39 protein-coding genes (1 of these 39 cut by a window edge) are annotated in these 50,986 nt (G+C 42.0%); 24 read left to right on the top strand and 15 right to left on the bottom strand.

The window, feature by feature from the left end:
- Window positions 1-319: 319 nt before the first annotated feature.
- Window positions 320-1,939: a CHASE domain-containing protein gene (locus tag L4D12_RS05140; RefSeq protein ID WP_428446747.1), complete on the top strand. Its 1,620-nt coding sequence runs from the start codon at window positions 320-322 to the stop codon at window positions 1,937-1,939.
- A 74-nt stretch (window positions 1,940-2,013) separates the two neighbouring features.
- Here the strand turns inward: L4D12_RS05140 and L4D12_RS05135 are convergent, their stop codons facing one another.
- The 6 genes from L4D12_RS05135 to L4D12_RS05110 all read right to left on the bottom strand — a co-directional run bounded on the left by L4D12_RS05135 (window position 2,014) and on the right by L4D12_RS05110 (window position 7,938).
- Window positions 2,014-2,451, bottom strand: coding sequence for an META domain-containing protein (locus tag L4D12_RS05135; RefSeq protein WP_428446746.1), 438 nt, complete (start codon window positions 2,449-2,451; stop codon window positions 2,014-2,016).
- A gap of 196 nt (window positions 2,452-2,647) precedes the next feature.
- The gene (locus tag L4D12_RS05130; protein WP_428446745.1) at window positions 2,648-4,291 is read right to left on the bottom strand and encodes a mechanosensitive ion channel family protein; all 1,644 of its coding nucleotides are present in this window, start codon (window positions 4,289-4,291) and stop codon (window positions 2,648-2,650) included.
- A 175-nt stretch (window positions 4,292-4,466) separates the two neighbouring features.
- Window positions 4,467-5,216, bottom strand: coding sequence for a phosphate ABC transporter ATP-binding protein PstB (pstB, locus tag L4D12_RS05125; RefSeq protein ID WP_428446744.1), 750 nt, complete (start codon window positions 5,214-5,216; stop codon window positions 4,467-4,469).
- Between the two features lie 17 nt (window positions 5,217-5,233).
- Window positions 5,234-6,100: a phosphate ABC transporter permease PstA gene (pstA, locus tag L4D12_RS05120; protein WP_428446743.1), complete on the bottom strand. Its 867-nt coding sequence runs from the start codon at window positions 6,098-6,100 to the stop codon at window positions 5,234-5,236.
- 5 nt (window positions 6,101-6,105) lie between these two features.
- Window positions 6,106-7,017, bottom strand: coding sequence for a phosphate ABC transporter permease subunit PstC (pstC, locus tag L4D12_RS05115; RefSeq protein ID WP_428446742.1), 912 nt, complete (start codon window positions 7,015-7,017; stop codon window positions 6,106-6,108).
- A gap of 102 nt (window positions 7,018-7,119) precedes the next feature.
- Window positions 7,120-7,938, bottom strand: coding sequence for a phosphate ABC transporter substrate-binding protein (locus tag L4D12_RS05110; protein ID WP_428446741.1), 819 nt, complete (start codon window positions 7,936-7,938; stop codon window positions 7,120-7,122).
- A 370-nt stretch (window positions 7,939-8,308) separates the two neighbouring features.
- Between L4D12_RS05110 and L4D12_RS05105 the strand changes: the two genes are divergently transcribed.
- The 4 genes from L4D12_RS05105 to L4D12_RS05090 all read left to right on the top strand — a co-directional run bounded on the left by L4D12_RS05105 (window position 8,309) and on the right by L4D12_RS05090 (window position 12,964).
- On the top strand, window positions 8,309-9,937 hold the full coding sequence (locus L4D12_RS05105; RefSeq protein WP_428446740.1) for a methyl-accepting chemotaxis protein: 1,629 nt from the start codon (window positions 8,309-8,311) through the stop codon (window positions 9,935-9,937).
- A 224-nt stretch (window positions 9,938-10,161) separates the two neighbouring features.
- Window positions 10,162-11,082, top strand: a complete 921-nt coding sequence (locus L4D12_RS05100) for a LysR family transcriptional regulator (RefSeq protein WP_428446739.1) — start codon at window positions 10,162-10,164, stop codon at window positions 11,080-11,082.
- Between the two features lie 201 nt (window positions 11,083-11,283).
- Window positions 11,284-12,501 carry a NupC/NupG family nucleoside CNT transporter gene (locus tag L4D12_RS05095; RefSeq protein ID WP_428446738.1) on the top strand — a complete coding sequence of 406 codons (1,218 nt, stop codon included), beginning with the start codon at window positions 11,284-11,286 and terminating at the stop codon, window positions 12,499-12,501.
- A gap of 187 nt (window positions 12,502-12,688) precedes the next feature.
- Entirely contained in the window at window positions 12,689-12,964 is a 276-nt protein-coding gene (locus tag L4D12_RS05090) for a hypothetical protein (RefSeq protein ID WP_428446737.1), read from the top strand.
- 5 nt (window positions 12,965-12,969) lie between these two features.
- Here L4D12_RS05090 and L4D12_RS05085 read toward each other — a convergent pair whose 3' ends face one another.
- Window positions 12,970-13,701, bottom strand: coding sequence for a family 16 glycosylhydrolase (locus tag L4D12_RS05085; protein ID WP_428446736.1), 732 nt, complete (start codon window positions 13,699-13,701; stop codon window positions 12,970-12,972).
- Window positions 13,702-13,924: 223 nt separating this feature from the next.
- Complete coding sequence (locus L4D12_RS05080; RefSeq protein WP_428446735.1) at window positions 13,925-15,337, bottom strand: DUF3131 domain-containing protein; 1,413 nt, start codon at window positions 15,335-15,337, stop codon at window positions 13,925-13,927.
- A gap of 238 nt (window positions 15,338-15,575) precedes the next feature.
- Here L4D12_RS05080 and L4D12_RS05075 point away from each other — a divergent pair, with 238 nt between their 5' ends.
- From L4D12_RS05075 to L4D12_RS05065, 3 genes are all read left to right on the top strand, one after another.
- Complete coding sequence (locus L4D12_RS05075; RefSeq protein ID WP_428446734.1) at window positions 15,576-17,312, top strand: type I secretion system permease/ATPase; 1,737 nt, start codon at window positions 15,576-15,578, stop codon at window positions 17,310-17,312.
- The gene (locus L4D12_RS05070) at window positions 17,305-18,612 is read left to right on the top strand and encodes an HlyD family type I secretion periplasmic adaptor subunit (protein WP_428446733.1); all 1,308 of its coding nucleotides are present in this window, start codon (window positions 17,305-17,307) and stop codon (window positions 18,610-18,612) included. Before L4D12_RS05075 ends, L4D12_RS05070 begins: the two co-directional genes overlap by 8 nt.
- Window positions 18,613-18,964: 352 nt before the next feature.
- Complete coding sequence (locus L4D12_RS05065) at window positions 18,965-19,726, top strand: hypothetical protein (protein ID WP_428446732.1); 762 nt, start codon at window positions 18,965-18,967, stop codon at window positions 19,724-19,726.
- Window positions 19,727-19,815: 89 nt separating this feature from the next.
- On the opposite strand, the gene L4D12_RS05060 is transcribed toward L4D12_RS05065, so the two are convergent.
- Window positions 19,816-24,453: a beta strand repeat-containing protein gene (locus L4D12_RS05060; protein ID WP_428446731.1), complete on the bottom strand. Its 4,638-nt coding sequence runs from the start codon at window positions 24,451-24,453 to the stop codon at window positions 19,816-19,818.
- 246 nt (window positions 24,454-24,699) lie between these two features.
- Entirely contained in the window at window positions 24,700-25,614 is a 915-nt protein-coding gene (locus L4D12_RS05055) for a hypothetical protein (protein WP_428446730.1), read from the bottom strand.
- Between the two features lie 313 nt (window positions 25,615-25,927).
- Here L4D12_RS05055 and L4D12_RS05050 point away from each other — a divergent pair, with 313 nt between their 5' ends.
- The 11 genes from L4D12_RS05050 to L4D12_RS05000 all read left to right on the top strand — a co-directional run bounded on the left by L4D12_RS05050 (window position 25,928) and on the right by L4D12_RS05000 (window position 39,446).
- Entirely contained in the window at window positions 25,928-27,187 is a 1,260-nt protein-coding gene (locus L4D12_RS05050) for a SpoIIE family protein phosphatase (RefSeq protein ID WP_428446729.1), read from the top strand.
- The gene (locus L4D12_RS05045) at window positions 27,139-27,471 is read left to right on the top strand and encodes an STAS domain-containing protein (protein ID WP_428446728.1); all 333 of its coding nucleotides are present in this window, start codon (window positions 27,139-27,141) and stop codon (window positions 27,469-27,471) included. The genes L4D12_RS05050 and L4D12_RS05045 overlap by 49 nt, the downstream gene beginning before the upstream one ends.
- Before the next feature lie 13 nt (window positions 27,472-27,484).
- Window positions 27,485-28,672: a nucleotidyltransferase family protein gene (locus tag L4D12_RS05040; RefSeq protein ID WP_428446727.1), complete on the top strand. Its 1,188-nt coding sequence runs from the start codon at window positions 27,485-27,487 to the stop codon at window positions 28,670-28,672.
- 11 nt (window positions 28,673-28,683) lie between these two features.
- Complete coding sequence (locus tag L4D12_RS05035; RefSeq protein WP_428446726.1) at window positions 28,684-29,136, top strand: ATP-binding protein; 453 nt, start codon at window positions 28,684-28,686, stop codon at window positions 29,134-29,136.
- A gap of 23 nt (window positions 29,137-29,159) precedes the next feature.
- Window positions 29,160-31,316, top strand: coding sequence for a glycoside hydrolase family 2 protein (locus tag L4D12_RS05030; protein ID WP_428446725.1), 2,157 nt, complete (start codon window positions 29,160-29,162; stop codon window positions 31,314-31,316).
- 305 nt (window positions 31,317-31,621) lie between these two features.
- On the top strand, window positions 31,622-33,253 hold the full coding sequence (locus tag L4D12_RS05025; RefSeq protein ID WP_428446724.1) for a glycosyltransferase family 2 protein: 1,632 nt from the start codon (window positions 31,622-31,624) through the stop codon (window positions 33,251-33,253).
- Window positions 33,243-34,562, top strand: a complete 1,320-nt coding sequence (locus L4D12_RS05020; protein WP_428446723.1) for a DUF3131 domain-containing protein — start codon at window positions 33,243-33,245, stop codon at window positions 34,560-34,562. Before L4D12_RS05025 ends, L4D12_RS05020 begins: the two co-directional genes overlap by 11 nt.
- A 26-nt stretch (window positions 34,563-34,588) precedes the next feature.
- Window positions 34,589-35,983 carry a DUF3131 domain-containing protein gene (locus tag L4D12_RS05015; RefSeq protein ID WP_428446722.1) on the top strand — a complete coding sequence of 465 codons (1,395 nt, stop codon included), beginning with the start codon at window positions 34,589-34,591 and terminating at the stop codon, window positions 35,981-35,983.
- Window positions 35,984-36,012: 29 nt separating this feature from the next.
- Window positions 36,013-37,395, top strand: a complete 1,383-nt coding sequence (locus L4D12_RS05010; RefSeq protein ID WP_428446721.1) for a DUF3131 domain-containing protein — start codon at window positions 36,013-36,015, stop codon at window positions 37,393-37,395.
- Window positions 37,392-38,387: a hypothetical protein gene (locus L4D12_RS05005; protein ID WP_428446720.1), complete on the top strand. Its 996-nt coding sequence runs from the start codon at window positions 37,392-37,394 to the stop codon at window positions 38,385-38,387. Before L4D12_RS05010 ends, L4D12_RS05005 begins: the two co-directional genes overlap by 4 nt.
- Window positions 38,388-38,585: 198 nt before the next feature.
- The gene (locus tag L4D12_RS05000) at window positions 38,586-39,446 is read left to right on the top strand and encodes a hypothetical protein (RefSeq protein ID WP_428446719.1); all 861 of its coding nucleotides are present in this window, start codon (window positions 38,586-38,588) and stop codon (window positions 39,444-39,446) included.
- Window positions 39,447-39,529: 83 nt separating this feature from the next.
- On the opposite strand, the gene L4D12_RS04995 is transcribed toward L4D12_RS05000, so the two are convergent.
- Entirely contained in the window at window positions 39,530-41,236 is a 1,707-nt protein-coding gene (locus L4D12_RS04995) for an FAD-dependent oxidoreductase (RefSeq protein WP_428446718.1), read from the bottom strand.
- 177 nt (window positions 41,237-41,413) lie between these two features.
- Here L4D12_RS04995 and L4D12_RS04990 point away from each other — a divergent pair, with 177 nt between their 5' ends.
- From L4D12_RS04990 to L4D12_RS04975, 4 genes are all read left to right on the top strand, one after another.
- Complete coding sequence (locus L4D12_RS04990) at window positions 41,414-41,833, top strand: YeeE/YedE family protein (protein ID WP_428446717.1); 420 nt, start codon at window positions 41,414-41,416, stop codon at window positions 41,831-41,833.
- 13 nt (window positions 41,834-41,846) lie between these two features.
- Window positions 41,847-42,302, top strand: a complete 456-nt coding sequence (locus L4D12_RS04985) for a DUF6691 family protein (RefSeq protein WP_428446716.1) — start codon at window positions 41,847-41,849, stop codon at window positions 42,300-42,302.
- A 474-nt stretch (window positions 42,303-42,776) separates the two neighbouring features.
- Entirely contained in the window at window positions 42,777-43,952 is a 1,176-nt protein-coding gene (locus L4D12_RS04980; protein ID WP_428446715.1) for an amino acid permease, read from the top strand.
- Window positions 43,953-44,391: 439 nt separating this feature from the next.
- Window positions 44,392-45,180 carry an ATP adenylyltransferase family protein gene (locus L4D12_RS04975; RefSeq protein WP_428446714.1) on the top strand — a complete coding sequence of 263 codons (789 nt, stop codon included), beginning with the start codon at window positions 44,392-44,394 and terminating at the stop codon, window positions 45,178-45,180.
- Between the two features lie 57 nt (window positions 45,181-45,237).
- Here the strand turns inward: L4D12_RS04975 and fusA are convergent, their stop codons facing one another.
- From fusA to L4D12_RS04955, 4 genes are all read right to left on the bottom strand, one after another.
- Window positions 45,238-47,325, bottom strand: a complete 2,088-nt coding sequence (gene fusA, locus L4D12_RS04970) for an elongation factor G (protein ID WP_428446713.1) — start codon at window positions 47,323-47,325, stop codon at window positions 45,238-45,240.
- A gap of 443 nt (window positions 47,326-47,768) precedes the next feature.
- A complete protein-coding gene (locus tag L4D12_RS04965) occupies window positions 47,769-48,086 on the bottom strand; it encodes a c-type cytochrome (RefSeq protein ID WP_428446712.1) in 318 nt (105 codons plus the stop codon).
- Between the two features lie 136 nt (window positions 48,087-48,222).
- Window positions 48,223-48,678 carry an RNA methyltransferase gene (locus L4D12_RS04960; protein WP_428446711.1) on the bottom strand — a complete coding sequence of 152 codons (456 nt, stop codon included), beginning with the start codon at window positions 48,676-48,678 and terminating at the stop codon, window positions 48,223-48,225.
- Window positions 48,679-48,829: 151 nt separating this feature from the next.
- A complete protein-coding gene (locus L4D12_RS04955; RefSeq protein ID WP_428446710.1) occupies window positions 48,830-49,162 on the bottom strand; it encodes a PBPRA1643 family SWIM/SEC-C metal-binding motif protein in 333 nt (110 codons plus the stop codon).
- Between the two features lie 277 nt (window positions 49,163-49,439).
- Here L4D12_RS04955 and L4D12_RS04950 point away from each other — a divergent pair, with 277 nt between their 5' ends.
- A protein-coding gene (locus L4D12_RS04950; RefSeq protein WP_428446754.1) for an extracellular solute-binding protein crosses the window boundary here: on the top strand, window positions 49,440-50,986 show its 5' portion. It continues 238 nt past the right edge of the window; only the first 1,547 of its 1,785 coding nucleotides appear in the window; the start codon lies at window positions 49,440-49,442; the stop codon falls past the right edge of the window.

Raw genomic sequence — 50,986 nt, 5'->3', positions numbered from 1 at the left:
CCGTTATCGAGCTACGCTATGACAAATCAATGGTTCAATGAACTTGGTTTAGTCAATATTGAACATGTTGTGACAGGGCATGTGTTCAGCACTTACGCTGAATGGAAATGTACATGAGCCGTATACGAGGTCCGTACGTACGGTTCTGTGAGAGGGATGAGGCGGCGACGCCTCACCCTACTCGATGAAGATATGTCAATACGTCAATATTTTGTTGTGAGCTAGAGCTTACTTATGGGCTAAAAGAATACATCGATTTGAAAAATACTAAATAGTGACTTTAATTAAATATTTATGACTAATGGAATACTAGATCATCATGGAGCGTCGACTGTCTTTAGTCACAATTTTGGCGGTATTAATCAGCATTATACTTTCTTGCCTAATATATCGATTATTTTATCAACTAGAGACAGCCAATATACAGCGTGAGTTTGAGCTGCAGGTTGAAATCAAAGCGGGCTTCTTATCTCAAGCGATTGATGTCAATTTGGAGGCACTCCATAGCCTTAAACTTGCGTTTGATAATCAAGGTCAATTGGATCGCATACATTTTTCAGCATTGGCAAGTCAAATTCTTAATCGGCATCATAATATTCAGGCGTTGGAATGGATTCCCCGCGTGGATGGACAGTTACGACAGCAATATGAAATACAGGCAGGCATTGATATCCCAGGGTTTCGTATCACTGAGCGAAATACTCGTGGTGAAATGGTAAGTGCTTCACTGCGTAATGAATACTATCCGGTCTATTACATCGAACCGTTAGCTGGAAATGAAGCGGTAGTGGGTTATGATTTAGGTTCAAATATTCGTCGGCTTGAGGCGATTCATCGTGCACGTGATAGTGGGATGCTACAAATTTCAGAACGGTTGGATCTTGTGCAGACATCATCGTCAACTGCGGGATTATTTATTATGTTTCCTGTCTATACGACAGTTGCCCCTCCTACCATCATGACCCGACGGAAATCCCTGCAAGGCTTTGTGCTTGGTGTGTATCGTTTGAATGATATTTTTAACTCAACGAATCGAACCATAGACGGTAAAAATATGGTTTATCGACTGATTGATACCCATGCCAGTAGTAATAATCGGGTATTGTATATTCAAAATGCGGCTGGCTTAGAAAATGATAGGTGGCAAGTTGGTTACAAGGTGACGCGGACGGTGTTAGATCAAGGTGGAAGAGAGTGGATTATTGAAGCGGTTCCATCAGAGCATTATTTTGCGAGTCGACGTACTCTGTTACCACTGCAAATGTTCATTGTTGGCGTAATTTTGCTTGGGCATGTGCTTTATTATGGCTGTGTTGTTATGCGCCGCAATAGGTTGATGTTAAAAAAGCTGGATGAAAAAAATAAAGCGCTCGATGAGGCGAATAAAAAACTGGAGCGGTTGACGCGTATGGATGCGGTACTTGGTATTGCTAATCGCCGATGTTTTGATGAAACCTTGAAGAAGGAATTCTCTCGTGCCTGTCGAGAGGAAAAACCGCTAGCATTATTGCTTATTGATATCGACAATTTTAAAGCGTTCAATGATACATATGGTCATCAGGCTGGTGATCGTTGCTTAAAACTGGTAGCCAGTGAACTTGCTCGCGTTTTACGGCGCCCGGCAGACATGTTAGCGCGTGTTGGTGGGGAAGAATTTGGCATCATCCTACCCAATACCAAAAATGGTGAAGTCGTTGCGAAACAATGTCGTTTGGCGGTAGAGCGGTTAGGAATTGAGCATGCAGGAGCGGCAGCATCTGCGTTTGTTACGGTATCGATAGGTGTTGCATCGTTAGAATCGGTTGAAGGCCATAGCGTTGAGACGTTGTTTAATTTTGCCGATTCAGTGTTATATCAAGCAAAAAGCGCCGGGAGAAATTCAGTGCGAGTAATTAATGTGCAGCGGCTGAAAACCGCTAGTGTTTGTAATATATGCTGATCTTGGCGAGAGGTGGAGTAAAAAAACGCCTGCAGAAGCAGACGTTTTGTATATAGTGCTTTGTTTAATCGATATTATTTTGCATCAGCGCGAGTGAAAGTCAGGCTATGCTCCGTACCCGTTAGCGTTAGTTGATTACCTGAAACGTTTGCAGCGCTCCAGTTCATGAGTGTTTTGCTCATTACTTGCTCAACCTTCATTTCAGGGCCCTGACATGCCATCATTGTCATGCCCATTTTTTCGATGCGCAATTTGCCTTCGTTAAGCTCCGCTTTGCCAAAGAAGCGGTTACAGCCTGCATTGCCATTGGCGTCAAGATCAGCAGATAGCTGTAGGTTTGGAGCACTTAGCGCATCTTGTGTATCGATAGCTTTGTTATCAATTTTAGTTAGTACCCAATTTTGGCTTACTAGTTCTGATTTATTTACCATGGCGTTTGATCCGCTATCGTTAGATGCACAAGCTGCAAGAAAGGCTGGTAATACTAAAGCTGCAAGATAACGTTTCTTCATTATAATTGATTCCCAAAAATAGAGGTGTCATGTCGTTGCTGAGATCATCACCCTTAGTGAGTTACCAGCAATGTATGACATAATTGTACACTGTTTTTATTGCCACTAGCAATCTACTCAGAACGATAAACTAATGGCAAATTGGCTATAAGATAATACCTTACTGAAAACTAGCCAAGTAATTGTTAACCCTACGTCATTTTTCATTATTAACCGTATGAATATGGACGTCTTGTTGCGGGAATGGGATTGAAATCCCTTCTCGGTCAAATCGCATTTTGACTTCGCGGGTGATATCCCAGTAAACATCCCAATAGTCTTCGGTTTTGACCCAGGGACGAACGATGAAATCGACAGAAGAGGTGTTCAGGGTATGGAGCTTAATTGTGGCTTCCGGTGAGCGAAGCACCATAGGGTGCTCTGTAATAATATCGTGTAATACGCGCTCGGTTTTTTCCACATCATCACTGTAGCCAATACCAAACACCATATCGACGCGGCGCACGCGTTCGTGAGTGATATTCTTGATCGTATCTCCCCAAATTTTGCTGTTTGGTACAATCAATATTTGGTTATCAAAGGTTTTTATGGTGGTACTGACTAAGCTCATGTGACTCACTTTGCCAGATGTGCCTCCTGCTTCAACAAAATCATCGACATCAAAAGGGCGATAGATCAGAAGCATCATCCCAGAGGCAAAGTTAGATAATGTATCTTGAAGTGCAAAACCGATGATCACACCAGCCACACCAAAACCAGTGAGAATAGGGGTGAGATCAAGCCCTATCTGCGAGAGTGCAATAAGCAGTCCGACAGCAAAGACGGCATTCCCCGAGATGGAAATAAAGAAGTCTTTCATTAGCTGCGACATACGCAGAGTCGGGGAGCTGACTGCTTTTGATATCACTCGGCGGGTGATGTTCTTTAGTAATTTAAATATAAAGACAATCAGTAGGAAAATGAAAATTTTAAACAGTGCTTGAGGCGTATTGTCTAACAGCCAATCGCGAACCTCGGTCATCCACGTTGAAAGTATTGATACGATAACCTTAAAGTTAAGCAACTCATTAGTGAGGTTGCCTGTCGATTCGAACAATTGCCGAGTGTAATCAGTTGTATCGATATTCATTTTGTTAGCTAAGTCGACCAAACTTTGTAGTCCATCGATATCGCTACTGACTTGGCGTTGCAGTAAAATAAGTTGCAGTTGTAAGCTTGATTTTTCGCCTTCTGCTGCTGATTTGCTCTGTTTAGCGAGCATGGATTCTTGTTGGCTATTAAAGCTGAGTGTCGCAGATACGAAATCTAATCGATGTTTAATGGTATTGACCAGCTCAGCTTCTTGTTTCTTGTCTGGTACTCCGAGCTGATTAAGCCATTGATAATTAGTCCATTGTTCATTGAGGATACGGTGATAAAACCGAGTTGTTTCATGCATGCTTTTCTGCAGAATGAGTTTTTGTTCTTGGTTTGATTGGTCAAATTTTTGCTGCTGTTTTGTGATGCTATTTGATAGGAAATCATCAGCTTGATTTAAGTATTTTACCTGACCTTTGACAAATTTAATGATGGTTGGGGTGGTGTCGGCGGTACGGTCGCTAATGAGTTTGGCTAATTCATCACGGATGGATTCATTTTTTTTTAACATCTGCATATCGAGGATATTTTTGGCTGTCCCAGTTTGCTCTAGGGACTCTCGATATAACTCACCAAGTTCTTGTTCATATTGTTCTATTTTGTCAAAGTTATTGGGTGTATTTACCGTTTCTTGTTCGGCGAACGTCATTGTTGACCCAAGTAACTCAATGAACAGTAACCCAATGAATAATAACCAACGCATGCAATCGATCTCCTCATCGCGCGATAACTAATACAGTATAGCCAGATGATTTCGGTTTGAATTGGGAAAGGATTTTACCCGGAAAGATCGATATTGGATGTGACGTATATAAAAAAAGGCCCCCTCAAAAGAGGGGGCAATAGTTTCCATCGCTATTATAATTTATGCAAAGAAATCAACCGAAATCACCATTAACATAGCCACGGGTGCGATCGTCGCGTGGGTTGGTAAATAGGGCATGAGTATCATCGTGCTCAACCAATTCGCCCATCAAGAAGAAGGCGGTACGATCTGAGATGCGTCGCGCCTGCTGCATGGAGTGGGTAACGATAACAATGGTGAAGTCTTTCTTTAATGACTCCATGAGGTCTTCAATTTTTTTTGTCGCAATAGGATCAAGTGCCGAGGTTGGTTCATCCATCAGGATCACTTCTGGCTCCATTGCAATGGTACGGGCGATACACAGTCGCTGCTGCTGACCACCGGATAACCCGAAAGCGTGAGATTTCAGGCGATCTTTTACTTCATCCCACAATGCCGCGCCACGAAGGGAGCGCTCTACGACATCATCTAAGATTTTCTTGTCTTTAACCCCTTGAGCGCGAAGGCCATAAGCGATGTTCTCATAGATGCTCATTGGGAATGGGTTCGGCTTTTGGAATACCATGCCTACCTTGATGCGTAGTTGAGCAACATCAATGTTGCCATAGACATTTTCACCATCCATCGACAAGTCGCCATCAATTTTTACGCCTTCAATCAGATCGTTCATACGATTCAGGCAACGAAGCAGGGTTGACTTACCACAGCCTGACGGACCGATAAGCGCAGTAACCTGACGGTTAGGAATGGGTAGGCAAATCTGTTTTAGTGCTTGATTGCTGCCGTAATACAGGTTTAGGTTTTCAATGTTAAATTTATTCATAATTCTCTTTCTCGAAATTAGTAAGTCGCAGTATTGAAGCGGCTAGCAAGCAGTTTGGTTAGTAAGTTAATGCAAAGAACAATCACAATCAGAATGGTGGCGGTTGCATACGCCTGATTCCACTCGTGAATGGTGTAAAGTTCTTGCGTTAGCTTGTACAGGTGAACGGTTAACGTACGGCCAGAGTCAAGCATGCTCTCTGGAATACGGGCAACCATCCCTGCTGTCATGAAAACAGGTGCAGATTCACCAATTACACGACCTACGCTGAGGATTATGGAAGTAACAATACCTGGCATTGCACTGGGTAAAATCAGTCTCCAGATGGTATAGATTTTGGATGCACCTAACCCGTATGAACCTTCACGGTAGGTTTGAGGAACAGCCATTAGCGCTTCTTCCGTGGTACGGATAATAACCGGAAGAATAAGGATACTCAGTGTCAGAGCCCCTGATAAAATAGAGTAGCCAAGGCCAAGAATGACAACGAAAAACGTCATACCGAACAGGCCGTAGATAATCGAAGGAATACCTGCGAGTGATTCAGTACAGAACCGGATCACTTTGACCATTCGGCTGCCTACTTTTGCATATTCCGTGAGATAAATGGCAGTCATGATACCCAACGGAGCAGCAACGGCAATCGAGGCTGCAACCATATACAGGGTGGAGACAATCATTGGCCAGACACCAGACTCTTGTCCGATAGTGGTGTAATTACTGGTAATGTAGTCCCAGTTCACATGAGCCAGACCGTTGCTCAGAATATACCACACGACCCAGAGCAGGAAGCCGACGGTCACTGACGCCGCCGTCCAGATAAAAGTTAGAGCGATTGTATCTTTCAGTTGCTGCTTTTGTGGATTTGTACCTTGTAAAGCCATAGTAATTACCTCGCACGCTCACGGTTTAAGTAAAGAAGTGCGGCATTTAGCATCATAATGAAGACAAGAAGAACGATGCCTGTTGCGTACAGAGCACTGGCGTGGATCCCTGTTGCGTAGGACATCTCAATAGCGATATTTGCGGTTAAAGTTCGAGCTGAATCAAGGATACCTTCTGGCATCGCAGGTGAATTACCCATTACCATAATGATGGCCATTGTTTCACCCAGCGCGCGGGCAACACCCAAAATGACCCCTGTCATGATGCCCGAGCGGGCAGCAGGGACAAGCAGTTTAAAAATAGTGAACATCTGGGAGGCGCCAAGTGCGAAAGATGCTTCCTTATAACTGCGAGGTACTGCACGGATTGACGTTTCCGAAACCGTGATCACGGTAGGCAGAATCATCACGGCTAGCACGATAATGCCTGCTAAAATCGTGTTACCTGCAGGGACTGAGAATACATCCTGAATTAACGGTACGATGATGACGAGGCCAAAGAAACCGTAAACAACCGATGGGATACCCGCGAGTAGTTCAATCATGGGACGAATAATGTTGGCTAAGCGTTTAGGGGCGACTTCGGCGATGAAAATCGCGGTAAGTACACCGACAGGTACACCGATAGTAACGGCACCTGCTGTTGAGACCATTGAGGCCACAATCATCGGCGCAATACCGTAAAGGGCAGGTGGTAACCAGTCAGAGCCAAAAACAATTCCCGTGACACCTGAATGAGCAAAAGCAGCATAGCCTTCACGGAAAATAAAGTAGCCAATAGTGATCAGCGAAAGAATACCAAGTGCTGCACTTGATAAAAATAGATATTTGAAGAACAACTCGCGCCAGTCAATTTTATCTTTGGCTTTTAATGACGCTTTTTTCGTTGGGTTTTGTATATTATTTGCGATGGTCATAGTACTTACTCCAGATATTGGCTAAAAACGTTTTAGCCAAATACCGAGGAATCAATAAACCCGGTCACTACCGCTTGGTAATGACCGGTAAAGAAACAAAAATTACTTAACAGAGATAAAACCTTTATCTGCAACAATTTTTTGACCTTCAGGGCCTTTTACCCATGTCAAGAATTCAAGGGCTGCTTGTGATGGGCGTCCATCTTTGTAGACAACTAAGAATGGGCGTTGTACGCCATAGTCACCTGCTTTAATTGCCTCGACTGAAGGTGTGTGGCTATCGATGGCTAGGGCTTTGACCGAGTTATCTACTGAGCCTAGAGAGATATAGCCAATCGCAAATGGATTGTTAGCAACAATGGTTTTGAGCTGGCCATTACCGCTTGCAACCTGTGCTCGCTGGGAGATAGCCGATACTTTTATACCGTTAATTTTCTTCTTTAGTGACATGATGTCTTCGAACGCACCACGAGTGCCTGATGCAGTATCACGTGTTGCCACAACAATGGGTTTATCGTCACCACCCACTTGTTTCCAGTTAGTTATTTCGCCTTTATAGATCTTAGCGACGTCTTCTTGAGTGAGATCCTGTACGGGGTTGCTGTTGTGCACAACGACAGCAATACCATCACGAGCAATAACAACCTCTTTGATGTTGTCTGCTTTTTCTGATGTTTTCAGATCGCGAGAGCTCATACCTAGATCGCTTGACCCATCATGGGCTGCACGTACACCTGCCGATGATCCTGGTCCTTGCACTTCAATGACAACATTATGCGTTTTACCATAGGTCTCCCCAAGTACTTCCATGATGGGTGATACGGAGCTCGAACCAACAACAGAGATAGTTTCATTAGCCGCGGCGGTATTGAATACCATTGAACCTGCTAGAGCGAGTGCACCAATAACCTGTGTTTTCATTTTCCTAATCCTTCATCAGTGGCTAAATTGCCATTCGGTCTTATCTGTACGAAACAAAGAGTAGGGAAAAAATATGACAGTTATGTTTCAAAAGTTTGAACACTCTATGACGGTTAACATTTATTAACAGGTTGAAGAATTTTTCATCATGACAAGAAATTCATATCATATTGATTAATAGGTTTAATTTTAGACGGGGGTCATGAATCAGCATGATTTGTGGTTAAAACACGGTCAAAATCATCTATCTCCTTAAAAAAGTGACTGTTCAATAGGTGGACTTTTTTGTGATCAAGATCTATATTTGCGCGTTTTATAGATAAAGTAATGTCATGCAAGGATGCAAAAAATTTAAATTCGGGGTCTCACCATGCACTTCTCACTGAAAAACTTATCCATTCGATATCAGGTATTGTTACCTGTGATGTTGATGGTTGTTGTGCTGTTTATTTCGTTACTGACAACGAAGACAGAGCTGGAAACAGAACAAGACATCATTTCAGACAACACAGCGAATCTCGTCACTTATAAAGACACACTGGCGAAGATAGATGATCGTATCTACCCATTACGTATTAGTGCTGTTTACGCGATTTACGATCCAAGTCGGCGTGACGACTTTCTTGCTAATTTAGAGCAGACACAAAAAGATGTGGCGAGTGAAATGCAGTTATTGGAAAAAGAGTCCATTTTCCGTTCACAGGCACAAACAGTGAGTTCGGCGATTAATGCTTATGTTGATTTTTCTAAGCGTGCAACAGAGCAGTTTTATCGTCATGAAAGTGGTGAACTCTCTGATGCTAAATTTAAAGATATCATCGCTCAATACCATAGTGTCGGCATTAAGATGGTCAGTTCAATTAATCAGCTATCACTAGATGTGAATGAATACTCATCAAAGAGTATGGCTGAAAGCCGGATGATGAACGACAAGTTAATGTCGACGGCTACTATTGCGATTATATCAATCTTTGCAGTCGTCATTTTTGTTGCATGGTGGCTTTCTGGTTTGATTGTGAACCCAATAATTAAGCTGCAGAGTGTGATGCGTGAAATTGCGTCTGGTAATCTGACCGTACGAGCAGAACAAGACGGTACTAATGAGTTGGCGCAGTTAAGCGGTAATGTGAACGTCACCGTAGAACAACTCAATCAGACGGTTGACTCATTAATCCGCATCAGTGAAGACGTTGCTGCGGCGGCGACAGAGTTAGCGGCAGTCATGTCTCAGTCAGAAGCTAACGCGCAGACCGAACAAAATGAGATTGATCAGGTTGCCTCTGCGGTTAATGAGCTGTCGAGTACGGCTGATAATGTGAGCGATAATGCAATGGCCGCTGATGAAACGGCAAAGCAGACAGACACGCTTGCACGTCAGGGACTAAGTATTTTTGAAGAGAGCAATGAAGCTAGCCAGCAAATGTCCCGGACATTAACAGATGCGGCAGATGTTGTTACGCGTCTTAAAGATCAGTCAGAGCAAATTAGCAAAGTTATCGAAGTCATCCGAGCTATTTCTGAGCAGACTAACTTATTGGCATTGAATGCGGCCATTGAAGCAGCTCGTGCTGGTGAATCGGGTCGTGGTTTTGCCGTTGTTGCTGATGAAGTACGTATGCTAGCAGCCCGTACTCAATCATCGACTCAGGAAATTCAGGCGATTATTGAAGAGCTTCAGTCACAATCAAATAATGCTAACGACTGTATGCAGGCGAGTTTGGAAATGCTTGACCGTAACCAGTTACTTGCAAGTCAGACTAATGATGCACTTGTCGGGATCACTGAATCTGTACTGCAAATCAGTGATATGAACACACTGGTTGCGACAGCAGCGGAACAACAATCTCAAGTGACCCAAGATATAAACCGAAATGTCACGAATATGTCTGATATTGTCAATCATACTGTTAGCGCAATTACTCAGAGTGCAATGGCAAGTAATGAGCTATCACAATTAGCTGAGCAGCAAAAACAACAGCTGTCTTTCTTTAAGATTTAAGTTAAATCGCAGAGGTTGGCGTTGAAGCTGTAGAGCGACAATAAAAAAACGTTATTCGAAGGGCCTTTGATAAGGCCCTTTTTCATTATCTGAACAAAGAGCAGTATACCTAAGCGCCTCACGATACGGCTTGCTCATCAGTCAATATATTCTCCTTGAAAGGAGTATGTTGATATCGCTTGGGTATATAGTGTTAGTTAATAAAAGAAAGAAGAATAAAAACAATGATGAAAAAAGCCCAGCAGATGGTTGTGTTTAATGCACTGACCAATCAGCAGAGTTTTACGAAAGCGGCTCAGCTACTCGATATTTCGCGTACACAAGTGAGTAAGCAAATTCAGCTACTTGAAGAAAGGCTGGGCGTGCAGCTTGTACAACGTACTACGCGCTCATTCTCGCTTACCGAAGCGGGTGAGCGGTTTGCGGTTCATTGTGCCAATATTGTGTCTGAAATCAACGAGGCAGAGAGTGAGTTGCTGCAAAGTGCCGATAGTATGCAGGGGATCCTGCGCATTGGTAGTGCTCAATCATTTGCCCGTCATCATATCTCACCTTATATTGCTGATTTTCACCAACAGTACCCACAATTAGACGTTGAGATGAGCCTGTTTGATCATCGGGTTGACCTGATAGCAGAGCAGTTGGATTTGTGGATAGGGATGACAGATACCCCGCCGGAAGGTTTTGTCGCGCGACATCTTGCAGATTGCCACTTCGTGCTGGCGGCGAGTCCAGGCTATTTAGCGAAATATGGCATACCTTATCAGCCGGATGAGTTAGCATCACATAACTGCATTATTTATTACAGCCGCGAGCGTAAAGATAACATTTGGAGTTTTCGCAAAGGCGAGAGTAGTGAAGATATCAAAGTGACGGGTAACTATCGGGTCGATTCAGCCGATGCAATCCTTGATGCGACATTAGCAGGTCATGGGGTTGGTTATTTGGCGACGTATTTATTGGACAAAGAGTTTCAGGAAGGGCGGTTAGTACGCTTAATGCCTGACTGGCAATTGTCGCAGTATATGCCGCTATATGCCATTTATCCGCGTTATAAATTTCTCCCACAAAAGGTGCAAGCCTTTATCGATTTCACTTGTGAGCATATTGGCGATCCCGTTTATTGGGACAAGGTATTGCGTTAGACATTGTCACCTATAGTAACAATAGTATCCCGCACTGGAACCAATAAGGGTATTTTGCGTAAATCAGCGGGAAAAGTACGCACAAGCCGCTCGGATGTATGTAAAGTGTAAAAGTGTGTAACAACTTGATCCTTGTCACAGTTTTAAATATGAATAGAATGCCTCCGCAATCGTTTACTAACAACTTTGTGGAGTTTGGCCGTGAATTATCTGGTCAGTGCACTAGGCATTATTACGCTTTTTGCGGTTGCAGTTCTATTCTCAGAAAATCGTCGTGAAATCAATTGGCGAACCGTTGGTGGTGCATTTGCCATTCAGGTTACTTTTGCTGGTTTCATCTTGTATGTTCCGGTAGGACGTGAGCTTCTAAATGGCGTATCAGCAGGTGTTTCAGGCATCATTGATTATGGCCGTATCGGAACCGAATTTTTGTTCGGCAATCTGGCGCAATTCAAGCTGGGCTTCATTTTTGCAGTGAATGTACTGCCAACTATCGTTTTCTTCTCAGCGTTGATCTCTGTGCTTTATTACCTAGGCGTAATGGGCTTCATTGTTAAAAACATTGGTGGCATGCTGCAACGTCTATTAGGTACCACTCGTACTGAGTCAATGTCAGCAACAGCAAATATTTTTGTTGGCTCTGTTGAAGCCCCTCTCGTTGTTCGTCCTTATCTGGCTAAAATGAGCCGTTCTGAGTTATTTGCAGTGATGGTAGGTGGTTTAGCATCTGTTGCTGGTGGTACGCTTGTTGGCTATGCAGGGCTAGGGGTTGATATTAGCTATTTGATCGCTGCTAGTTTTATGTCTGCACCGGCTGGTTTGATGATGGCAAAATTGCTTGTTCCTCAAACAGAGCAGATTGATGAGTCAGATGAACTTGAAGATGATGCCGACGACAAACCAGTAAATATCATTGATGCGGCGACACAAGGCGCACTGAGCGGGTTACAGATTGTTATGGCGGTTGGCGCAAGTTTGCTGGCTATCATCAGCCTCATTGCGATGATCAATGGCGGTCTGGGTCATGTGGGTGATTGGATCGGTATCAAAGACTTTAGTCTGGAAATGATTTTTGGCTATTTGTTTGCGCCTGTCGCTTGGTTAATTGGTGTGCCATGGTCTGAAGCGACAGTTGCTGCAAGCCTGATCGGTAAAAAGATTGCCGTGAACGAGTTTGTTGCTTTTGCAGACCTGATGGCGGTTAAGGATCAGCTAAGTGCCCATTCACAAGCCGTTGTTACATTTGCGCTTTGCGGGTTTGCTAACCTAACTTCAATCGCAATGTTAATGGGTGGATTAGGTGGTGTAGTTCCAAGTCGCCGTCCTGATATTGCTCGCCTAGGTTTTAAAGCCATTTTCGCTGCAACACTTGCGAATCTGATGAGTGCAACTATTGCTGGTGTGTTCTTATCATTCTAAATTTACTTTAGATAAGTAAGAAACATAAAAAAACAGAGTGCATAGCACTCTGTTTTTGTTTGTTGAGGGGTTAACCTCGATGCCAATTATTGGCATGTAACAGCGTATAAGACCTAAGGACAATGTAATTGTAGTGGGGTATTATGCTATTTGCATTCTCATAAGTGATATTTAATGGAAGCTCGCTATGAAATCAGATGTTGATAAACTTTTAACTAGTCACCATCAGCTTGTGCATTCGGAAGGGGTAACGGTAACCTCACATACGCAGCGTATAGACGGTGATTGGGTTCTACATACGCTTATGATTGACGGTGTTGATGTCCCGTTTAAATTTAAACGGCAGAAAAAATATAAAAATTTAGCTGGATCCAAGGTTAACCTTACCTATTACTCAGTGACTGAAATGATTGCGGGGTTTGAGATTGAAATGATGAAGGTCATCAGGGTTAAGCGTTATTAAAAACATTACTCGACTGTGATTTTACAGCGGCTACCGGATGTAAAACGGATATTTCGATAGTAAGCGGTATGTGATTGTTGGCTATCAATATCGAATTCTCCAGCCCAGTTAGAGATAGCATTATCTGTCGCCCATACATTAGCCATGATTCTTAGCTTATTGTCTGCTTGAGAGGGAATAGGTCTTGCTTGTTTGTTCTTAGCTATATAGACCAGTGAACCATCCACATACCATTTGATTGCTTTTTTTGTCCACTTAATACCATAACGATGAAAGTCTTCTGATGCATCAAAATTCAAGTAAATGATACGTTCATTGCTCTGCTTGTAACCGTCATCATTGCTCCAGTAATTGATTTGCAAGACATTGGTGTTATTTCCTAAAAACTCAATATCAATCTCATTGTGTTGCCCATTACCACCGTCAGGGGTGTCATATGGACCCGCAAATAGGAAAAAAGCACTAATGACACCAGATGCGGATACGGGTTTCATTTCAATTTCAAAACAACCATACCCATAATAATCATGGCTGCGTAATTCCCCTGATTGATAATCAAGCGGGTCGCCAGCGATAGGTTGGTGAGACAATGTAATTGCCATACTATCTTTGTTATGTGCAATAGCGTCTCCTTCCCAGCGATTAAAGAAGGGGTAACCGTTACTCCAACCATCTGATTTCCACCACCGTGCATCATTCAAGGACGTGAGTGGGTCGTGAAAACTATTTGCTGCCAAAGCCCCTCCTAAGTGAAAAAAGGAAGACAATGCAAAAAAAGGCAGAAAAATGGGTTTGAAATGCGTCATTGCTCTTTATCCAAATGAGAAATCGATAAAATATTAAAAATAAAAATAGCAGCTGGTCACGAAGATAGTACTTTTTTGCGTTGCAAAATAGAGATTATGCTTGGAATTATTGTTCCTGATGATGAGACGTCTAGAAAATTTTTTCAAAATGCAATTAATGTACAATTATCAAGGGCGCATAGTTTCGATGTTTATACCATAAGGATGCAAGAACGAGGGAGTTGGTGTTAATGTTAAAAGCAGTATTTGGAGCATTGTCTTTGTACAATCCGGTTGGGATCGCTCGAAATGCAAGACTATTATCAATGATTTGTTGACTGAGTTGCTGACTAAATTCATCATCATAAAAAATAACACTGAAACCCTGTGCGACTTTGTTACTGAATATTTGAGGATTTTCAATGGGTTTTCCACCAGGTGCAGTGCTAAGCCAACTTTTTCCGTAGATATAAATATTGTTATATGAAAACCATGGCGATCGGTCCATTGCATCTTCAGCAAATATCCACAGTTTTCTTTCTTGTCTAGACTTGTTTTTATGTAGGTGAAATAAAGGGATTAATTGATCCCACCATGCATTTGTCTGACCAAGCTCAATAGCATTCAACACATAAGGATCTGCGGTAAAATAGGGGAGATTACGATCATCAGTGTAGATTATTGTATTATCAATAATAGTGGAGGAGATATGATCGGGTTGAAATGCATTACTTACGTCAAAGCCAGCCAGCTCTAAACCTTGGGCTGCATATTGTAAGTAGCCTAAGCGACCTTCTTGTCGATAACGCTGATGCTGAGACGTTTTCAGTTCCCCGTAGAGCGTTTTATCTTTAATGATATCAGATAGCTGCCATTTTGTTTTAATTGCTGTAATTTGCGAGATGAATTGAGGCTTATGCCTGGCGGTTATTTCTAACCAGATTAATAAACGGCCAATATCCAGAGCTGACCAGCCATTTCCTTTACTTGATGAGGAACTATAGTTCCCTGATGGTTGAGCGGTATGAGTATCATATTCACGGTTAGGTAACCGTTCATCATAAAGAGGGAGTCGCTCCAATGTATGCAGTGTAAGACGGATTTTTGACGTTGCTTCGATTTCAGTATAAAGACCGATGCCTTCTAACGACAATATGGCGGCCAAGCCACTCGCAACATCCCACATTGTACTGTGATGATAGCCCTGCACTGAATCGATTAAGCCTGTTTGCTGGTTCCAATTTCGGTCGATATAATATTGTGCTTTTTTGGCTAGCAATAATTCATGCCGATTTAGTGGAATGGGTATCGTTGGCATGATGTCGATAGGCTTGGGTGGTAAGGATTGAGTTGCTTTATCTGCTATTGGCTGCGCTATAGCTGCGTGTTGCTTCAGTGGCAGGGTTTTGCTGTTGGATATAGGGAGAGATGGCGAAATTGCCCGTTGGCCATAGAAGCTTGGAGGTACATCGTCACTAATTTCAGGGAATTTGGCTTTATGTTGTGTATTTGCAATGCAGGAAAGAGGGAAGAAAATGGGAAAAAGTAGGCAAAGAAAGAATAGAAAATAGTGATACATCATCCCCATTTCCTCTCCTTAAAATAATGTTAAAAGTAATTAATCATATTCAATAATAATCATTAAGCTATTTTTATTACAGTTAATTGCGTTAATGCAACGATAATTTTTATTTTCACGGTAAAAAGTGACAGAATTCATACTTTTTCAACTTTCTGAATTTTAAATAATTAACATCTAAAATGGCTTTTATTTCGGCATGTTGGTCTATTATTGATGGGTGATTGGTGGCTTACTTGAGGATATCGTGTTGGACAATACACTAAGCCATGCATTAAAAGCATGCAAAAAGGATTTAGCTTACGTTGTATTTTTTAGTTTAGCTGTGAATTTTTTGGTGTTAACACTGCCTATTTACAGCCTACAGCTTTTTGATCGAGTTTTAAGTAGCGCGAGTGTAGATACGTTGTTGGGGCTCTTCATTGTCGCTTGCGGCTTAATTACTGCACAGGCAGTGATCGAACATGTCCGGACATTATTACTGCAGCGTTCAGGGTTGAAATTAGATGTTTCAGTCAGTTCTCAATTAATCGCTGAAAGTATACGACTTTCGTCGAAACAGAATCGTATAGAAAAACAAGGGTTGCAAGATCTGGCAGAGCTACGACGCTTTCTCGTTACACCCTCGACTGCTGCCATCTTTGATATTCCATGGCTGCCGATTTTTCTTGGGATTCTATTCATGCTTCATCCTTACATAGGGCTAGTAGCACTGATTGGCAGCCTGATTTTTTGTGTTCTTTCATTTTTGATGTTGCAGGCAGCGAAATCGCCCAGCGAGGAAACCCAAAGGTTAAGTACCAAAACCAATATGGAGTTGAATGACTTTCTTCGAAACGCACCGACTCTGCGTGCAATGGGTATGGCTGATAGTGTTGGTATCCTATGGAATAAGCGAAATTTACGATTACTCGCCATGCAGTGGAAATTGAACGCGAAGACGGGTCAGTTACTTGCTGTCAGCCGATACTTCAGGTCGTTGCTGCAAGTTATCATTGTAACCGTTGGGGTGGTGTTAGTTCTTCAGAATCAGTTAGGTGCAGGGGCAATTATCGCTAGTTCAATTATCATGTCGCGTGTGTTATCACCTTTCGAACAGGCAGTGAGTGGATGGAAAATTTGGTTTAGCGCGTATAAGGCCTATCAAAGGTTAAAATCTTATAATAATAGGCCGTTGGTCATGATGAGAACTGAATTATCCGAACCCCGAGGTGAATTATTGTTGCATAATGTTGGGCTTAAATTTGAGCATCATCAGCAACCTATTTTGCAAAATATTAGTTTTAAACTTGGCATTGGCAATGCGTTGGCTATCATGGGGAACAGTGGTTCTGGAAAATCCACATTAGCAGCATTAATTATGGGTATACACAAGCCAAGCATAGGAGCAATAAAAATAGATGGTGCATCAATTGATTTATGGCCTGAGGAGCAATTTGGAAAGTATATTGGTTATTTACCTCAAGAAGTCGGTTTACTCGCGGGTACGGTAGCTGAAAATATTTGTCGTTTCTCTGAGGCGCCTGCGAAAGAGATTGTTCATGCGGCGCGATTAGCCTGTATTCACGAACTTATTATATCGTTACCACAAGGGTATGATACGTATTTAGGTGAGGGTGGGGTTCAGCTTTCAGGCGGACAAAAACAGCGCATTGGATTAGCTAGAGCGATATTTTCAAATCCTAGCCTGTTAGTACTTGATGAGCCTAATTCAAATCTTGATCCTGAAGGTGAAGTCGCTTTAGCGATAGTCTTACAGTACTGTAAAGAGAATAAGATCACTGTTGTCATGATCAGCCATCGGCCTGGTTTTTTGCGTCAGATGGATTGGGTTATTGTATTGAAGGATGGCAAAATAGAAAAAGCGGGTACATGTGATAAATTTTTAGGCGCTATGTCGGAAGTGGATGCATCCGGTAATATTGGGTCTGACACATTATTAAAGACAACGCAGCAGTCATCAGAAGGAGCAAAACATGGATAAGGCTCAATTTGATACGCATAATATTATTATATTCGGATGTATATTTATTCTTGTTACCGTTGGAGGATTTATTACATGGGCTTGTACTGTAACATTGAGTGCTGCATCAATTGCTCAAGGTACAATTATTGTTGAATCGCAGCGAAAGAAAGTCCAGCATTTGCAAGGTGGATGGGTAAAATCCATTTATGTAAAAGAAGGGCAGCATGTAGAATCCGGTGATATTTTACTTCAATTATCAAATAGTAAGGCAGAATCTGATTTTAGGCGTTTGAAACTTCGTTCAATTTCATTGCAGGCACAGCATGAACGTATTAGAGCAGAATTGGATGGTATAGAAATTGTTGACTGGGCGACATTCAGTAAAAGTATAGCCGAAAATACAGAACAACAAGAAGTTAATACAATTGTCAGTGCGCAACAGATTCAATTTCAGCAATATTTATTACGAAAAGAGCTAAGAGACGGACAGTATCAACAGCAAAATTTGTTGTTGGATGAACAACTGAGAGGCACTCGTTTTCAGTTGAAAGCGATCAAGCGACAGTTGAATCTAGTTACTCAAGAAATAAAGATGACAAGTGGATTGTTAGATAAAGGCTTTGTTTCAAAAACTAAAATGTTAGAGCTTCAGCGACATCATGCTGCCATTGAAGCGCAAGCCGCTGCATTACGTGCAGATTCTGAAGTACTAATGGGGCGATTAAATGCATTAGACCAAGAACATAAAACAGAGGTAATAGAAAAAAAACAAAAATTATCCAATGAATTAGCGAATATTGATAAGGAATGGCGTGATGTGAATGAGTCATTAAAATCAGCACAAGATATAAAAGAACGAGTGACAATTCGTAGTGAACATTCAGGTGTTGTCGTTGGGTTAAATGTTCATAGTGTTGGTGGTGTGATCAATGCAGGGGATGTCATTCTTGAAATTGTTCCTGATAGTGATGAACTTATCGTAGAAGCGTTGGTAAAACCTGAAGATATCGATGTTGTTCATGATGGATTAGAAGCAAAAGTGAGACTAAGTGCCTATAACGTTAGACGTACACCACTAGTAACAGGTGAAGTTATTTATGTCGCTGCAGATAGACTTCAGTTACCATCTAAAAATCAGCCTACAGGGTATATGGTAAAAGTGAGATTAGACAAAAATGAGGTTTCATTATTAGAGGGGATTGAACTTTACCCTGGTATGCCTGCAGAGGTTTTTATTCTATTAGAAGATAGAACATTATGGGACTATTTTACTGCACCATTGTTTAATTCATATTATAGAGCATTTCGTGAATCTTGATTCATTACAACCTATGGAGGCTGAGTAATGGAGATTAATATATATTTTTGGTTTGTGTTCTATCTTGTTTTTTTTATTTTGTCGGCGTCGATAGGGTATCGTAAAGGGAGTTTTATTGCTGGATTGTTATTAGGTTATGTGCTTGGTCCAATCGGTGCGCTAATGATGTACTTTAGCAAAGATAAAAAACATATCATATGTCCATCGTGTGAAAACACCATTCATCATCAGTCATATTATTGTCCGAAATGTAAATCAAAAGTCCGTCAGACATTGTACAAATTAGGGTGTGATGATGACAAATAAAATAAAACATAGTCGAGGATTCGAGAAGGAAAAAAGAGATTCTTCAATGCAGTGGAATTCTAGAATTGTCATTGGATTAGTTTTGATTATATTGGTTCAGTTGATTTATGTTTATGAGAAACAATCTCAGTATAAAACGGTAATAAAAACGTATAAAGAGAATGCTATAAACCAAACTAACCTAATAAAAAGTCTTGAAGAGGACTTGATATTCAGTGATGAGAAATATAATGAAGCAATTTTAATTGCTAATGATAAAAATGAATCTTTTATAGAAATGAATGAAAAAGTTAATCAGTTATCAATTAAGATTGTGGATACTGAGAATCTCCTTCGTAAAGAAAAAATAAAATTTAATAATTTTGTAAATCGTTATCATAAAGAGTTGTCACAAGAATTATTGGTAGAGAGAAATAAACTATCAGAGAAGATGGAATTGTACGATGCAGAACTTATTAAGCTGCATGTAAAAGAAGCTGATCTTAATAAAAAAATAGATGATGTGAATAGTTTCAAGATGAAGCGCGATGAATTTGATAAGCTTTATTCTAGTTCAATGTTAGTCGCTCAAAATGAAGAAAGAATAAATATGCTTATGGGGCAGTTTAATCAGCTCCGTGTTGACTTAAATGTGATTAATGTATGTGATAAGGACTATATTCATCGTTATAATGAAGCTAAAAGCATATTGAGTCATATTAGAACATTTATTCAGAAGTATAAAATGAATAACGAATTTTATTATTATGTTATTTCAAATGATAGTGTAATTAACGAACAGAATAGAAGACTATGCATTACAGAATAAATGTCGTGTATTAGTATCATGTTTTATAAAAAATAAACCCTAGTGACATACTAGGGTTTATTATTTGTAGGGTACTTACTTATTGCTAACTAGAGATCTGCGCCGTTGAAACTGATATGATCACTATCATTATCACTCCATACTGTGACTTGACTACCTTCATTATTGGTAAAGAAATAACCATGAAGCGATGTAGTATCAATATTACTGGCTTCGTAGGCCTCGCGTAGGTCTGCTGACATTTCAGGCGATTCATTGGCCATCTGCCAACCGAAACCTTCGAGATCCAGTTTACCCGCACCAGTACAGACAAATTGTCCGTTACTGTTTTCTGCCGTATGGTTTGCGAGTATTTTATCTAGGCCAACCTTTAATTCTGCATCTGTTGCATTAATAACGATAGCCTCTATCTCCTGGAATGCAGTAGCGGTCATGTCGATGATCTGCCCGTCTGATCCATTGCCAATTTGAAGGGTATCGAAGCCGGATCCACCACTATAGAGTACAGTTGCACCATCACTGCCAGTGATATCATCAGTGTCAAATATGAGGATATCATCCCCAGCACCTGCGAATAATTGATCAACACCGCTACCACCATCGAGGAGGTCATTACCACTTTGGCCGAATAAAAGATCGCTGCCAGAACCGCCGCTTAGATTATCGTTACCGATACCGCCATCAAGATTGTCATCATGATTGCCACCACTAAGGATATCATTGCCGTCAGCCCCACTTAGTGTATCGCTTCCTGAGCCTCCATATAACCGATCGTTGCCATCAGCCCCAAAAAGGGTGTCGTTGCCGCTATCGCCATAGAGTTTGTCGTCGCCTAGTTCGCCAAAGAGAGTATCATCATTACCACCGCCGCGGAGGGTGTCGTTACCTTCGCCACCATAGAGGGTATCATTACCACTATCACCCTTCAGTAGGTCATTGCCTGACTCGCCAAGCAGTATATCGTTACCTTCGCCACCATAGAGTGAATCATTATCTAATCCACCTTCAAGGATATCATCCCCAGATTCACCATAAAGTTTATCTGAACCTGATCCACCAGTTATATTATCATTGCCACTACCAGCTTTAATGGTATCGTTCCCGTTATCTCCTGATAAGTTATCTGAACCTGCTCCTGATATGATGGTGTCATTACCCATCCCCCCCTCAATGAAGTTATAACCGTCACCGGCAGTGATTGAATCGTTACCTTCGCCACCTTGAATGGTGTTATTGCCGTGATTGGTATTGATGGAATCATCGCCACTCCCACCATTAATGATGTTATCCCCGTCACCAGCAAGGATGGTGTCGTTGCCTTCACCGCCTTGGATCTCATCGTTTCCAGCAAAGGTTTCAATTTTATCGTTGCCAAGTCCACCTTCAACGGTGTCTTTATCTATACCACCATAAATGGTGTCGGATCCTGAGCCACCGAGCAGGGTATTCGTGCCTGAATTACCGTGGAGTTCGTCATCACCCTCTCCACCTGCAAGGGTATCATCACCGTCACCAGCAAAAAGCTTATCGTTGCCCTCATCGCCAGATAGTGAATCATTACCATCACCACCAAGCAGAACATCATCACCGGCTGCACCTGATAGTGTATCGTTGTCTGCCCCCCCATCAATAAGATCGCTACCCGCACCACCATTTAAATTATCATTTCCGGAGGCCCCATAGAGTGTATCGGACCCACTACCTGCGATAGCTGTATCATTTCCTGTTCCACCGAAGAGCGTGTTGTTACCGTCGCCAAGCTCAATGGTATTATTACCACTCTCACCATAGACGGTATCATCACCCTCTCCAGCAGTTATATTATCGTTTCCGTCACCAGCATAAAGTGTATTGTCACCACCACCTCCAGATATGGTGTCATTGTCATCGCCGCCGTATAAGGTATCTGCCGCATTACTACCAATGATAGTATCGTCACCTTCACCGCCGTAAATTTGATGGCTCCCTGTTACAGCGGCAGTGAGAGTATCGTTACCGGCCTCACCTAATATGGTATCTGAGCCATCATCTGTAATTTGATCATCACCGTCACCACCTGCGAGGTAATCAGCACCAGCGCCACCAATTAGCGTATCATTACCAGCACCACCAAAAACGATATCATCCCCATCGCCCGCATTTACCAGATCTTGCCCTTCGCCTGCGTATAAGGTATCAGCGCCGCTCCCACCAGTAATGGAATCATTATCTTCTCCACCATAAAGTGTATCTGCTGCGTCCCCTCCAATCAGAGTATCGTCACCTTCACCACCATAAATTTGATGGCTTCCTGTTGCAGCAGCAGTGAGGGTATCATTGCCAGCCTCACCGAGTAGAATGTCAGATCCATCATCTGTGATTTGATCATCGCCACCGCCTCCTGCCAGGAAGTCTGCACCAGCACCGCCAATTAAAATATCGTTACCCGCACCACCAAATAGAGCATCATCGCCATCGCCACCGTCAATGATATCGTTACCGACACCTGCATCAATATGATCAGCACCACTACCAGTATTAACAATATCGTCGCCAGATCCTGAATAGACTTGATCATTACCTGCTCCGGTTGTGACAGTATCGGCATCTATACCACCATATACCATGTCGTCGCCGTCACCGGCATCAATGGTATTTAATCCGGCGTCACCGAAGATGGTATCGTTGCCAGCACCAGCATGGATGGTATCATTGCCTTCACCGGCAAAGAGAGTATCGGCACCTGCATTAGAGGTAAGAGTGTCATTGCCACTCCCGCCACTAAGAAGATCGTCTTCATCACCACTTAATAATGTGTCATTGCCGCTACCCCCATAAAGATTTGAGGCATTCTCACCGGAATCAATGGTGTCATTGCCGTCTTCACCGAATAGCTGATTATTCCCGGAGACACCCGTTATAACGTCATCACCCACACCGGCATATATGTGGTCATTGCCAGCCCCGGCATCCAGAATGTCATTACCAGCCCCTGCAAATACAGTATCGTCACCAGAGCCGGCTTGGATATTGTCATGATCAATGCCGGAAAAAATAAGATCATCACCGGTACCAACGATGACGGTATTGTTTCCATCACCCGCATATAGGGTGTTGTTACCTGAAAGGGCGTGAATAGTATCATCACCGGATTCTGCATAGACCGTGTCATGGCCCGTTCCTGTAGTAATTTGGTTATCACCGCTACCTGCAAACACCGTATCATCACCATTGCCTAAGTCGATAATGTCACTGCCTGAGTCAGCATAAACGGTATCGTTTCCAGCCCCGGCACTAATTGTGTTATTACCTGTTTCACCAAAAATAGTATCGTGACCCTCACCACCATCGATTACATCATCGCCATCTCCGGCGTAGATAAAGTCATCACCACCACCTGCTGTGATGTGATCATCACCTTCATTGGCATGAAGATGATCATTTCCCTCACCGCCATTAAGGCTATCAATACCTCCGCCGCCAAAGAGTGTGTCATGTCCAGTCCCACCAGTCAGTGTGTCGTTACCCACACCACCGTAGACAACATCATCACCGGCACCACCGTCAAGTATGTCGTCGCCGTGTTCACCGAAAACCTGATCATTTCCGTCACCACCCGAAACATTGTCGTTATCGTCACCACCGAGGAGTAAATCGTCATCAGTGCCCCCATCAATAGCATCGTTGCCTGCTCCTCCCATGATGAAGTCGTTACCTGCATCACCGATGAGATTGTCATTACCCGCATCACCGTGGATTTCATCGACACCTTCTCCACCACTGACGGTATCTTGACCTAGGCCACCGAACAGTTTGTCATCACCAGTGCCACCGGAAAGATTATCATTTCCATCATCACCAATTAAAATATCAGAGCCAGCACCACCGATCAGGGTATCGTTACCTAATTCACCGAGTAATATGTCATCACCATCACCACCATAGAGGGTGTCATTACCATCGCTTCCCAATAAGGTGTCAGAGCCACTATCGCCATAGAGTAAGTCACTGCCATTACCACCAATAAGGATATCGTCACCGCTTCCCCCATGTAGCGCATCATTGTTAATGTCACCATCGAGAAAGTCGTTGCCTTCGCCTCCGTAGAGACTGTCATCACCCTGCTGGCCAAAGAGAGTGTCGTCACCTTCGCCTCCCGTAATGGTGTCATCATAGATATTGTTAGCGACGATGCTTACACTTTGAATATCGTTAATAGGGGCATTATTCGCTTCAACGAGTTGAAACGAAATTTCATCATTACCACTGAATTGATCTCGACTATAGGTATAATCAAGGGAAATAGAGCCATCCATGTTAATAGTGGCAGGAACCGTATCGACGATATTCCCTGTGGTATCGATAAGCTCTACCATGACAGCGTCATAAGTTGCAGTAGTGATAAATTTGGCATTGATAGAGCCACTGTTATCGACTAGGTAATGACCAAGCCTGGCACTATGGCTAACATTTTCAGTTTCTTCGGCTGGGGCTGTGTATTCGTATACTGACTGTGTGTTACCCCAAGTATCTCCAGAAGACGGTTCGGCAGGAGGGGCTTCGTTATATTGAAGATCACCGAAGATAGTGTCTGCCCCGCCATTACCAGCTAATGTATCGCTGCCTTCACCACCGACAACAAAATCATCGCCTCCTTGCGCCTCAACGTCATCACTACCGGATAACACATTAATGTCATCATCGTTCTCGGTGCCAATGACGCTATCGTTGTTTTTTGTTCCTTCCATATCAAACCTCGCCTGATGGTCGCATTATACTCACTTAGTTTTATATGCATGAGATATGCCAAAGTGATTTAGTTGCATAAGTGAGTCGTATTATCATGTGTCAGTTGCCAAAAATTCCGTGGAATTTGAATCGAGTCCTTATGCTTACTGATGATTATGGTTGTGCAATAAAGATAGACGAAAAAGTAGGCAGTGATGTATGTTTTTATAATGCGAACAAAAATGCATTATTTAAGGATGGTATTATTAAAATGAAAGGGAGTAAGCGAGAGTAATCGCACCATCTTTAAAGCGTCCAGTGCCTTCCCCCCGTTGTGATGGATGCCAACGATTACCTGAATAATTATTATATTGAATGGTGATCGTACCAGGGTGCCAGTCAAAATAGCCAAATCCATAGGTAAAGTCAGGATTCCATGGCTGTTTTTGGTCGCTATCAAAATAGTAAAAAGCGGTACCATTAATATACCAATTTCCAATGATGGAATATTTACAGCCAAGGCTGAGGGTTTTGTGGCCTTGCATATAGCTTGTTGAGGCAAGATCAAAATATTCAGGTGTGAAATTGAAATTAAGTTGGCAGCCCATGACTCCCTGATCAGTGAAAGAGAACCAATCTATAGCGGGTTCGACGATTGGAAATTTCCATCCTAGCGACCAGGTACCTTGATTAAAGTTTGTGATGGGTTGTGAATCCGTTGCCTTAAAGCGATTTCCTCCGTAGTTTGCATACATCAGACTCAATGTATAAGGTCGCCAATCGCTGTAGCCAAATACATAAGTAAAATCAGGATTCCAAGGCTGTTGTTGGTCACTATTGAAATAATAATACAGAGTGCCGGATACAAACCAATTACCGAGTAAGGTGTACTTTAGTGACAGGGTAGTAGTGATATTGGTATTCGTGGGGCCACTTGTCGCATTAGCCGGTATGTTGGCTGCTGGTGTTTGCAGCAGCGGGTAACCAAGCCCTAGATTACCACTAACATTATGCAATAATGACTTATTAGCATTTTCCTCCCATTGCTTAAAAGGTAACGAAAATGAACTGGAAACCCCTTTCCATATCAGAGTGGATTCCTTTACATCTTCTACATTCTGATTAAGGTCATTTAATTTTACGGGATCAGTAAGAGAGCGAGATTGAGGATATGGGGCCATTTTACGTGTTTCAGTTAGATATTCATCCGAGAAACACGGGACAGTGAAAAGCATTAATAATATGAATTTCCACCTAATTAATCTCACTTTAGATCCTTCTATGTATGAAATTAGCCATTGATTTGTGAATTAGATCTCATTGCATTGATTTTGTCAGCAATGGTGTTAAAAGAAGCCTAACTTTATGTATGTAGAAGTAAATGTTACTAGACAAACAAATATAAAGAAATGACTGATTGTAAAATTGACAGGTTACTAATTTGTATGCAGTATGTTGAGTATGTTTGTAAAGGATGCGTTAAAGGAGCAAAGGATGAAGAAAATCCTGCTGGTAGATGATAATCGTACCATGTTGCTCTTTATGCAAAAAGCACTTACCAAAAGAGGATATGCGGTTACGACGGCAAATGATGGTGCACATGCACTTGACATTTTGCATGAAAGCCCAGAAATACAGTTTGTACTCAGTGATTGGATGATGCCTGGTATTGATGGAATTGAATTATGTAGGCGTGTTAAATCGTCTGATTATGCTCGATACCTATTTTTTGTGCTGCTTTCCGGCAAGGATGATCAAGAGTCGATTATCAATGGTATCAATGCAGGAGCTGACGATTTTGTTGTAAAAGATACCCATGTTGATGAGCTGGTGGCACGAATTCAAGCAGGCTTTCGTACCTTGGCATTACATAATGAAATTACCAGTAAAAATGAACAGCTTGATTGTGCCTATGCAACAATCAAAAAGGATTTAGACTCAGCAGGAGATTTATTAAAACGTTTATTACCGTCAAGTAAGCGGTTTAGTGGTGTTGAATTGAGTTATGTCTCAATTCCTAGCGCTCAAATTGGTGGCGATATGTTGGGTTACATGCAGCTTGATGAAGATCACGTCGGTTTTTACTTATTGGATGTTGCAGGTCATGGCGTTTCATCTGCATTAATGTCGTTTTCAGTACAACAAAGTTTATCTGTGAACTCAGAGAAAGGTTCAGTCGTAAAATCGGTATTACATGAAAAACCGTATTATCAACTAAATAAGCCTCATGAAGTACTAAAACGTTTAAACGAACTGTATTTAAGTGATAATGATAATCTACTGTATTTTACAATGGCGTATGCCATTTTGAATGTAAAAACAGGAGAATTAGCCTATTCAATCGCCGGACACCCGCCATTGATTTGGTTACATAGCAGCATTGGTCAAGCTGAATTTATCGGCGTTGATAGTTTTGTTGTTGGAGCTTTTGATTTTGCTGAATATGACACTTTTCATATTCAGCTAGAGCCGGGAGATAAAATCTGGATTTATTCTGATGGGATCACTGAAGCTGAAAGGGGCAATATTCAATTTTCTGAGCAAGGTTTAAAAGAAATGGTCGTGAAATTAACGGATTACCCAACATCGACGCAGACCGAAATATTGGTTAATCATGTAAGAGACTGGCAGCAAACTGACAATTTTAATGATGATGTAAGTGTACTTGCTGTTGAGTGGACGGGATACCCTAAAGGAGAACAATCATGCAATATGAGATTATCAACCAAGGTCAATGCACAGTTCTTCAAATAGCAGAAGAACGTTTTGACGCCAAATTAGCAACTGATTTTCGTCATGAAATAGAACAACTCACAGATTCAATAGGTAATCATCTAGTGCTTGATCTATCACAGGTTCGCTTTATGGATAGCAGTGGCCTAGGTGCTGTTATGGCTGTCTATAAAATGTTGCGGGGGAAAAAAATCAGCGTTGTTAACCCTCAGCGGGCAGTAAAAGAGCTATTAAAACTAACTAGGATGGATAAATTAATCACAAGCTATGACAGCATTGAAGATGCCATAGCAACTTTAGCGTAGTGAGGAGTCTGTAATGAAAGGCATGATCCTAGCAGCTGGAAAAGGAACGCGCGTTAAACCAATCACGCATACGATCCCAAAGCCAATGATTCCAATATTGGGTAAACCGGTTATGGAGTCGATGATTCAGTTATTCGCTTCTCACGGCATTGATAAAATAGTGATTAATACAAGCCATTTAGCTGAAGTTATTGAAAATTATTTTAGTGATGGACACCATTTTAATGTCCAGCTTTCGTATTCTTATGAAGGCGAAATGCTTGATGGTAAATTTGTCAGTAAAGCGCTAGGTTCCGCGGGAGGCATGCGTAAAATTCAAGATTTCTCAGGTTTCTTTGATGACACATTTGTTGTTGTGTGCGGTGATGCATGGATTGACCTTGATTTGACAGAAGCTGTACGCCGACATAAGGAAAAAGGTGGAATTGCAACGATAGTGACACGTGATGTCGATCTTCAGGATGTGACAAAATACGGTGTCGTAGTAACCGATAGCTACGGAAAAGTGATTAGTTTTCAAGAGAAGCCAGCTGTCGCAGAGGCGTTGTCAACTCAGATAAATACGGGAATATATATATTTGAACCTGCGATCTTTGATTTAATTCCTGAAGGTCAAGAATACGATATTGGCAGTGAATTGTTTCCAGATCTCGTTGAGAAAGGCATCAATTTTTATGCGACAAGTATGGAATTTCAGTGGTTAGATGTGGGTAATGTTAGTGATATTTGGACAGTTACCAGTGAAATTTTACAAGGTAAAGTGCCAGGTTATCCAATTCCTGGAACTCAGGTAAAACCAGGTATTTGGGTCGGGATTAACACCGTTTTTAATTATAAAGAATGTAATATTATCCCCCCCGTCATTATTAGTAGTGGTAGTGAAATTCAATCAGGCGCTACCATCGAGGGGCCTGCAGTTATTGGTGCAAATTGTAAAATAGAATCGGATGCCATAGTAAAGCAAAGTCTGGTGAGCGATTACATCCATATTGCATCTAGTGCTTATGTTGATAATAAAACCGTTTTTGGTGATTACTTCATTAGTCATGATGGTTATACACAGTCTCTTACGGAACTTGATGCGGTTCATATGCTAAATGATAGACGACAAGTACAACCTCTTATTGGAAGTATAGGTAGTCTTCCTGCCTTTGTATCATCTATTCCTGACAGTATTAAGGAAACCATTTTAACAAAATAGGAGTTTTACCGATGGAAATGATCAGTGAGCGATTTAGCAAACAATATAAAAGTTCATCGGAAGTATCGCGTTATATCGCAGCAGATATGCAAAAGTATCTGTGTAATAATCATGTATCTCAGGAAATCGTTGATCAGGTCGAATTGTGTGTAGTTGAAGTTGTCAACAATGCTTATGAGCATGCTTATCAGTATTCAGATGAGTTACCTATTGAGTTTTCTTGTTTTATTAATTCAGATAATGAGCTCGTAATAGAAGTATCCGATTACGGTAATTCGATGACTCAAGACGAGTTTAAGCAAGCGATAAATAGTGAATTTATCGAGCCTGATCCTAATGATCCTGATACATGGACAACTTCTGGACGTGGATTTATTATTGTTGTGCAGTTATCCGATGGATTGGAATATCATCAAGCTGGTGATAAAAACACTTTTAAATTATTCAAAAGATCAATGAGTTAGAGCGAGTTGTTGAAATGGGTAGTATGAGAATAATACTGTTATTGATGTTATTCTCATTATCTTCATGCGTGCGATTTAGTGCAGATAATGGTTGGGATATCAATAAGCAATCATTAAATGGAGAGTGGCAGCTTGAGATAATTGATGAAGAACATGGACGTGCACGGCAATTATCCGTATTGGTACCTGGTCATTGGAAAAGTGCGGGTATCAATTATGCCGGAGAGGCGACGTATCAACACGTTTTTACCATTGATAGAGTGTCACCTCAAACTCGTTATTGGCTATATGTTGATGCTGTCGATTATGCGTCGGTTGTATCACTGAATGATAAGAATATCTCGCGTCAAGAGGGGTATTTCTTACCTCAGCACACTGAGTTCACGGATATTGTTAAGAGAGGCGAAAATACACTCAATATACATGTTACTAGCCATAATGAATCAAATGCAGTTGATTGGTCGCTCCATAAAACGTTGATCAAAGGGGTGCTTAGTCATCATGATACGCGGCCTGGCGGTGCTTGGTCTGAGTATGGTCAGGATTGGAATTCCGGTGGTGTTTGGGGGGATGTTTATATTGCCCAAACAGGACCGATTGCAATTAGAGACATGAGGGTCAAAACAACGGTCGTTGATGTTGAACGTGAAATCACTGAGGCGAGAGTGACCTTCACGTTGGATAGCCGAGTAAAAACACGCGCTAATATTAAGATAATGGTTAAATCATCACAGAATAATGAAAGTGAAACATACCAAATTTTGCGTGAATTGGATTCAGGAACAGAACAGATAACATACGTATTACCTGAAAAGAAGCGTGCTCTTTGGTGGCCATGGGATTGGGGAAAAGCGAATTTATTTGATATCACAGTATCTGTCGATATGAACGGTAAACGCTCAGATACGTTGAATCAACAAGTCGGTTTTCGACGAGTAAAATTAGATTCTAATGAGAAACAGCTATTTATTAATGATAGACCTTATTTTGTCCGTGGTACTAACTATATTGCAAGCCAATGGCTGGGTGAGTTTTCGATTGATGACTATCAATATGATCTCTCTTTAATGAAAGAGGCTAATATCAATAGCATCCGAGTACATGCCCATGTAGCAGGACCTGCATTTTATCAGCTAGCTGATAAGATGGGTTTTATCGTGTGGCAAGATTTCCCGTTACAATGGGGCTATAGCGACACGATCTCATTTAAAAATGAAGCGATTCGGCAAGCTAACTCAATGGTTTCAATGTTAAATTCGCATCCATCGATTGTATTTTGGAGTGGGCATAATGAACCGCCTTGGGATGCAACATGGATGCAATATAAATATAAAACGTATAAACCGACCCAAAATGTCGCATTAACTGAAGCCGTATATCAGACGTTGTTAGCAGCTGATGATGGAAGAGTTGTTCGCAAGGCATCTTATACCTATGAACATCCATGGTTAGGCTGGTATTCAGGCAGTTATACAGACTATAAGACATTTACACCGCCGATGATTGTCAGTGAATTTGGCGCACAAGCGATGCCAAGTTGGTTAATGGTAACGGATATCATTCAAGATGAAGGCCGTTGGCCACTAGATAATGCGACGGTAGAACTGCTTAAATATCATAATTACCAACCGCATGAAACACTCAATATAGCAAAAATACAACAAGGTGAATCCCTATCACAATTTTGGAATAATTCTCAGGAATATCAACGGTTAGTGACCAAATTCTCCGCTGAGCAACTAAGGTTGAATAAAGGGAAAGGGGTTGCGGCTATTTATCAATTTATGTTTGTAGATAGCTGGCCGTCAGTGACATGGTCAATCCTTGACGTTGATCGTATCGCAAAGCCTGCCTATGAGGCGTTGAAGCTGGCTTATCAGCCGTTGTTGGTCACTGCGCAGCTAGACCTTACCAATCCACAACCACTGATGACAGTTGTGATTGTGAATGACACTCTTTCCCATTATGACGATGTCACAGTACGGATTTTTAATAATTATGGTAACGGGCAGTGGACATTTAAGAATATAAGTATTCCAGCTAACGAACAAATCACCTTGTTCAACGATAAGGTGATTGGTGGTATAGCGTCGTATTTTTCAATAGAAATTTACGATAAGGAGGGCGAAGTGATTAGTCAAAACAGGTACCGCTCTGAAGACCTAAGAGTCAATCATTAGGCAGGAAGAGGTTATATGGGTCATCGTTGTGAATGTACTTTAACGCTTTAATAAGGATAAAGGTAAGGTAGATGGATTTTTATTTTAAAGAGTTTGAGCATCGAAAACCGCCAAAGCCTGTACCGTATAGTCTGTCCAGAGAACTACTGTATCAGTACTTGGCAACTTGTAATCTGACGTTCGGGATTTGGTACTTATGGTGGCGTTGGACGTATGCGTTAAATTATGACGCAATGTGGTTCTCGTTCCCGCTCGCGTTTGCTGAGTCATGCGCTTTCATTGGCTCTATCTTATTTACATTCAATTTGTGGAAAACGAAGGATGAGCCGAGAAAATCCCCGCCACATACACTCGATGAGTGTGTCTCACAAGACGGTCCAGAAGCCGGTGATTCTCGCCCGATCAGTATCGATGTTTTTTTTCCTACTTATGATGAAGAACCCGAGCTGGTCAGATTAAGTATTCGTGATGCCCAGAAGATTCGTTACCCACATGATATTGAAATGAAGATCTTCATTTTAGATGATGGTAAACGGCCTGCCATGGAGGCATTAGCTAATGAAATGGGGGTAGAGTACATCACTCGTGAAAATAATGTTGGCTTTAAGGCAGGAAATTTACGGAATGCCCTTGAGCAAACATATGGTGATTTTATCGTTATCTGTGATGCGGATACCCGTCCATTTCCAACTATCCTAGAGCATACGATGGGATATTTTCGTGATCCTGATGTGGCGTGGGTACAAACGCCGCAATGGTTTTTTGACTTACCAGAAGGTGAACGACTTCCTCGTTGGTTAAATAGAAAAGTCGGTAAATGGGGTAAAATATTTGGTCGAGGGCTCGAGCGTTGCTATGGGCCTGTCACAATAGGGGAAGACCCTTATGTTAATGATCCTCAGATGTTTTATGATGTAATTCAACGTAGGCGAAATTGGGCTAATGCGTCATTTTGCTGTGGTGCTGGATCAATACACCGTCGTGAAGCTGTCATGGAAGCGGCACTGCGTAGCTATGGTGAGCAGATCACAAAAGAGCACCGCGAAGTTGAAATGCAGATCCGTAAAATAACCAAAGAAAAGCATGTTGATGCCGATGTTTCTGAGAATCTCAGACAAGAGTTAATTTTTGATACGGAGTTTACGCCATATAAGTTTCACGTGTCAGAAGATATTTATACTTCGATCGTTTTGCATTCAGATACTGCGAGAACTTGGCGGTCTGTATTGCACCCTGAGGTTGAAAGTAAGATGCTCTCACCGCAAGATTTGCAAACATGGACGGTACAGCGGTTTAAGTATTCTGGTGGGTCTATTGATATTTTCATGAATGACAACCCGCTATTTCGAAAAGGAATGACTATTAAGCAAAAGCTCATGTATGCAGCAAGTTTTTGGTCAAATTTATCGGCAATATGGAATATTATATTTTTAGCTTGCCCGATCATTTATTTTTTGACAAGCATTGCGCCTGTTAGCGCGTTTGATGTGACATTTTATATGCATTTTATTCCGTTTGTGTTAACTGCTGAACTGGCTATGATGGTGGGAACGTGGGGGGTTGCAGGCTATAAAGGTAAAACAAATTTCTTGTCGTTTTTCCCTGTTAATTTACGAGCATTATGGACGGTCTTAAAAGGGCGTAAGATTAGTTTCCCAACTACACCCAAGGAACGTCAAAGTGGTACATTTGGCAAATTAGTTATCCCACAGATCGCTGTATTTGTTTTAAGCTTAGTGAGTATGATTTTTGCGTGGTGGGCTTATTTTACAGGAGTATTTGGTAATTATTCATTAGGTGGGTTAATTTTTAATAGTTTTTGGACCATGAATAATATGATGGCTATGTGGGGAATGATTGCTGCGGCATACTGGACACCGTCTCCATCAGAGAACGAACAAGGACAGGAATCTGAGGAATTAGAATATGGAATTTAAGCAGGCGATGGTTAATGCTCGGCATCATATTGTATTTATATTAGGGCTTTGTACTGCATTGATTGTTGCTTTCAATGTAGAGACAAGAGACTATCAACAAATACTCGGTAATATTACATTTGAAGCCACAGAAGAAATACCGACTCGAGATGCTAGAGTATTGACAGAAGAAGAGATTAAGTGGGCAAATATAGCATGGCAATATTTTGAAAATAATGTGCAAATAAATACTGGGTTGGTAAATTCAGTTGATGGCTATCCGTCAACGACAATGTGGGATACAGCCTCCTATCTAATGGGGCTTATTGCTGCAGAGAAACTGAATATTATAAGCCAGACGCAGTTTGAATTACGCATGGAGAAAGTCCTTCATACCTTAGCCAAGTTACCATTGATCGATGGGAAGCTACCTAATAAAGCATATAACACTCAAACGTTGGAAATGGTGGATTATTCAAATAAACCTGTAAAAGAAGGTATTGGATGGTCAGCTATCGATGTCGGTCGTATTTTAGTTCCAATCAATATTATGGTTTGGCAATATCCTCAGTTCAATAAACATGTTAATGATATATTAAATCACTGGGATGTTAGTGCGATGATCATTGACGGTTATCTTTATGGATCAAGGCCCAGTAATCGTGGTGATGGGATGGAACTGGTTCAAGAGGGCCGAATCGGATATGAAGAGTATGCATCTAAAGCGATGTCTTTAATGGGTCGAGATGTTTTTAATGCAATGAAGTATATAGATTATCTAGAAATGCGCATAATTGATGGTGTTGAGATCCCAACCGATTTACGAGATCCAGCAAAATATCATGCACACAACTATGTGGTCAGTGAATCTTATATACTTGATAGCTTAGAATTTGGTGCAGATAGCGTGTCGAAAATTTTTGCTCATAGGGTGTATAAAGCACAAGAAAACAGATTTAAGCGTACTGGTATATTAACTGCTGTGAGCGAAGATAATGTCGATGAGGCACCTTATTTTGTTTACAACACAGTATTTTCTGACGGTAAAGAATGGAACGCAATAACCGATAAAGGGGAGGATGCTTCACATCTTAAAACATTGTCGACAAAAGCAGCTTTTGGATGGTATGCATTATATGATACATCTTATACAAAGAAGCTCATTGATGATGCAGATGAATTGTATCTGGATAAAAAAGGTTGGTATTCGGGGCGTTATGAGAACGATGGCCGTATTAATAAGGCTATGACAGCGAATACGAATGGTATTGTGCTTGAATCTTTAGCATATATTGAAAATGGTGCGCTTTTGAGTGTGGGTATGCAGTAATCCGCAGCTTTTATAGGGAGTATAAGATGCGCTATTTAATGGTTTGCCTTTTAGGGATATTAACCACCGGATGTGGTAATAAGTACAGCAGTTTTTCTGACGATGTCGTTGAAAGGAAAAACCATTGGTCAATACCTAAACCACGTCATGGGCCATTGACGGAAAAAGAAATGGAGATGGCGAAAATAGCTTGGAAGTATTTTGAAAATAACTACCAAGAGTCCACAGGATTGGTCAATGCAGTTAATAATTACCCTTCTGTAACGTGGTGGGATGCCGCGTCATACATGGCCGGTATGGTGAGTGCATATGAATTAGGAATTATTGATAAAGAAGAATTTGACCGTCGTTTTATTCGTATATTGACAACATTAAATACGTTGGACCTTTTTTATGGCGAGTTGCCGAATAAAGCTTATAATACACAAACTGCAGCGAAGGTCGACTATGCAAACCAGCCTGGTGAAATCGGCTATTCAGCACTAGATTTAGGACGTTTATTGATATGGCTTTATATTATTAAACATCGTTATCCCGAATATACGACGAGTATAGACTCTGCTGTCTTACGCTGGAATTTTTGTAATGTCGTTGATGACAATGGCACAATGTTTGGTGCCTTGCTGGAAAAAGATAAACCGGTACAGTACTTGCAGGAAGGCCGGTTAGGGTATGAAGAATATGCAGCCAAAGGGTTTCAGTTATGGGGATTTGATGTATCGCAGGCCTTAATGCCAGAGCCTTACAGCACCATTAATTTATATGGTTATGATGTACCTTATGACACACGGGATCCGCGTAAACTAAAAGCGCATAGTTATGTTGTAACAGAGAGTTATGTACTGGATGGTATTGAATTAGGTTGGGATGTTATTGAAGACCGATCGCCCCATGATAATCGATATTCAAATAAATGGATGGCAGAGTTTGCTCTGCAAATTTATCGTGTACAGGAAGAGCGTTATCGGCAGACTGGGATAATTACCGCCCGTACAGAGCATCAACTCGCAGGTCCTCCCTATTTCGTCTATGACACAATATATACAGATGGTTTTGCTTGGAATACTATTTCTGAGGTTGGCACATTTTTACCACAATTTTCAGCAGTTGCAATTAAAGGTGCAATGGGGATGTGGGCATTATGGGACACTGAGTATACCGATCTTTTATTTGATCACATTGCACATACATACGATCGAGAAAAAGGGTTTTATGAAGGTATTTTTGAAAATGGAACAGGTTTAATTAATACATTTACATCAAATAATAACGGAATTACATTAGAAATATTATTATATAAGCAGCAGGGGAAACTATTACAGTACAAGGATAATATTGCACCGAGTTTATGGGAAAAAGCATTGGAGTCTCCATTTGGTTATGAAGGACAGTGCTTGCCGCGTAAGAAACCACAATTGTAGTGATTGGTTGTTGGTGTGGGGTAGATAGCATGTTGAGGTATGTGATTATTGCTTTTTCTGCATGTTATCTTACCGCTTGTGGGGTGGTATATAATAGTGTGCAAGGTGGTATTACATCCATTAGTGAATCTCAAATAATTCGGCAAGGTCGCTATGGAGAGTTGACGGAGCAAGAATTACAGTGGGCAGAAACGGCGTGGAAATATGTCGAGAACAACACGAACTTAACGACGGGGTTGGTGAATTCGATAGACAACTATCCAACAACTAATTTGTCTCATCTTGCAGATTATCTAATGGCTTTAATGGCTGCTCGTGAATTTGGTTTTGTATCAAGTAAAGAGCATGATGAACGGTTAACATTAGTGTTGACGTTTTTGAATGAAATGCCTCTAGGTCTAACAGGTGTACCAAACAAAGTTTACAGTACAGGTAATGCTCAAATGGTTGATTATGCGAATCAGCCTGGAGAGTTGGGATGGTCTGCAATCGATATTGGTCGGTTATTAATTGTATTAGCGATCACAAAGCAAAGAAATCCAGAATTTTCAGAATATATAGATAAAGCCGTATTGCGCTGGAACTTTTGTGAATTAGTGAGTATTGACGGAGAGCTTTATGGCGGGGCTATTAATAACGGACAAGTACACAGGTATAAAGAAGGCCGTTTAGGGGTTGAAGAATATACAGCTTATGGTTACCTAGATTGGCAGGTAGTACCGAAAAAAGCCATGCTGTTAGCACCTTATGAAGTTGTCACTATTAATAATATTGATCTTCTTTTTGATGGCCGGGACCCACGCCATTATGATGTTTTACGACCCGTTTATAGTACTCCATACTTATTGCTTGGGATGGAGTTTAATTGGGATTATATTGACGACAATAGCTCTAGTGATGCCGTTCACTCAAATGATGTATTGGCTGCAATGGCTGATTCAATTTATCGAATACAAGAGTCTCGCTGGGAACATGATCGTATATATACCGCCAGAGGGGATCATGTTGTTTCAGGTGAGCCTTATTTTGTTTATGACAGTATCTATGCTTTAGGTACACCGTGGATCAGCGTCGCTGAAGATGGCAGTGATCATGATGAGAAAGCATTGGTTTCAACGCGAGTTGCATTTCAAATTTGGGCATTATGGAAAACAGATTATAGCAAACGCTTAATGACGCTGGTTCAAGAGCTCTATGACCCAGATCGGGGATGGTATGAAGGGAGATATGAGTTAACAAGTAGCTATGAAAAATCCATTACTTTGCAGACGAATGCTGGTGTATTAGAAGCTCTGTTGTATAAGGCAAACGGAAAATTGTTTCAGTCACACTCTGAAAAAGAATTTCGTGATGTACAGTTTAATTCGCGCTTTTATCATCCAGGTAAGTGTTTGGTGGAGAAATTCAGATGAAGGCACTTAGGAAAATATGGGTAATAATTTTTCTCAATGTATTCAGTGGACAGGGTGTCGATGCGGCCACTATTGATATTGAGCTCGCTTATTTTTCTAAAGTGAATCACCTAGTTAATCAAGGACGTTATGAACAAGCGGCAGAGCAATGGCATCGATTAACCATTGCTTTTTTGAGTTCTGAAGCACGTTTAGGGCAGAGGCACATGTGGCAATATGCTGGTTTGTCTGAAGCACTTGCTGCAATGGCGGCAGATAAAGCCAATAAAGTATCAGCTTATCAATATTGGGCGGACAGTACGCGTTATCTGATGACAGGGGGAACAAATTGGATGCTGATGAAAAAAAAATTACATCGCCGTTTTGAATTAGCCAATACGCAATTATCATCGCAACTGCAGATTGCTGATGTTGTTGCGAGCGTAGATATCCAATGGCAGCAAGAACTGAATATATTGCAGGTATGGAATGAAAAACTGGCCATGTTTAGTTTCGCTAGCCCTAAACTGGGTATGGTTGAAGATCGTTCGTTTTATACGCAAGACAATATAACGGATGAATCTAAACGGCAGGGACGTCGTGGGCAAGGTTCACCGTACGGAAAGAAACTCAGTGGGTTGAAGAGTGACTTTAGTCAAGAGCAACAATTTGTTCCAAATCACGGTGAGGTATCTCCTGTATCTGACCATCACAGCTCAACGACATTACCTCAAACGGCCGTATCATCAACAGAGATAATTAAGGCCACTTCAGTTAAGGATAATCTTGAATCGACGGTGATATCGGCGGCAATTGAACCATTAGACTTTGAAGAGGAAAATGTTTCTGTTTTACCTTCCTTATCATTGGAAGCCAGCGCGGGATTAGTCCCTGAGCATGCTGAACCTGAAATTATGATTGGTATACTGCCAAGGGGAATTTTAGACAGAGCTGAAAATACGGGAGTGAAAGCGATACAGCGACGAAGTTTCGCACCAGTACCTGATGAGTAATGTGTATCTCCCCGCTTCCATGAATAGCATGCTATAGCCTTTTTATTATTATCATTCCCATACCCGAAACATTGCCTTGTTTCATCTACACTTAGTGCGTTGCTTTGTTTTTTGCGGATTTACCAGCATAGAATAAAGAGTGTTAAACAGTTGGCGATGATAAAGTTCAAGTGATGCCACAGACGTTCGTGGAGTAACATGATGAGAATAAACAAGATAACGCTCTCGATAATGGCAGTATGTATTATTCTGTCAGGACAGAGCCTAGCTTCAGGAAAGTATGAATATGATGATGACTCATCATCGGGTTCATATCATGATAGTCAGTCACATAGCAAACAGTATCCATCAAGTAACCACTATCCATCGAAAAATTATAACCGGAGTTCTAACGGTTATACTGATGATCACTTTTATAGCGATAAGGGTCGCGATGGTCACAACGATGGGGATAAAGAACGCCTTGCACTAAATTTGGTGGGTACTGGCTACATGTATGAAGATGAAGTCCCTGATATTGATGGTGATAATTATCCTGATCCTGCGATATGTTTTGACGTTGAGTTAAAAAATATTGCAGATGGTCAGCTCATTGGAACGGCAACAGACTGCTTGTCAGAAATAACAGCGCAAGATGGTGGATTAAAGCTTATTGGTACCACTTTCTTTAACTTACCGAATGGGCTGATTGTAACCAGAGGTTTGACAACGGTACACCCTGTTTTACAGGAAACGACAACACCTGATGGAAACAGTATCAGTCATATTACTGGGGCATCCAGTGATGAAAGCGGTGTATTGAAGGCATACGGTGAATTTAGAGGCTATCAAGGAACTGCACGGTTGTCTGGGATGGTTGATTTATCCGGTTTTGCAGGCAATGTGGGTGATCCTATGTTTTTTGACTGTCTATTTGTGATTGATCTAGAGAAAATGCAATACAAATGGCCTTATCAATACAATTGGTATCGTCATCATCATTATCAAGATGATCGATATGATGGTCATCGCAGTTCTTCTGGGTCTCGCGCTGGTACATCTGATTCATCAAGATATTAGCGTCATGAAGATAGCGCTAACGGTAAGCCGGAAGGTATATCTTCCGGCTTTTTTATATGGAATGTTACATATCCAGATGGAGGTTAGTGGTTCTGTGCAGCCTTCCAAGTGCGGTAACCACCAATCAGGTTGCGAGCCTTATAGCCATTATTTACCAGCTGACGGTAAGCGACATTACCTCTGAGTCCGACCTGACAGTAAACGATTATTTCTTTGTCTTTTGGCAGTTCGCTCATACGTTGACGTAGCTGATCAACAGGTATATTGATTGCCCCGTCAAGATAACCGACTGCTTCCAGCTCTCCTGGGTTACGCACATCGAGCAATAGTTGCTCTTCAGTCAGTGCATCAATTTCATCAAAGTGAATAGGAACCAAATCGCCTTTGATGATATTGCTAGCAACAAATGCAGCTTGGTTGATGACGTCTTTCGCACTGCCATAAGGTGGCGCATACGTGAGTTCAAGATGCTGTAATTGCTCTACAGTCATACCAGCGCGCTGTGCCACGGCCATGATATCGATACGTTTATCAACACCGTCTTTACCTGCCGCTTGTGCACCCAGGATCTTGCCTGTTTCAGGGTCAAACAGCATTTTGAACGAAACAATTTCGGCACCAGGGTAGTAGCTCGCGTGGCTTGCGGTATGAACATACACTTTTTCGTAGTGGATACTATCACGCTTAAGCGACTTTTCATTTTTACCCGTTGATGCGATCGCTAAATCGAAGATCTTACAAATCGCTGTACCTTGTGTACCTTGGTAGATTTCGTTGCGACCGAGCATGTTGTCAGCAGCCATACGGCCTTGACGGTTAGCAGGGCCGGCAAGCGGCACTAACGTTGGCTGACCCGTTACGAAATCAGTTTCTTCAATGGCATCACCAACGGCATAAATTGATGGGTCACTGGTTTGCATTGACGGCGTTGTCCAGATACCACCTAACTCACCAATTTTTAAGCCTGCTTCAGCGGCCAGTGTTGTTTCTGGACGTACACCGATCGCCATGATAAGAATATCGGTGGTAAGTGTTTCACCATTACTTAATGATAAAATTAATTTGCCGTTAATGTGTGGATGCTCTGGATTGTCACTTACATCTTCCTTGGCGGCAGAGTCGCTAGGCTTATACTCAATAGACTCAAGCGCTACACCTAAGTGCAGGTCGATGCCTTTACTACGAATTTCTTGATGTGCAATGCCTGCCATCTCCTGATCAACAGGCGTCATTACCTGATCGGCCATTTCAATCAGCGATGTTTTGATGCCTAATTGGTGGAAGGCTTCCATCATTTCCAGACCGATAAAACCACCACCAACAACTGTTGCATGTTCAGGCTTGTTCATCTCGATAGTCTTGATGATCTTATCCATGTCTGGAATATTACGCAGAGAATGGGTAAGCGGATTATCAATGCCTGGAATTGATGGAACGATAGGTGCCGCGCCTGGACTTAGTAGCAAGAAGTCGTAACCTTCGATGTATTCACTGTTGTCTAGCGTGTTGCGAACGGTAACCGTTTTTTCAGAACGATTGATGCTAATGATTTCGTTCATCACGCGAACATCAACGTTAAAGCGAGCTAAGAAGCTTTCTGGCGTTTGAAGGAGAAGCTTACTGCGATCTTTAATGTCACCGCCAATGCGATACGCTAAACCACAATTAGCGAATGATACGAACTCGCCACGTTCAAACATAATGATTTCAGCGTCTTCGCTGAGACGGCGAGCACGTGCAGCTGCAGATGCACCACCAGCAACACCACCCACAATTAGAATCTTGGTCATCGAACTCTCCATCGTCCTGTATGAAAGGGACAAAAATAATGTATTGAATAATATGACTAATCAAACTCTACTACAAATGCTAATTTTAGTAATGGCTAATTTATAGATAGCTAAATTAGCATTGACTAACTCTTGTGGTTAAGCAACCATAATTAAAAAGATTATCGGAGGGTAAATATGATCATTGAATTCATATGGCCAGCATTGGCCGGTGGGATGTTATTAGGCTTAGCTGCGGGATTATTGTTGTTGATGAATGGCCGGATTGCAGGGATCAGCGGTATTGTTTCAGGGGTGCTTAAGCCCGTGAAAGGCGAGCTATCTTGGCGAGTTCTGTTTCTGGCTGGAATGGTAATCAGTGGTGCGCTTGCGCCATTGCTTGGCTTTAATTTGCCCGAATCATTACCTGTCTCTTCACTGTTTTGGGCTGCTGTTGCTGGATTGTTGGTAGGGATTGGAACGAAACTAGGGAATGGTTGCACCAGTGGCCACGGGATCTGTGGGTTAGGGCGGTTATCCCGTCGTTCGATTGTTGCGACTGGTATTTTTATGGCCGTCGCGATAGTTACCGTCTTTATCCGCCTTCACATACTATAACTGGAGAAGATACATGAAACTGTTCTCGCAAGTAATAGCCCTGATCGCAGGCTTACTTTTTGGGCTTGGCATGATGGTGTCTGGCATGGTAGATCCGAATAAAGTGATAGGCTTTCTCGATATTGCCGGGCATTGGGATCCGAGTTTGGCATTTGTCATGGGAGGAGCATTGCTGGTCTTTATTCCTATGTACCTTCTGGTGATAAAAAAACGGGTAACTCCCGTTTGCAGCAAGGAGTTTAAATTAAGTACGAATCAAGATATTGATCGACGGCTGGTTGTTGGCGCAACTTTGTTTGGTCTTGGTTGGGGGATTGCCGGTATCTGTCCAGGGCCAGCCGTAATCTCGTTATCGGGTCTTAATCCGGCAATATGGGTGTTTTTTGTTTTTATGTTGCTAGGAATGTGGTTAGTGGTGAAACGTACCGACGGAATGCGGGACGGAGTTGCTGCTGAGTCAAATAAATAGCATAGCTGCACTCCTCAGCATGATTTATATCGAAATATACGGAATATCTGAAACTTAACCCTGTTATTATTGGAATTTAAGATCCCATAAATGATTATTGCGGCGGTTTGATTAGCCATATAAGTTGCTAATTGACCAAACAAAAGAAGGCAATCTGTAATACTTGCCTTGTAAACCGCAACATATCGTTATTTGGAGTACGATAAATGAAGATTCAACCAGATGGGCGAAACAGCCATCCCATGCGGGAAGGCTCTATGCTTTCAACAAAAATAGCACACCTCTCAAATCAGCCTGCCTCGAACTTTCAGTTTAACGGTTATTTAGCCGAGTTCCGATTTAGTCATTAGATCTATGTTTTTCTCACCTGTCATCTAAGACAGGGAAATATAACCACGATCAATCCTAATCTAATTTTTCTGCTGTATCGCTTTCTGTAGCGCGATACGCTGATACGACTTTTGAGACAAAATTGTGAATTTAAAACTACTAGGAAGTTCTCTTATTATTGCAGGTACGGCGCTAGGTGCCGGTATGTTGGCTATCCCGATGGTATTGGCTCAGTTTGGCCTATTCTGGGGTACGGCTCTGATGTCAGTTATCTGGCTTGGAACAACGTATGCCGCTTTACTCTTGCTTGAGGCGAGCATCAAGGCTGGCGGCGGTCTAGGAATGAATACCATCGCACGTAAGACATTAGGCAAAGGTGGCCAGTTAGTAACTAACGGTCTTCTCTATGCGTTACTTGTTTGTCTATTAATGGCTTATATTATTGGCGCCGGTGATTTGTTGAAGAAACTGCTGTCAGGAATAGGGCTAGATATCTCAATGATGCAAACCCAGATCATCTTCACCTTGCTCGCGGGGGCTGTTGTTGCAGCAGGTACGGCCGTTATTGATAAGCTGAACCGTGTGTTATTTGCTGTCATGATTGTAATGCTGGTGTTGACGCTGATGTCATTGGTTCCAACTATTTCACTGGACAACTTATTGGTTGCGACCAGTGATAGCAAGATCGCTTTGATCAAAACAAGTTCGGTACTATTTACGAGCTTTGGCTTCATGGTCGTTATCCCATCACTGGTTACGTACAATAAAGAAGCGACCCATAAGCAATTACGCAATATGGTGGTATGTGGTTCATTGATCCCACTGGTCAGTTACTTACTGTGGTTGTACGCTGCAATGGGTAACTTGAATGCAGATCAAATGGTGAAATTTACCAATGTCTCTGAGTTGATTGCAGCCTTAGGCGCTAATCACAGTATGATCAATGTTGTATTGTCTATATTCACTGGCCTTGCTTTGCTCACTTCTTTCCTTGGTGTCGCAATGGCATTGTTTGATCAAAATGCCGATGCATTTCGTCAGAATCGTGTGGTGACTTATGTATTGACGTTTGTATTACCATTAGTCGGTGCTTTGGCTGCTGCGGATAAGTTCTTAGCTGTATTGGGATACGCTGGTATCATTTTGGTCTTTCTTGCGGTATTTATACCGATGGCAATGACGGTCAAGTTGCGCCGTGAAGATGATACACAGTTCGAGGCTGATTCATCGGGCACGGTTTATAAAGTGTCAGGCGGTCAGACTGCGATGGGATTGAGTTTCTTGTTTGGCTGTTTCTTACTGACCGCAGAGCTGATTTAATACGATACGTAATTAAGCAGAGACAACGTGAAAAGGCGTTTACCTAAGGTAAACGCCTTTTTTATATCTATACCTAAGCACCATGAGGCAACCTGGGTATCAAACACGAGAATGACAATTTGTGACCAAACAAAATAGTCATTTGGAAGTTTTAGTGACCAAACAAAAACTTCACACTGCTTTTTGGAGTACTGAATACGTAGGATAAAGCAGTGTTTTCTAATGGCATTCATAATACAAACTTTCATCGTAGTGAGCTATACCCTAACGAAACGCTGTAAAGTGGCAAATCCACAATATGTGTAAACTAAAGATTACAGCTAGTATTCTTCATTGCGGGTATAGGTATCGATGTTGCTAATATTACGGATTAAATAAAAAGAGAGAGGAGCCCTTAGCGGTATAGTTTAATCTTGAAAGGTGGCGTGATCTGAAAGGCATGAAGTCGGGGGTCGGTATGTATTGGAGTGAAGCTCAAAAGGTGAGTGAGAGGGCATTATCATCAGGGGAATTGATGCCAATAGCGACGAAAGCGCTACAAATTACAGAAGGGGGTGTAACGTATTTTGTTCATATCGCAACGGCTAATGCCGGAAAGAAACTTGCAGCGACAACAGTACAGGCGAACCCCTTTAAGCCTTATGAAGCAATGCTGTACGTTGGTGATGCTGGTGCACAGCATGTCTGTCTGTTAAACAAGTTTCCAGTATTGTCACCTCATCTACTTATTTGCTCAAAAGACTTTATTTCTCAATCGACACTCCTTGCTAACAGTGACTTTGAAGCATGGCTGTTAGGATTTGATCGAGATGATGTACTGGGTTTTTACAATAGCGGTCCTATTGCTGGTGCCAGCCAAGCCCATCGTCATATGCAGTTGGTGAGAACATCGATACCGCTCAATGATGTCATTTGTCACAGACAATTACCGTTTGAGTCTTTTCTTTATGAGTTTGAGAGCTTACAGGCTGATCGTCTATATCAGGGTTATATGGATGCCTTGCAGCAGCTTGAGTTAATAAAAAATGATGGTATTCACTGTTATCCGCATAATATTTTGCTGACGGCAAAGTGGATGTTGATCGTGCCAAGAAGTACAAATAATGTGGAAGGTATCTTTGCGAATGGTTTGAATTACAGCGGACGTTTCTTAGTGAAGCGCAAAGAGCAGCTAGCGTGGCTGCAACAGTTTGGCTTGATGAAATACTTAACGGTTTGTAGCAGGTAAAAGAAAACCCGGCTGCCGAAGCAACCGGGTTTTTAAACACTTAGGGTAATTTAAAAATTACTTCTTAGCGTTCTTTTCTTTCTGCTCAGCGATTACTTTTTCAGCAACGTTGTTCGGACACGGTGCGTAGTGTGCGAATTCCATTGAGAACTGACCACGGCCAGAAGTCATAGTACGTAGAGTACCGATGTAACCAAACATTTCTGAAAGAGGTACATCACCCTTGATACGTACGCCAGTAACGCCAGCTTGCTGATCTTTGATCATGCCGCGACGACGGTTAAGGTCACCAATTACGTCACCAACGTGGTCTTCTGGAGTGAACACGTCAACGTGCATGATTGGCTCAAGAAGCTGAGGACCTGCTTTAGGCATTGACTGACGGAATGCGCCTTTCGCTGCGATTTCAAATGCGATTGCAGATGAGTCAACTGCGTGGAAGCCACCGTCGAATAGTTCAACTTCAACATCAAGAACAGGGAAACCAGCTAGAGGACCAGTTTGCATCATAGATGCGAAACCTTTGTCGATTGCAGGCCAGAATTCCTTAGGAACGTTACCACCAACAACTACTGATGAGAACTTGAAGCCAGAACCTTGTTCGCCAGGCTTGATACGGTAGTCGATCTTACCAAACTGACCTGAACCACCAGACTGCTTCTTGTGCGTGTAGCTATCTTCAACAGGTTGAGTGATAGTTTCACGGTAAGCAACCTGAGGCTGACCAACAACTAGATCTACGCCGTAAGTACGCTTAAGGATATCTACCTTGATGTCTAGGTGAAGTTCACCCATACCTTTCAGGATAGTTTCGCCAGTTTCTTCGTCAGTCTCAACCTGGAATGATGGATCTTCTGCAACCATCTTACCGATAGCGATACCCATTTTCTCAGAACCGCCTTTGTCCTTAGGAGCAACAGCGATAGAGATTACTGGAACTGGGAAGATCATTGGCTCAAGAGTACACTCGTGCTTAACATCACATAGAGTGTGACCAGTTTGAACGTTCTTCATACCAACGATAGCGATGATGTCACCAGCTTGTGCTGAAGTCAGTTCGTTACGCTCGTCAGCCTGCATCTCAACCATACGGCCGATACGCTCAGTTTTACCAGTAGCAGCGTTAAGGATGGTGTCACCCTTGTTTAGCTTACCAGAGTAGATACGAACGAAAGTCAGGGCGCCGAAACGGTCGTCCATGATCTTAAATGCAAGCGCGCGGAATGGTTCGTCTGCAGATACTGTAGCTACTTCACCAGTCTCTTCACCAGTGTCTGGATCAGTTAGAGGTTGTGGCTCAACTTCATCTGGAGCAGGTAGGTAATCTACAACTGCGTCTAGTACGTTCTGAACACCTTTGTTCTTGTATGCAGAACCACAGAAAGTTGGGAAGAAAGCAAGGTCACGAGTACCCTTACGGATACAACGCTTGATGTCTTCGATAGAAGGCTCTTCACCTTCCATGTAAGCTTCCATTAGGTCATCGTCTTGCTCAACAGCAGTTTCGATCATCTCTTCACGGTAAGCTTCAACATCATCAACCATGTCAGCTGGAACGTCTTGGATTTCGTAGTTTTCTGGAAGACCAGTGTCATCCCAAACGTAAGCTTGACGAGTTAGAACGTCTACAACACCCACGAAGTCTTCTTCGCGGCCGATTGGTAGAGTCATAACTAGAGGAGTTGCACCTAGAACGTTCTTAACTTGGTCAACAACGTTGTAGAAATCTGCACCCATACGGTCTAGTTTGTTAACGAAGATCAGACGAGATACTTCTGAATCGTTCGCGTAACGCCAGTTAGTTTCTGACTGAGGCTCAACACCACCAGAACCACAGAATACACCGATGCCGCCATCAAGTACTTTAAGAGAACGGTAAACTTCAACTGTGAAGTCAACGTGTCCAGGAGTATCGATAACGTTTAGACGGTGATCTTTCCAGAAACAGCTAACTGCTGCAGACTGGATTGTAATACCACGCTCAGCTTCCTGCTCCATGAAGTCAGTTGTAGTAGAACCGTCGTGCGTATCACCGATCTTGTGGATTTTACCAGTAAGCTTAAGGATACGTTCTGTAGTTGTGGTTTTACCCGCATCAACGTGCGCGAAAATACCAATGTTTCTGTATTTAGATAAATCTGTCATTGTTTTTCTCTATAAACAATTACTGTCACTATTCGGTGGGGGAGTATATCACTGATTTAGACAAATATTACATAGTTCATTTACGATAAAATGAACATTTGCTTGTTTTTGCTTCGTCTTTTAGGGATTCATGGCTCAAACGCTCAATAAACCCACAAGAGGTACGTGTTATAACATAATCTGTCCCGCAAACGTGTGTAACCAAGCCTCTTGATTACATACATTCCGAAACCGAATCTATGATTCTACTGCCTGTAAATTCCGTTTGTCGTGCAAATCAGAATGGTTTAAATGGCTCAAAGCCATCAAATCGGGTTAATTCTAGTCGTAATCGAAACAGCCTACCAGTGGTGCAGGAAAATATATTGCAGGCTTTGTCGCTATATGAATAAGGTGAGTGATTGCATGACAAACGCATGAATGCGAGAAGGTGATTGTAAGTATTAAGGTAACTGGGAATAAAAGCTGGCTATATCAGCAAGATCTTGATTATTGAACACGGAAAGTTGTTGTTTCATCATGTCTGCATAGTTACCTTGACGTTCACTATTTTGATATGCCTTCATGGCATTAAATAAATAGAGTGGGTTTTGACCATTGACGTGAGGGTAACCATCTTGGCTAGCGACGCCAGCTTGTCCGTGGCAGAACTGACAAGAGAATGCTTTAATTTTGCCGGCGTTGGCATCACCCTTTGGTATGTCGGCAAAAGAAGGGGAACTCAGTAGTAAGCTTAGAAGGAGTAATTGATTTTTTTTCATGGCTAAATAGCTAATCCAGTCGTATTGAGAAAACCAAGTTCCTGAAGGGTATTTCAGATTAATACTTGGCTTCCTCTATATACAATCAATCGGTTAGCTTAACAAGCCTATACCTAAACTGCCTGAGGCTTAATCATTAATGATTTGAGAAGCTTTCGCCTTTAGCCATGCGATCATAGAGTATGACATTGACCGCTGCCGCCAAGTTCATGCAGCCATTAGTTGGTACATAAATGGTTTCCCGGCAAAATTCTGTAATGTCTTTTTTCAAGGTGCCGTCTTCTGGTCCAAAAATATAAAATGCACGTTCTGGGTGCTTATACTCAGGAAGCGGTTTAGCGCCTTCAATGAGGTCAACAGCAACAGGGACACAATCGTGAGGGATGATCGCTTTAAGATCTTCGACACCAATCAATGGGATGCTACCCACAATATTTTTAGTATCTGTACAGAACTTCATAGCAAGGTCATAACGAGTACCCGTGTAGAACACGCTATTTACACCATAGCAGCCAGCGGCACGCATGACAGAGCCAACATTTTCAGGGGTCTTTGGATTGAATAATCCGACACAGGAGTAACCTTTGCTCATAATACTTATATCTTCGAAATTTATAACAAGTCGGGATTATACGGATTTTGAATTAAAAGTGGAGGGAGCTGGGTATAAAAGGCTAACCAGCAAGTGATATCTGCTGGTTAGCTGTTGCTAAAGCATGACGAAATATGCTTTAACAGCGATGCTAGGCACAGCATTTTTTGTATTTTTTACCACTACCGCATGAACATGGGTCATTACGGTTAGGTGTTTTATCAAATACGGTTGTTTTTGGCTTGTTGATTAGGACATCAAGTTCAGCCAGATTTTCGGTTGCTTGGCTATCAACCGTGATGGTTGCAAATAGCTGGTGTTCGGTTAGCAAGACTTCAATTTCTGCTTTTTTCTCTTCGCTGGTGACGATCAATGGCAGCGGGTTGATTTCCGTCCCCAGCTTTTGAGCACGCTTAGTGTTATAGCCAAAGCTTTCATGCTTAGGTTTCTTTTCAATGCGGCCTTTATAAAAAAACTTAGACATAGGTGATCTGGTCTCGCGAAGTAAATGGATAGATGATTCGCTGGTGCGAAAGGCGGCGATATTAGCGGCTAACTGAGCATCTCGCAAGTGGTCACCGCATTTACCTCGCTTTATTGTGTAGTTGCTGATTTATTATTCCTGTCCTATCGTAGTTATATATCCAGTTAAAATTTGTCTTTTCCAATTAGGGAGATACTTCAATATTGACTGAATAATTTGGGGTGACATTGTTTGCATGGAGGCAATATTGATGACGCGTATCTTCTTCGCTTTACTGATGGCACTGCTGACTGTTTCCGTACAGGCACAGCAAATTATCGAAACGAGATCGTTAGTCGGGTTCGGTGAAGCCAAATATTCAGATGACTTTACTCACTTTGATTATGTCAATCCTGATGCACCGAAGGGCGGGACGGTAACTTATGCCCAAGTGGGGACATTTGATAGCTTCAATCGTTATGCTTCCCGAGGTGTGTCTGCTGCGGGAAGCGATACTATCTATGACACCTTATTTGTGTCATCGGATGATGAGATTGACAGCTACTACCCATTGATTGCGGAAAAAGTCAGGTATGCCGCCGACTACACTTGGATGGATGTTGATCTTAACCCAAACGCAAGGTTCCATGATGGCAAGCCTATTACCGCGGCGGATGTGGCGTTTACCTTTGATAAATTCATGAAAGAAGGGGTGGCGCAATATAAGGTGTACTTTAAGGATGTCAAATCCGTTACCGCGACATCATTACTTACCGCTCGAGTTGATATGGTGAAGCCAAACCGTGAAGTTTTGCTGGCTTTAGTTCAAGGTATGAGTGTATTACCAGAACACTTCTGGAAAGATAAAAATCTCAGTGAACCATTAAGTACGCCTCCAGTCGGCAGTAGCGCCTATAAAGTGGTGGATTATAAGTCCGGACAAAGTGTGACCTATGCGCTTGTTGATGACTATTGGGCTAAGGACTTGCCCGTTAATGTAGGCCGGCATAACTTCAAGCTGATTAAATATGACTATTACCGTGATGAGACGGTGACGCTTGAAGCATTCAAGGCAGGTGAATACGATGTCCGTGAAGAAAATGTCGCAAAGTTTTGGGCCACTATGTATCAAGGCGCGAATTTTGATAAAGGGTATATCGTCAAAGAAGAAATCGCGCATCATATCCCACAGACAATGCAAGCATTTGTTTATAACACCCAGAGTACTTACTTTTCCGATCCAAAGGTTCGAGAGGCGCTGTCTCTTACGATGGACTTCGAATGGATGAATAAACGCTTGTTTTATAGCCAGTACAGTCGAAGCCGAAGTTACTTCCAAAATACCGACTATGAAGCAACGGGGCTGCCATCAAAGGAAGAGCTCGCTGTTCTTGAACCGATAAAAAGCAAGGTATCACCCAGGGTATTTACCCAAGAGTATCAACCGTCAGTCACGGATGGCACGGGTCGAATACGTACCCAACTTCGAAAAGCGCTGGCTTTGATGAAAGATGCAGGGTGGGAAGTTAAAAACAAAGTCATGACACACGTCGAAACCGGCAAGCCGTTTGTGTTTGAATTGCTGATGTACAGCCCCACCACAGAACGTATTGCCATTCCGGTACAGAAAAACCTCAAACTGCTTGGGATTGACATGAAGCTCCGAACTGTGGATACCACGCAATATATCAAGCGTCTTCGAGACCGTGATTTTGATATGGTCTCCTCCGGTTACGGTGCTAACCCTTATCCAAGTCCAAATTTACTGATTGTATGGAATAGTCAGTTTATCGACAGCACTTATAACACCGCGGGTGTGAATGAACCTGCGATTGATTACCTCAC

Origin of the sequence: Photobacterium nomapromontoriensis (assembly GCF_050336815.1) — a bacterium.
Taxonomy (GTDB): Bacteria; Pseudomonadota; Gammaproteobacteria; order Enterobacterales; family Vibrionaceae; genus Photobacterium; species Photobacterium nomapromontoriensis.
Note: the sequence above shows the minus strand (reverse complement) of the source record. Positions and strands in the feature narration are given on the sequence as shown.

What these genes read in the sequence shown, in the direction of transcription:
- L4D12_RS05140 (WP_428446747.1), top strand. Translation starts at nt 320, where the DNA reads ATGGAGCGTCGACTGTCTTTAGTCACAATTTTGGCGGTATTAATCAGC.
- L4D12_RS04985 (WP_428446716.1), top strand. Translation starts at nt 41,847, where the DNA reads ATGAAACTGTTCTCGCAAGTAATAGCCCTGATCGCAGGCTTACTTTTT.
- L4D12_RS05080 (WP_428446735.1), bottom strand. Translation starts at nt 15,337, where the DNA reads ATGGGGATGATGTATCACTATTTTCTATTCTTTCTTTGCCTACTTTTT.
- fusA (WP_428446713.1), bottom strand. Translation starts at nt 47,325, where the DNA reads ATGACAGATTTATCTAAATACAGAAACATTGGTATTTTCGCGCACGTT.
- L4D12_RS05060 (WP_428446731.1), bottom strand. Translation starts at nt 24,453, where the DNA reads ATGGAAGGAACAAAAAACAACGATAGCGTCATTGGCACCGAGAACGAT.
- L4D12_RS05035 (WP_428446726.1), top strand. Translation starts at nt 28,684, where the DNA reads ATGGAAATGATCAGTGAGCGATTTAGCAAACAATATAAAAGTTCATCG.
- L4D12_RS05005 (WP_428446720.1), top strand. Translation starts at nt 37,392, where the DNA reads ATGAAGGCACTTAGGAAAATATGGGTAATAATTTTTCTCAATGTATTC.
- L4D12_RS05135 (WP_428446746.1), bottom strand. Translation starts at nt 2,451, where the DNA reads ATGAAGAAACGTTATCTTGCAGCTTTAGTATTACCAGCCTTTCTTGCA.
- L4D12_RS04960 (WP_428446711.1), bottom strand. Translation starts at nt 48,678, where the DNA reads ATGAGCAAAGGTTACTCCTGTGTCGGATTATTCAATCCAAAGACCCCT.
- L4D12_RS05100 (WP_428446739.1), top strand. Translation starts at nt 10,162, where the DNA reads ATGATGAAAAAAGCCCAGCAGATGGTTGTGTTTAATGCACTGACCAAT.
- L4D12_RS04965 (WP_428446712.1), bottom strand. Translation starts at nt 48,086, where the DNA reads ATGAAAAAAAATCAATTACTCCTTCTAAGCTTACTACTGAGTTCCCCT.
- pstA (WP_428446743.1), bottom strand. Translation starts at nt 6,100, where the DNA reads ATGGCTTTACAAGGTACAAATCCACAAAAGCAGCAACTGAAAGATACA.
- L4D12_RS05010 (WP_428446721.1), top strand. Translation starts at nt 36,013, where the DNA reads ATGTTGAGGTATGTGATTATTGCTTTTTCTGCATGTTATCTTACCGCT.
- pstB (WP_428446744.1), bottom strand. Translation starts at nt 5,216, where the DNA reads ATGAATAAATTTAACATTGAAAACCTAAACCTGTATTACGGCAGCAAT.
- L4D12_RS04975 (WP_428446714.1), top strand. Translation starts at nt 44,392, where the DNA reads ATGAAGTCGGGGGTCGGTATGTATTGGAGTGAAGCTCAAAAGGTGAGT.
- L4D12_RS05110 (WP_428446741.1), bottom strand. Translation starts at nt 7,938, where the DNA reads ATGAAAACACAGGTTATTGGTGCACTCGCTCTAGCAGGTTCAATGGTA.
- L4D12_RS05070 (WP_428446733.1), top strand. Translation starts at nt 17,305, where the DNA reads ATGGATAAGGCTCAATTTGATACGCATAATATTATTATATTCGGATGT.
- L4D12_RS05020 (WP_428446723.1), top strand. Translation starts at nt 33,243, where the DNA reads ATGGAATTTAAGCAGGCGATGGTTAATGCTCGGCATCATATTGTATTT.
- L4D12_RS04995 (WP_428446718.1), bottom strand. Translation starts at nt 41,236, where the DNA reads ATGACCAAGATTCTAATTGTGGGTGGTGTTGCTGGTGGTGCATCTGCA.
- L4D12_RS05055 (WP_428446730.1), bottom strand. Translation starts at nt 25,614, where the DNA reads ATGGCCCCATATCCTCAATCTCGCTCTCTTACTGATCCCGTAAAATTA.
- L4D12_RS04955 (WP_428446710.1), bottom strand. Translation starts at nt 49,162, where the DNA reads ATGTCTAAGTTTTTTTATAAAGGCCGCATTGAAAAGAAACCTAAGCAT.
- L4D12_RS05015 (WP_428446722.1), top strand. Translation starts at nt 34,589, where the DNA reads ATGCGCTATTTAATGGTTTGCCTTTTAGGGATATTAACCACCGGATGT.
- L4D12_RS05040 (WP_428446727.1), top strand. Translation starts at nt 27,485, where the DNA reads ATGAAAGGCATGATCCTAGCAGCTGGAAAAGGAACGCGCGTTAAACCA.
- pstC (WP_428446742.1), bottom strand. Translation starts at nt 7,017, where the DNA reads ATGACCATCGCAAATAATATACAAAACCCAACGAAAAAAGCGTCATTA.
- L4D12_RS05105 (WP_428446740.1), top strand. Translation starts at nt 8,309, where the DNA reads ATGCACTTCTCACTGAAAAACTTATCCATTCGATATCAGGTATTGTTA.
- L4D12_RS05065 (WP_428446732.1), top strand. Translation starts at nt 18,965, where the DNA reads ATGCAGTGGAATTCTAGAATTGTCATTGGATTAGTTTTGATTATATTG.
- L4D12_RS05090 (WP_428446737.1), top strand. Translation starts at nt 12,689, where the DNA reads ATGAAATCAGATGTTGATAAACTTTTAACTAGTCACCATCAGCTTGTG.
- L4D12_RS05130 (WP_428446745.1), bottom strand. Translation starts at nt 4,291, where the DNA reads ATGCGTTGGTTATTATTCATTGGGTTACTGTTCATTGAGTTACTTGGG.
- L4D12_RS05050 (WP_428446729.1), top strand. Translation starts at nt 25,928, where the DNA reads ATGAAGAAAATCCTGCTGGTAGATGATAATCGTACCATGTTGCTCTTT.
- L4D12_RS05030 (WP_428446725.1), top strand. Translation starts at nt 29,160, where the DNA reads ATGAGAATAATACTGTTATTGATGTTATTCTCATTATCTTCATGCGTG.
- L4D12_RS05000 (WP_428446719.1), top strand. Translation starts at nt 38,586, where the DNA reads ATGATGAGAATAAACAAGATAACGCTCTCGATAATGGCAGTATGTATT.
- L4D12_RS05045 (WP_428446728.1), top strand. Translation starts at nt 27,139, where the DNA reads ATGCAATATGAGATTATCAACCAAGGTCAATGCACAGTTCTTCAAATA.
- L4D12_RS04990 (WP_428446717.1), top strand. Translation starts at nt 41,414, where the DNA reads ATGATCATTGAATTCATATGGCCAGCATTGGCCGGTGGGATGTTATTA.